Here is a 57,671-nt window from a genome sequence, read left to right on the forward strand (position 1 = left end):
AGGAGCCGACCGAGCAGCCGTACGGCGTCCGCGACTGCGCCTTCCGCGACCCCGCGGGCAACCTGGTCCGCATCCAGGAGGTTCGCTGAACCGTCAGGTGATCGATGCGGCCACGATGGCCGCCGCCGGCCCCACCCTCGTCGGCGAGCGTCTCGCCAGGCAGCCCAGGTGCTCGCGGACATCGACGAAAGGAGTTCTCTCATGTGTCATCCAGGATGGGGGCGCGCACTCACCGCGGCACAGGGCCTGAAAGACCTCGCGCGACTGCGCCGCGTCCGCGACCGGATCGACCGGGAGTACGCGCAGCCGCTGAACGTCGAGGCGCTCGCCCACGGCGTGCACATGTCCGCCGGGCACCTCAGCCGCCAGTTCAAGCTCGCCTACGGCGAGTCGCCGTACTCGTACCTGATGACGCGTCGCATCGAGCGCGCGATGGCGCTGCTGCGTCGTGGCGACCTCAGCGTCACCGAGGTCTGCTTCGCGGTCGGCTGCTCGTCGCTGGGCACCTTCAGCACCCGCTTCACCGAACTGGTCGGCATGCCGCCCAGCGTCTACCAGCGCCGCGTGGCGGGTGCCGCGGCGGGGATGCCGTCGTGCCTGGCGAAACAGGTGACCAGACCGGTCAGGAACCGAGAAGCGCCGGTCGGCGAGCCGCGACCGGCGTTGCGGCCATGACCTCCATCGAATCCCGCACCCTCGAAACGGCACCGCCGAGCCGGTGGACCGCGCCTCTGGGACGGGCGACGCGTTCGCGGCCAGGACCGGTTTCGACCCGCGCGAGCTCGACGAGCCCTACCGGTACTTCCTGATCACCGCGAACCTCCGACGATCGCCTTGGAAACGAGACGGTCGTGGGCGAAGCACAACCGGTAGGCGTCGGCCGAGGCCGTTCTCGTGTTGTAGTACACGCAGTCCTCACCCCTGGGCGTGGGCGGGGCGTCGTCCGGCGGGCCGTCCCTGGTGAACGCGGGCAGCCGAGACCGCACATCGCCCACCTCCAACTGCTCGTACCGGTCCCGGCCCAGGACCGAGAAGGAGGAGCTGACGAAGCTGATGGGGATCATGAGCAGCAGGATCCCGGCCAGCACCGCCAGAGGTACCACGACGGTCTGCACCAGCCGGCGCCGCACCTGCCGCCGGGCACGAGCCAGTTCCCCGGCGGAGACGGTGGGCCGGGCGGCGGTGGTGGCGCGTGCGGCCGTGCCGCCGGTGACCGGCAGTTCGGCGACGACCTCGAAGCCGCCCTCGGGGGTCGAACCGGTGCGCAGCGTGCCGCCCGCGAGACGTACCCGCTCGTCAAGCCCCACCAGCCCGGAGCCGCCCGAGGCCACGCCCGGCAGCGGGGCCACCGTGGCCGGGTCATTGACCACGCTGAGGCCGAGGAGCGCCCCGTCCCGTACGAGCCGGACCTGTACGGCCGTGCCCGGTGCGTGTTTGGCGGCGTTCGTCAGGGCTTCCTGGAGCACGCGGTGGACGGCGAGGCCGACCATGGGCGGCAGGTCGTCCGTATCGTCTGTATCGCCCAGGCGTTCCAGCGTGACCGTGACCCCGGAGTTCCGCACGCGTTCGACCAGAGCCTCGGCGTTCTCCGCGGCCGGGACCCTGGGCGGCTGCTCGTCGTCCGCGCGCAACACACCGATGATCTCCCGGAGTCGTTCGGTCGCGGCCCCGGCGGCCTCCCGCAGTTCACCGATGGCCGCCTGCTGCCGGGCGTCCAGCCCGGGGTCGAGCTCCAGGGCGCCGGCCCGTACCGCGATCAGTGTCAGGTCGTGGCCGAGGGAGTCGTGCATGTCGCCCGCGATGCGGGCCCGCTCCCGGATACGGGCGCGGTCGGCGACGGCCTGCTGCTCGCGCTCCAGCCGATCGGCGAGCCGCCAGCCCGTACCGACCAGTTCGGCGTACTGGCGGCGGTAGCGGCCCACCAACCACGGCAACACCACGGTGAGCAGCAGCGTCAGCAGTTGCATGGGCCAGCCCCACAGGTCCCGCAGGACGAACGCGCACAGTGGCAGCCCGGCGGTGGCGACGGCCCCGAAGAACCACAGCGCCGGACGGGCGGTCGCCATCCGCTGCCCGGCCAGGTAGCCGAAGAGCACCAGCGCCGTCCAGTACAGGGGCGTCGACATCTGCACGTCCAGGGCCAGGCTCAGCGCCACCGGCACGGCCGACGCCGCCAGCGGCCACCTCCGGCTCAGTGCCACCGCGGCCCCCAGCAGCGGGACGCCCACGGCAGCCGTCAGCACGTCCGGCCCATGCAGGGAGGTGGCCGCCGTGACCGGTGGCACGCACACCACCAGCCACAGTCCAAGGTCGAAGAGACGGGAAAGCCGGCCGGGCACGCTGCGCATGGGCTCAGGATCGCCGATGCTCTGACGAAAGCGGGGATTCCTCCTCGGGTACGAGACCCGCCTCGTACGCGAGGATCGCCGCCTGTACTCGGTTCCTGAGGTCGAGACGGGCGAGGATCTGGCTGACGTACCCCTTGACCGTGCCTTCGACGACATGCAGGCGCCGGGCGATCTCGGCGTTGGACAGGCCGGCCCCGACCAGGGCGAGGACCTCGCGCTCGCGGGCGGTCAGCTCCTGTACGTGGGCGTGGGCGACGGCCTGCCTGCCGAACGGCCGCGTACCGAGGCGGGTGATGACCCGCCGCGCGACGGTGGGGGAGAGGTACGCGCCGCCTTCGGCGACGGCCTGGACGCCGGCGATCAGCTCGCGCGGGTTGCCCGACTTGAGGAGAAAACCGGCCGCGCCGGAGCCGAGCGCGCTCGCGATGTACTCGTCCTCGGAGAAGGTCGTGAGCATCACGACGGCGACCTCGGGGAGGACCCGGCGCAGCTCGGCCGCCGTTTGGAGCCCGTCGAGCCGCGGCATCCGGATGTCGAGCAGGCAGATGTCCGGGCGGTGTCCCAGGGCCAGGTCGACGGCCTGGTGCCCGTCGGCCGCCTCGGCGACGACCTCGATGCCGTCGGCCGTGGCGAGGATCGCTCGTATGCCGGCCCGGATCATCGCCTCGTCGTCCGCCAGCAGCACTCGGATCATCGGCCCCCGCCTCTGTCTTTCGGTAATCGCCAGGTCACGCTATCCCACGGGGAGAGGGGCGGAGGCGCCCGCTCGGCGGGCGAGGACGGTGTGGACGAGACGGGAGGCGACGACGGCGGCGGCGGCCAGCGCGCCGGTGCCGGCCCAGATGTACAGCGCGAGCCAGACGTAGGTGATCTGATCCAGCGTGCCCACCCGATTCATCACGAAGCCGATCAGATCGGCGAGGCCGGCGAAGAGTGCGATCGGCAGCGCGTAAGGGACCAGCCGTACGACCAGGCGCCACCCGGGGCGGCCCGCACGGCGGCGGGCCCAACCGCGGGCGCGGTAGACCCCCAGGAAGCCGAGCACGAGGTTGAGCAGCGCCAGGCCGCCCAGCCAGGGGTCCGCGGTCATGGTGAAGGGTACGGTGCCCGCGTCGGGGCGGCCCTCGATGATGTCGACCAGGCCGTCGGTGATGATGACCGCGTCGTCACCGGAGATCATCCCGGTGTTGGTGACGACGGCGATGCCGTATCCGCTCGCGGGCAGCAGGGTCTGCGCGGAGTTGTGGGTGAGCAGCCAGCCGGTGTGCTGGAGCTTGGGCGCTCCCCCTGTGGTCCTCCCGGTGTCCCATCCCATGCCGTAGCCGCTGCCGCCCACCCCGGACGCGGTCTGGGCGATCTTGACGGTCTCCCTGGGGAAGACCCGGCCGGCGCCGTTCTGCGTGATCAGCCACTTGGCCATGTCGTCGGCGGTGCTGACGACGCCGTAGGCGCCGTTGACGAACCACTTCGGATGGGAACGCCTGACGACCCGGCCGTAGGCGCGGACGTAACCCTCGCCCGCGCCGGGGAGGTCCACGGTGGTGTTCACCGTTTTGGTAGACGTCATGCCGAGTGGGGCGAAGACGGTGGCGGCCATGTGGTCGCCGAACGGCACCCCGGCCACCACCTCGACGAGCCGCGCCGCGAGAGAGTAGTTGGGGTTGTGGTAGATCTTCCTGGTGCCCGGGTCGGCGGCGAGTGGGGCGGTCCGCAGCATCGCGACGGCGTCCTTGAGAGTGTCCGCCGCGGGGAGCGTCAGCTCGGGGAAGGTCCGGTCGCTCATCCCCGAGGTCTGCTGGAGCAGCTCCCGCACGGTGATCTTCCCGGCGCGGGGATCGGCCATGGTGAACTCGGGCAGATGCTTCCGAACGGGGTCGTCCAGGCTGAGCCTGCCCTGGTCGGCGAGGTGCAGCACCGCCAAGGCCGTGAACGACTTGGAGACCGAGGCGAGCGGCATCGGCGTGTCCTTCGTGATCGCCTCGCCACCGGCCGTGCGGCCGTAACCCGCGGTGTACACGACCTGGTCGCCCTTGGTGACCGCGATCAGGGCACCGGGCAGCCGGGTCCGCTCGATGTAGTCGCGCATGTGGCGGTCGATCGCGGTCGCGCTCAGCCCGTCGGTCTCCGCCGCTTCCGCCGTCGTCATCCCCATCGTGAGCAGCACACCGACGATCGCCGCGACTTTTCCCATCGTCATCAGGGGCCTTTTTGAGGTCTTCGTCCACATGGGACGAACGCTAGGAGCGGGGCCGAGGGTCACACAGCGCACGATCGGCCGGACCTCACCTGACTTTCGTCAGGTCCACCAGGACGGCTCCGGATCGAGGCCCTGTTGTTCGGCGAGGTGGGCCGGCGGCTTGGGATACTCCAGCGGGTGAGACGCCGTCGGCTGAACGGTCCGGCATGTCACCGCCCGAGCCGGGTAGCGCACGCTCCCGACGACGTTCGTACGCCCGCTCACCGCCAGAGGAGCCGAATGATCCACCCGCATGTCGACTTATGATCTTTTCGCCTGATATTTGCACCATTGCTGGAAGAGCCTCCATGACCCACCCCCTCAGTCGGCGGTCCGCCCTGCTGGGCGCCGCGACAGTGGCCGGTCTCGCCCTGTGGGACAGACCGGCCGAGGCGGCCGGCACCGCCGCGTTCGACGCCGCGCGTGAGCGGTGGGTGAGCCTGCTGGCCGGCGGGTCGGACAACTCCGCTCATACCGACAGGACGCAGGCGCTCGAAGGCTCGGCCAACGCGGTGCTGCGCAAGCTGAAGCCCGCTCCCGACCGCCCGAGCCTGTGGCCCGACCTGCCGCTGTCGGACCCCAGGACGGGCAACTTCAACCGCGCCTACAACCGCATGCGCACACTGGCGCTGGCCTGGGCCACACCGGGCACCGCCATGCACCGGGACGGCCAGGTCGCCGAGACCGCTGTCAGGGCGCTGGACTTCCTGTACGAGCACGCGTACCACGAGAGGCTCGACCGGCGGGGCAGCAACTGGTTCTGGTGGGAGATCGGCGTCCCCCGCGCGCTGACCGACACCTGCGCCCTGCTGTACGACGGCCTGCCCAAGAACCGCCTTGAGCGCTGGTTGCGCCCCCTGCGCCGCTGGTGCCCTGACCCGGAGCGCCGCGTCAGCCACCCCGGTGTCGTCGAGACCGGCGCCAACCGCGCGGGCAAGGCCATGGCGGTGGCGATGCGCGGACTGCTCACCCACGACGCGCGCCTCGTCAAGCGGGCCAGAAACGCGGTCTCCGACCTGCTGCGGCCGACAAGGGGCCCAGGCGACGGCTTCTACCGTGACGGATCGTTCATCCAGCACGACGTGTACCCCTACACCGGCAGCTACGGCGTGGACTACCTGGAGAGCGTGGCCAAGCTGATCGCCATGCTCTCCAGATCACCGTGGGAGATCACCGGAATCGGCAACGTCTACGACATCGTGGATCGCTCGTTCGTGCCGTTCGTCTTCGACGGGCTGATGATGGACTGCGTACGCGGCCGGCAGATCTCGGTGCAGGGCCACCGCGACCACCACTCGGGACAGAAGACGGTCGAGGCCGTCCTCACCCTGCTGGAGACGGCACCCGAGCGCCATGCCCGGCGTTGGCGACCGCTGGTCAAAGGCTGGCTCACCCGCAACCAGGCCATCCCCTACGGCACGCTCGCACCGCCGGCGAGCATCGCGAGGGCCACGGCCCTGCTGGAGGACCCGTCGGTGCCGGTCGGCCCGCGCACGACGGGCACGTACGTCTTCGCCGACATGGACCGGGTCGTGCACCGCCGTCCCACCTGGGGGTACGCGATCGCGATGAGCTCGGAGCGCATCGGCGCGGCCGAGGCCATGAACCGGGAGAATCTGCACGGCTGGTACACCGGCGACGGCATGACCTACCTCTACACCGGCGACCTCACCCACTGGAACGACGACCTGTGGCCCACGATCGACCCGTACCGGCTGCCGGGCACGACGGTCGACACCCGCAGACGCGCCGATCTCCCGCACGACCACCGCCGCCTGCCACCCACCCCGTGGGCGGGCGGCGTGGCACTCGACGGCGAGTACGGCGTGGCCGCCATGAGGCTGATCGCCGGCGGCTCCTCGCTGCGGGCCAAGAAGGCGTGGTTCCTGCTCGACGACGCGGTGATCGCCCTCGGCGCCGGCATCACCGCCTCCGACGGCCGCCGTATCGAGACCATCGTGGAGAACCGCAACACCCACGACCGGCACCCAACGCTGACCCGGGGCGAGGGCTGGGTCCACCTGTCCGGGGTGGCCGGCTACGCGCTGCTCGACGGCGCCGACGCGAAGGTGATCCGCGCCGAGCGCACCGGCCGCTGGCGGGACATCGACAAGGGCGCCACCACCGGAGGCGACACATCCCCTGTCACCAGGCACTACACGACGATCCTCATCGACCACGGCGTCGACCCCCGCAGGGCACGCTACGCCTACGCCGTACTGCCCGACGCCTCCATCGCGCAGATGGAGGCTTACGACGGGCGGATCGAGATCCTCGCCAACTCCGGAGCGGTGCAGGCCATCTCGCGCGACGGGGTGACCGCCGCCGTCTTCTGGCGTGGGGGGACCGTCGAGACCCAGGATGGGCCGCTCAGCGTGGACGGCCCCTGCACACTGCTGGTCCGGCGCGCGGGCGAGCGGGTACGGCTCGCGGTGTCCGATCCGTCCAGGACTGCTGACGAGGTGAAGGTGACGTTGCCCTGGCGGGTGAAATCGGTCAGGGAGAGCGATCGCAGCGTGCGCAAGGCCAGGAGCGCGCTCAAGGTGGAGGTGGGGGGGAGTCGCGGGCACGCCCACACCGCGGAGGTACGCGTCTGACTCCGAATTTCGTCGTTGCGGCGTGACCTACGTTCCGCAGCGAGGACACCCTGATCGGCGGATTCGGGACCCCTTCACGCATGGGAGGGCCGTTCTCCTCCTCGGCCGTTTGGCAGGAGGCACGACGGCAGGCCTTCACCACCGGACAGGTCGTCTCCCCGCAGGCGAGCCGGCCGTACGATCTGCGCCACGCCGCCATGTCCCTCTGGCCGAACGCCGGGGTCTCGGCTCCCGAGGTCGCCAAACGCGCCGGACACGGCGTGGACGTTCTGCTCCGTGTCTACGCCAAGTGCATCGATACATCAATGGAAAGAGCGACGACGCCCTCACATAGCTGACCCTTGCCCCACCTCGGTCCCCGCTGCCGGGGCCCCTTCTGTTTGCCGCGTCCCTCGGCTGTTCCCTCCATTCTCGCGCCGGTGTCCGTGGCCATGTAAAAGTGGGTCTGGCGCGAAGTCCGTGAAGCGGTGACAGTCAGTTACGCGGCGCTCAGCAGTGCTGGACGGCAATCTCCTCCTCGATATTTGCTGGAGGCGGCAGATCTGCGTCCGTAGGGTGCAGTACATGGACTGGCAGACCTGGCACGACGAGTACGACCTTCCCGATTCGCTCTTGGCAAGGCGACTGCGGGTCGTCCAGGAGCGGATTCGACTGGCTCTGGACGCCTGCCCGGCTGGTCCGCTGAAGCTGATCAGCCTGTGCTCAGGACAAGGCCGTGACGTGCTCGATGTGCTGGTCGATCATCCGCGTCGTGATGATGTCCGAACGCGTCTGGTCGAACTGGATCCGCGCAACAGCGCGATCGCCCAGTCTGCGGCTACATCTGCCGGGCTGGACCAGGTCGAGGTGGTGACGGCTGATGCCGCGCTCACCGACCACTACCGGGGCATGGTGCCGGCCGATATTGTGCTGGCCTGTGGGATATTCGGCAACATCACAGAAGCGGACATCGAACGCACCGTCGACTTCTGCTCCCAGTTGTGCACCACCGGCGCCACCGTCATCTGGACCCGACACCGTGCCGCGCCGGACCGGGTTCCGCTGATCTGTACCTGGTTCGAAGAACGCGGATTCGATCGGCAATGGCTGTCGGATCCGGAGGCGGGTTTCGGTGTAGGAGTGCATCGCTTCACCGGCCGACCACAGTCTCTGGCCCTGGGAGAGCGCATGTTCACCTTCATCGGCTACGACGTGCTCAAAGATGCCAGTGCTCAGGCCTGAACTTCATTATGCATTTCCCGACAACACTTTCATGATCGCAGTTCCAGTGGCGCGGATTTCGGCGTTTGCTGACAGCGCGAGAGGAGGCCGGAGACGGGTTCTGTCGTTGTAGGCGTCATCAGGAGACTTGATCGGCGGCGTCATCCAACAGGCCCAGGCATCGCGTATGCGAAATTGGCAACGAGCTGACTCGCTCTCCAACGCAAAGCGGAGTTTCTATTCCGAAGATCGAAGTTAGTTCAGCGAAATACCGTAGCCTTTGGGTTCCTGAGGATGAGTACATCGTTCCTGGCCAACGTCGCCGCATGGTTGCGAGCTTCGCGCCCGTTCATCACGAGTACCAATGACCAATTGGTTGTCGTTGCTCCTGCAGAGGACGCCGATAGCACCACGGCTCGGAGCTCCCTCGGCGGATGCCCTCGCTCGATCAGCAATACGAGGACCGGATCCCCGCTTTGTAATGCTCCGCCCAGGACATCGCCGCGGGATACGTCGAGCCCGACCACCCTGAGATCGCCCCTGACCATTCCTTGTATTTTGGGGGAGAGGTCAGTGTTCAATAATGGTTGCCCCTTTTTGAGATTCTTGAGCGTGATGCGTCCATCGACCGGCAGCGTGACGTAGTCGTTCTCGCCCAGTACCGCCCGCGTGTCCATCGTCAGATCATTCAGCGTCACCTCGTGGTAGGCAGGAAGATCCGACACAGCTACGAGCACGGGCACCTGACGATTGGTTACCAGGCCCCATACTGCTGCGATAACTGTGCCGGTCACGGCAACGGCGAGGATGAACCCGGAGAACGGCCCGCGAACCGTTCGGGGGCGCTGGGATGAGGCTCCGTTCTCCCTAAGGGGTTGACTCGAGCGTCCTCTGCCGTTGGGCGACGCGCCGGAGTCGGGCGGAGGCTCCGGAGCACTCGAGATGTTCGGCATAAGCACCCGAGGTTCATCTTCGCGGGGAGGCGGCGAATCCCCCGGTGGAGCAGAAACTGCTGTGTGCTCATCTCTGTTGTCCGGGTCCACAGGTGAGTATTCGGCCGGATCAGAGATCATTGCTCGGCTTCCGTCCTGCCGTGTTCGCTGGTAACGATCCGTACCCGCAGCTCGTTACCCGCATCTGATTCGTAGCGCCAGCCGGGACTCGCGCCTTCCAGGATGAAGCGATCCAGATCCTCCCATCGTCTACGTTCCGCGAGAAGGGTGTCGGGCTTGGGCAACCTGAGCTGCTCGAGTAGTTCGAGCCGGTGCACCTCGAATGCCGCCCGCAGGTGCTCGCCGTACTCCGCCGCCGCGGGAATGGCGGACAGATATGCCCAGTAGGCGAGTACGAGTCCCAGCGCGAACAGCAAGATAGACAGAGGCATGGAAGTGCCGAGCAGGACCGCGAGCACCGGGTTAAGTGCCGCGAACGCCACCAGCCACAGGCACAGCACAAGGAGGAACTCCATGGTGGCGCGAGCATCTTCTATGTCATCGGAGGTTTCCCTCGGCAATATCTTGTGCAGACGCGGCCACACTGTGATCAGACTGATGCCGTAACGGCGTATCGGGTAGAACTCCGCGGCGCGCAACACGTTGCCCAACCGGGTTGGCAACACACCGGTTTCGGGATAGGCCCAGTAACGCAGTTCGCTCGCGCTCATGCGATGGTGCTCCCGTTCGACCAAGTCGGCAAGCTCAGCGGACCGGGCGCTGTGCCACTGCACCCCTATGCCCTCGAGCCAGGGGAAGCGTGCCATGGGATAGCCTTCGAAGAGCCGGATGATGTTCCGCCATTGGCTCGCTACGATCGCCGCACTGAACCAACAGAATGTGAAGTAGCCGATCACGGCCAAGAACTTGAAGGTGAGCGTCTGCCCTTCCCATGCCGCGAGCCCTCTTTCGAGGTTGCCGCCTTGCAAGAGGCAAGGAGCGAGCGCAACAGGGAGAAAAAGCAGCACCGGGAGGAAGGCATTGCGTAGAAAACGCCGCTCGAGGACCGAAGCGGCCCGGTCGAGCAGACTATCCATCATATGGGGGAGTATTCCAGCACCACAAGATCGTGGTAACCATCACGACACTTGGGCTTGTGACTGTGCCAGTTCGATGTCGGATCCACCCAGGGACACGTCGGGCAGCGCAGCCTGACCTTCACCTGCGTCGGCACGTGTCCTCTAGGACATTGCGCGCCCAGGCTGCGGCGCTCTTCTACCCCTCCATGGCTGGAACACACCACGTAGTAGACGAGCCCTTCCCTATCCGGGATATTGCCGGCGAGCCGAACATTGCCAGGACTCATCGCCTCCCCCTCCAGGGCAGAGACGCCGGTTCCACGACCAGTAACCGGTCCTGATGCGAACTGTGATCGGAAAGAGTGTTCCTGTCAATGACAGCGTCGTCTGGGACCGGCGCGACAGCGCTGACGCGTACGGCCCAGGTGTATTTCGTTTGAAGCAACTACCTCACCGATCCGTTGAACGATGAGGTTCTTGGCTTGCTCAGGGAGGCCTACGCCGAAGCCGTCCGCTATTGGTCGCAGCCGGCCGGGTGAGTCGATCGCACGATTGTCTGAATCCTCTGAGGCAAGGTGGATCTTTTCCTGACGGCCAATAGGCATGCACTCTTGCTCGTGGTGAGTCTTTCTTCCGAGAACAGCAGCACTTTAAACACCTGTATGCGGCACTGCTGGCTGAAATACCGCGCGCTTTTCGCGCTGTAATATGTCTAACCCACCGTCTTGAGTAGCGACCACTGAGTCTTCGGGGGCCGGTCATCCGGCTGCTCCCCAGTGGCCATGCCCGTACAAAACTCTTCCGCTCGAGCGGCAAGAACCACTTCTCGCATTCCAGAGGGTAACGTTTCATACTCCGTGAGTGTCAGCATGCCTTAGGGGCAGTCAAACTCACCCCTTCGCACGCCGACTACAAAAGCCGCCCAGTCCGAGCGACTGAACTCAAGAACCGCTCCATCAAGCGAGTTGGAGTCGCGCACATAAGCTGAATCCGGGCCGAACGCAACCTCCACGCACTCACCCGTCGTACTCGCAGAGCTCTTTCGCCAGATCAGCTCAGGCGGATCGCCGGGCCCCTGAGTCATCAAGCCGTCCTCCCCACGTCGGTAAGAGACTAGCCTGGGAAATCAAGATCGTACAGACCGCGCCTGAACAACGCCCTGCGAAAGGAGGAGCTTCTTACCGGCTAGCCGGTCACCTTCACTCCATACTCGCGGCTGCATCGAGGATGAGTGTCAGCGACTCGGCCGGATCCAAGGCTTCATCGAGAATGGCTTCGAAGTCCGCACGAACATGCGTGATGCGCGGGTCCTCGCCGATGAGCGTCTCGTGAAGATCCCCGTTTTCACGATGGAGAAGCTCTCCCAAGCCATTATCGAACTCGAGCAGGGTGAAAGCGCCGCGCACCATGCCGACATGAGAGCCCGATTCGAACGGCACGATTCTGATGCTGATATGCTCGCTTTCCTGCGCCACTTCGGCCATGTGGCGGAGCTGAGTCGGCATTATTGTGCGATCATGCCGCACCCCTACTCGCCGACGAATAACCGCTTCATCGAGCACAAACAACTCGCGTGGCGGCACTGGACGCCGCCTCAGGGTCTCCTGACGTAACTTACGAAGCTGCACAAGCTGCTTGAGCATGGCCATATCTGTGGCTGCGTCCACCAGAGTTTCGGCGTAGGCCCCGGTCTGGAGCAGTCCGGGAACAGCCAGAGGCTGAAACTGTCTGATGACGGAAGCTCCCGCCTCGAACCCGACATATGTCAGATAGGCTTCTGACACGTCATTCTTGAAACTACTCCACCATGCTTTGGAGCGTGCTTCCCTGTTCAAGTGACGAAGTTCTTCCATGACGGCAGGGTCCGAGACCCCATAGCGATGCCCCAGCGCGTCAAGGTCGACTCTTGATATTCCTGTCCGCCCCCCTTCTATCCTGATCAGCTTCGAGGTGTGCCACTCCAAATCCCTGGCAACCTCTTCCTGTGTTAATCCTGCGAGCCTTCGGAACTCTGTAAGCCTCCTGCGGAGAAGCGCCCCCTGGACAACAGGACCGTGTTGATCCACAGCACTACACCTCACCTTCGGTAACCAGCCCGCACCTCTCGCGCCATCCCCGCCGTGCTCCAACGGGCGCCTCACGCTACCTCAATCACGCGTGACCCCCGTCGTCCGCCGGTAGTCCGATCACCGGGGTGAGCTGCAAGGAGCAGCTGCACACGGCACGCAGGATCACTCGGTCGCCGGGTTGGACGGCGTTTCTTTACCTTCTGCTAGGATATGCCATGCAAGGTAGCAGATTGCTACCTTGCATAGAGAGATGGGTTGACGGAGCGTGATGCACAACTGAGTGCCTGTAATAGGTGTTCGTGAGGCGGTTGAATGCGTCTCACGGGCGAGCACCAGAGGCTGGAGGAGGTCGCCGCTACTGAAGATGTGCTGCGTCACACCCTCTGGGCAGCTACGACAAAGGTTGTGCCGGTCGGGGAGGGAATGTGTCAAGAATCCTGTGGAGCAAAATGGCGGAGGCCGATTTCACGGAAATCGGAGAAGCTCCCGTCATTAGCAGGATCCTGACGGCAGCGGAAGGCGCCCTTATCTTTCCTCCGCGTACAGACTCTCCTGACGAGGGGTGGGTCGGAGGCCGCAAAGGAAGCCTTGCCTGGCGCCGCGCCATTCCACTCGCGGGAGCGGCAGACGACTGCGATGAGGCGGCTGACCACTATTTTGTGTATCGGGCACCCACTGACCGAGAGTATCGCGAAGCAGAAGGGCATGTAGTTGCCTTCGTGGAGCGCGTGCTTCCTATTTCCGAATTGGCGTCGATCAGGGACTAGTCACGGCCAGTCGATACCCAACCGGCGCGCCAAACCTTCGGTCAGTCGCGCCTTCACTTCCTCTTCGCCTCCGGAAGAATCACGCTCCCGCGCGGTCTCGATACCCTCTCGCTCCAGATAACGTGCGATGAGTTCACCTTCAAGCCCTTTATTGAGCAATGGAGAAATTAGGGCAACAAACCGTCCATGACGAGTAATGATCGCAGGCTTGCCGGATTCATTAATCTCCTGGATCACTTCAGCGGTCCTCTGGTTGAGGTCCCGCATCTTGTAAATACGGACATCTCCCGGACCCGCTGGTGGCTTCTCAACGCTCATGGGCCATCCTTGCAAATCTGCGTACTACCTTTGTACTACATCTACCCCTTGGCATGCGACCCGACCCCATCAATGCAGACAAGGAATTCGTCATGGGCAGCCCCGAGACCGAGCCCCTAACAGCGACAGCGAATGACGTGTCACACGCCTCCGACCTGCGGGGGGCTACGAGGTGGCTGGCGGGGGCAAGCGGCAGTGTCGTCGCCGTCATACTCGGCAGCGGCGTCCAATTGCGAAACTTCGTGGCTGTCAGTGATGCCGGAGCCTGGGCTGTCGGGCTGACCGTACTGGGGGTTATGGTCGCCCTAAGCAGCGTTGGATGGATTCTCTACAAAGCAGCCGCCGTACTGGCAGCCCCCCGTCGAAGCATCGATGAGCTTGCTGGTCTGGACCGCGCGGACAACGGCAACTTCCCAAACCGCCGTCTTGAACCACCAACGTCACCGCTCATCACCTATTTAGTGGTCGAACGCCGTATCGACTTGTTGGGCATGTCAAGAGACGCCATCTGGCAACTAATCGCGGATCGCGCCCTGGCTCAGAAGGCTTCAGTCAAACCAAGCGCTCCAGACGGAAAGTTACGAATAGGGACGTACGAGTACAATACCGACGATTCTTCCGATAGGGACGCGTTGAGTAACCTCGTTCTCGACCTCGAAGTTCGCATCCAGCGCGTCATAGACGCTGCGGCATCTTTCGAGACGCGACGGCGATATGACCGACTGGTCGGAGCTATGAAGTGGTCTGGCGTCCCTTTCCTCCTAAGTGTGCTGCTTCTCCTATGGCTGCCAACACTTCCACCCGCTCGCATAGTCGTGAAGAATCCAACAAGCGTTCGAGTGATCACTCCACCTGCGAAAGATGATCCGTGCGCGGGAAAGTTGCTAGACGGCGTCGCCGTTGGCGGGACATTGGATGCCCCGGTGGTGGTGCTTCCATCACAAGCCGGCTGTCCAGCCAAGAAGCTCACCGACACCGAGGGGCTTGTTGTTGTGCCCCAGGTCTCCAAATAGCCAGCCCTAGTACAGCAGCCGCCATTTGTTGAGGATGTCCCGCGGTTCGTGGAACTTGAAGGGCGGTCCCGCGGTCAGGCGACGTTCTCGTTGTAGCAGACCGAGACGCTCTCCTGGGGCGTGGCATGCCGTTCGAGCGCGACTCTGAGCTTGGACAGGTGCGGGAAGCCGTTCACGCGGCGGAACTGCTTGGTGGCCTTGGCCATGCCGGCCGCGCACCAGCGCAGGGCCATCTGCCCGATAGGCCTCCCGCATCCGCTTCTCCGCCACCGCGCGCAGTCTCTTAGGAAGCTTGTCTCGGACGTTTCTGATTTTGTGAAGCCGGTAGCGCTGGATCACCGGGTGGTCGAACACGTCCAGCACCGCGGCGCAGTGCCTTGGAGCCGTCCAGGACGACCAGGATCGGGCGGGTGACGTCCAAGCCGCACTCGCGCAGGCCGACGATGAGCTCACGAGCCAGTGTGGCGTTCTCGGTGGAGCCCTCCACCAGCGCCAGCGGGTACAAGGTCGCCGTCGATGCCGATCCCGAGCGCCACGATGCAGGTGTGCTCGCCGAAGTGGACCCCGTCCAGCATCAGGGCGGCCAGATCCAGCTCAGATAGGTCAGCACTGATCATCTCGGCCAGGGCGCGCTCGGTGGCGGCGACGAATCGCCGTGAGATCGCCGATTTCGAGGTGCCGGTGGATGCCCGCTCCACGTGGCCGTGCCGGACCGTGCCGCGGTCAGGGTTGTGCTTGCCGCGCGGGCCGCACAGGGGGCTTACGTCTTCTTCCAAAAGCGCGAACATCACCGCCGGCCTAGATTGCACGGCTAGTGCGAGCAGGCTGTCCTTCATCGAGGTGGCGATGTGCTCCATGGCGATGTTCACGGTGGGTGGGACGGTCACGGGCGGCTTGCCGGGCATGTCGGCGCTTGGTCTGGTAGGTCTTACTCACGGTCCCTGTCTCTTCGCTCGGAGTGATTTGGTGATTGCCCGAGACCTACCACCAGGTAGGCCCCGAGGCGGGGACCGCCACTTCAAGTTCTACGAGCTACAGGAAGTTCTACGAGCTACAGGACAACCTCACAGCCGTCCCAGAGTGGTCAAATGAGCCAGATTGGGGCCGCAGTCGAGTACGAAGAGCAGATCGGAAAACTCGTCCACCCTGGCACTGATCAGGTTGCTTGGCGCGAGCGGCTCACGGAGTTTGTCGGGAATGTGCGGCCCCTAGCAGCCGGTTCACGTCGGGACTGGGCAAAATGCCGCGGTCCTGGGCCGTGACGATCGCTGTCAGGCGGTCCGAAACGCGCAGCTTCCGGTAGACGTGCTCCAGATGCTTGCGGACCGTCCGCGGCGAAATGTTCAGACGGTGACCGATGGCTTGTGCGCTGGCGCCGGTCTGGAGCAGCACCAGGACGGTGAGCTCTCGCTCGGTCAGCCCGCCGCGATCGCTGGTTCCGGGCCGATGTGCCCTTAGGGCGCTGTGCTGGCGCAGAACCATCGTGAGCAGGGGCTGGAGAATCCGGGCCAACCGTAGGTCCGTCTCGGAGAAGTCGTCCCCAGGACGGCCCAGTACGAAGCCGGCATGGAAAATGTCCGGCAGCGATATCGAAATAGCCAACTGATGTTCCGCCTGCAATGGGCGCATATTATCCCGGTGCTCCGCCATCATGCGCCGGTCCGAAATCACTGGGGGGACGCGGTCGAGAATCATTGGTTCTTTATCACCGGTAACGGCATGCCAGCGTAACAACGGCTGCCACTGTGGCGTCGGTACCCGGCCGCCTGGGGGCAGTGCCGGATACACCGCCGCAGGCCAGACGACCTGGTGGCAACAGACGTAGCCCTCCTCGACAAGGTTCCATGTGACGGCGTAGGCGTCGAAGGATTCGAGCAGGGCCACCCCGATACGGTCATACGCATTTTCGCTGTTCTCGTTGACCAGATCGGCCAACAAGGATAACCAGCGCTCATAGCGCGATCGGCGATATCCCACGCCGCGAGTGTGGCATATACGCGCATGCGCGTATAGCCGACGACGGTGACGGTCGCCACCATATTCAGCAGAAGTGGATCGCCTGAGGACATGGAGATTGCAAATGGAAACCCGTCCGTTGAAGCTGTACTGGAGCGACACCCGCCAGGACAACTTCACCACCGCCACTGCCGAAGGCGAACACGACAGCGTCGTCGCAGGCTATCGGTTCATCCGAACGGAAGGTTACTGTCTGCCGGAGGCGGCACCGGGAACCGCGCCGCTGCAACTGTTCTACAGCGACGCCCGGGGAGACAACTTCGTCACCGCCACCGAGCAGGGCGCGAAGGACGCGTCCGCCGCCGGCTACTCGCTGATCCGCACAGAAGGATATGTCTACGCTGAACAGCAGCCCGGCACCGTTCCGCTACAGCTGTTCTACAACGACGCGCGCGGCGACAATTTCACCACCGCGACACAGCAGGGAGCGGACGCCGCCGTTGCCGCTGGATACACCCTCATCCGTGCCGAGGGTTACGTCCATCCCAAACCTGTGGGCGGGCTGAAGGTGGCCTTCCCACTCACGGGACACCACGAGTGGCGGCAGTCCGCCATGCACATGGACGCGGACGCCGTCCTGACCGAGGACGGTCAACTGCGGGTGACCACAGACACCTGGTCGACATGGATGCTCAAAGGATTCACCGGCGGGTGCATGGTCATGGTCGTCGATGACCACGAGAACGTCATCCACCACTGGGTGATCCATCCGCTCGGTGTCGACGGCACCTGGATAGGACAGAGTCGCCGCGTCGACGTCGACACCCAGCAGGTGGACAACACCATTGTCGAGCGCGCGGTACGCCTTGAGATCATCTGCTCGCACATGGGGAAGAACCGGCTCTCGCAAATCATCGAAGAAGCCCAGCGGAGAATAGAGGAGATCCTCAGGGCCGCCGCGGCCGTGACCACGGCCTTGGAGGCGTGAGAGGCTCGAACCCGCACGACAAGATCTCCTTGACAGCGAAACGTTCAATGTTCGTCTCGGCTCCGGCCGCGGCGGACCTCGGTAGATCACCCCAGACCGACCCGGGCTTGCGGATGGCGGGAGTAGGGACGTAAAGGGTCTTAAGTGATCACACGCGTGGTGATCGCTGCCATCGCTTGCTGTCTACCTGCGGGAACCGATAAGAGATCCTGACATGAGCGAGGCAATCGGAGACGATCGGCCAGGGCTGTCCCTGCGATGAGGGGAACCCTTGCTGAACGGCAGGGCGCAGACCAAGCCCGATCTTAGCGAGGCCGGTTTCGCCCTGCTGGCCCGTGCTTCGGCCGCTGTCCGCTGCTGTGGGATCGGTGGCCCTGGCCGGCTTAAGCGGGGGGCGACCTGCGGAAACGCTCCAGGCTCCATCCCGCAGATATCCCACAGCCACTGACATACGGCTGCCCACAGTGGTACACGGCTGCGCAGAGCAGGATGGAGAGAAGACGCGAACGCCCAGGTCAAGGGCGTGATCGCTGGTCAGAAGAGTGCCCCCGGCATGATTCGAACATGCGACACCCGCTTTAGGAGAGGGGTGACCGTACGGCTGACTCATGTGGTGTGAGCTGCGCGAACGCCCTCCGCAGCGCGTACTCTTCGCAAGATCATCCCGTGCATGTCCCGTATCCGCCGAGGTTGGCCATCATGTCACTTGGTGACAAGGTCCGACGAAGTCCGAAGAGCCTCGTCTCTGCCTCACCATGGGAGAACATCCTGTACCGGGGGCGGAGGGAGAGGTTTTGCCAGGTCCGGATGCTGTCTGTATAGGGCCCCCAGGGCGTCCTGTATTGGCGGCACTTTTAGTTCAGCCAGCAGGTCTCGTGTAGCGCGGTCTGTGGAGTACAGCACGACTCCGTGTCTGCCGCGAGTGGCCAGGACACGGTAGATGTTGCGGATCAGCCGATGGCGGTTCGCCCCCCGAGTCGCCCGGTCCTTATTATCGGCGGATTTCCAATGATCACCGGCCCAGGTGTAGTCGTACCCCACGATGACGCCCGCGTAGTCCCAGTCGAAGCTTTGGGCAGTGTAGACGCATCCGACCTGGTCGAAGCCATGTGGGTCGGTCGCCCAGAGGGTGCGATCGGGAATGTTGCGACGCTTGTTAGCTTTGTAGGCGTTCCACGGCCATGCCCAGTCGTCGATGCGGACGTCGGCAACCAGCCGACCACCGACGTATTTCTGGGTCCAGTCCCAGCAGTAGCCTGCGGTGATGCGCGCCGAATGGCGTAAGGCCACCTGCGCTCGAAGGTAATCCTCCATCTGCTGGGGTGTGTCGGCACGCAGGAGCTGGAAGTCGCCCTGATATGTCCAGGGGCGGGGATTCGGCCCGTAACCCAGCATATCTTCCAGCCAGTCGACGTACTCAGGACAGTAGCTGTGGCGAAACTGGTGTTGCAGCCGGATGTGGTGAACATGATCGTGCGGGATTCCCAGTGCTGAGGCAGCTTGCCTAATTTCCTCGGGCGAGCCGATCTCGTCGTTGCGTACGACCTGGTCGGGGTCCAGCAGGAACACCGGTACCCGTGCCGCCTGAATGAGCTCGTGGATCTGGGGGATGTCCGAGCGTTGCTCGAATTTGTCGAAGCGATGGTTGGAGTTCTTACGCAGGCGGTGCGCCTCGTCGCAGATCAAGACGTTCAGGTGGTTGGGCTCGCGGTGCCGGTGCTGGTTGAAGTAGGTGAACAGGTCGGGAATGTTGCCATGCCGCCCGGTCACGTGTTCGCGTAAGGCCGCGGAGAACGCCGCGCTGCCCGAGGCGTGGGCCGCGGAGCTGCGGAGTCCGTTGAGCGCGCCCAGCAGCTCCAGTGCCAAGACGGTCTTACCCGTTCCCGGTCCGCCGGTGACGATGAACACCTGTTTGGAGTTGGCGCTGAACCCCTCCTCGACCAGGGTCAGTACCTTGTCCACTGTCTCGCGTTGCTCATCCAGTAGCGGAAAGACCCTCCTGCCCCGAACCGCTTCGTAGGCAGCGTGCATGACTTCCTCGGTGGGACGGACATGCGCACGATCGATTCGGTGGACCTGGTCGCGGGCGCCCTCGGTGCTCAACACCGTGGAGAGAAAACGGGCGAATTTCCGCTGTTCGGCGACATCCTCGCCGAACGCCCGAACTCGGTCGACGTTGATATCCGGGCGCAGTCGGCCGGTCGGCGGCATGATCTTGGCGATGGCCTCGGCCCGGGCGTTGTGCAGGTTCGCCACACCCCACAATGTCCCGCGTAGCATCGGCACTTGGCGTTCCAGCGCCTGGCAGTAATCCCACACCTGCTCGACCGGGTGTTGACTGTCCTCGGATCCTGCACCGGGATGGGCGATTCTGCGGGTGCGCGGGTTGAAGGCGAGTTCCGACCACTGCTTGTTCTCCACAGCGACGACCGACAGCTCGCCGGTATCGGGATGGGAACCCACAAGCAGCATGTCGATGCGCGCGTTGCTGCTCAAAGTGCTCATCTCTAACAGCACCATCACGTCGCCGAGCCCGGCTAGAAGCAGGACGTCGACGACCGTTTTGATGCTGGCACGCCAGGACTGTTGCTCCGGGTCCTCGACGGCCATCCGGTACACCTCGCGGGCTCGGCGTACGAGTGTCCGGACGAGGTCTTCGGTGTCCATCGCGGCCAGGTCGCCGGCCGAACGTGCCAGTAGGTAACGAGGTTTCACCCTCATCGCTCCTCGTGGAGGTGAAATGACGAGTGTGCGCTGGCCAGGCCGCCCTGCGGGGAGCCCGGGCGCGGTGGAGTGGTGGCCGAGGTCGTACGGCGCGGCTGTTATGAGGGGATGCGGTACTCGAAGCGAGTCGGCCGCAGGTCTTCTTCAGCGGGTTCCCAGTCTGACAGCAAGGTCACGGTGCCGCCGCTGGTGGTGAAGTTGGGAGTGGTGCCCGCGACGGTGATGTCGCTGACCACGAATAGATCGACTTCGGGGAACTCACGGGCATGCTGGACCTCGTTGACGGTCAGCTCCACCGATGTGGGGGCGCCTGTGGTGCCCTTGACCTCCACGCGGCGCTCGGCGCCAGCCTTGGTAAGGCGCAGGTCGTAGGGTTTGCCGACTTCTTCCACTGTCCAGCCGGCCTGCTGGTAGTGCTGTATCGCCAGGTCGACCGCATGTCGCTCGATGGCCTCGCGCTTTCGCGGGTCGCTCTGCCGTCCGGCGCCCGTGCCGCGCTTGGCACTCCGCGGTGGCCTGGGTTGTGCTGGCAGCGAGACAGGGCGGGTCTGGTTCAACGGGATGACCGGCGCGCTGTCGGTGGAAGAGGGCTCAGGCGTGACATCCATGAGTGCGAAGAGCTTGCCGGGATCGAACTTGACCAGCTTGCCGAAGCCACTCCGGGTACCTGACCAGCGGATCGCGTCGCTGGCTGCTTCGGGGAGTGGGCCGGTCGGACCCAGAGGGACGGCGGTCAGCCTGGCGAGCGGTTCGATGCCGAACCGCGTCGGGTATTTGACGCGGTGCTCATCGATCTCGTCGGGCCAGTGTGGAGCCGTCCCCTCATAGACATCCCCGACCGCTTGGCAGACATACAGATCGATTGTGTCGTTCAGCCAGGTCTCAAGCTTCACTCGCGGGCTCGCGCCCGTTCCAAGGATGACGAAGTCCATCTTGGTGCCCGCGTACTCCTCAAGCCGGCTCGGGAATCCCCAGGATCGAGTCTCGAGTCCGAAGGCGAGGTTGTCCTGCCCCGTAGCGCTCTGGCTCACATGCACCATCAGAAACGAAGCTTCAACCATGTCGATCAAGGTAGCTGACGCCTACGACGTTTGTACTGATAGCTGTTTGAGGGGAGCGCAGCCAGGCAGCGCAACTGCAGAGCGTCTGGCCCTACGCGAGGTGTCCCCAGGCTGACGACGACGCCTGGCTCGAAAATCGGTCCGTCAGTGGGCAGGCGGCAGCGAACCTCGACCGGTGATTTCGGAATTGGTTATGCGAGATCGGGGCGGGGTCAGGCGGCTGGTTGCAGGGTGACTTTTTGGCCGGTGAGGCGTTCGAGCTGGCGGACCAGATCGCGTTCGCGGCGCTGGGTGGCCAGGCGGGATTGGTAGAAGTCGGGGCCCAGGTCGGTGAAGCGGGCCTCAGGGTTCGACAGCAGGTGCCAGATAACGGTCAGCACGGAGTTGCCGATGGCGACGATGGCGCGTTTTCGGCCCCTCCGGCGGGCGAGGCGCCGGTAGCGCTCGCCCAGGAAGGTGTTCGAGCGGGAGGTGGTGGCCACGATCTCCCCGACGGTGGCGGCGATCCGCGGGTTGCCCTTGCCGGTGGAGCCGCCCTTCTTGCGCCGGGCGGAGTTCTTGTCGATGGGCGCGAATTTGGCCCAGGACACCAGGTGGGCCGCGGTGGGGAAGCGGCTCATGTCCACCCCGATCTCGGCGATGATCTCTTGGGCGGCGATGGCGCCCACCCCGGTGATCTCATCTAGCTGGGCCACCGCAGCGGCATACGGGGCGATCCGCTCCTCGATCCGGGCGGAGACCTGCTCGACCTTGGCGGTGAGGTCGTCGATGCGCTCGACCATCATCTGGGCCAGGAAGGCGTGCTCATCGGTGAAGTGACCCCTCAGGGCCTCCTCCAGGACACTGATCTTGGCGCGCATGGCCCCGCGTGCCATCTGCGCCAGCACCCGAGGATCGTGCTCTCCGTTGATCAACGCTGCGAGCATTTGGCGGCCGGACACGCCGAAGACGTCGCTGATCACGCTGGACAGTTTGATCTGCGCGTCCTCCAGGAGCTTTTCCACGCGCTGCTTCTCGCGGGTGCGCTCACGCACCAACGTCCGCCGATAGCGGGTCAGGTCCCGCAGCTGCCGGATCGGCTTGGGGTGCACCAGGCTGGGGCGGCACATACCGCGCTCGACGACCTTGGCCAGCCACACCGCGTCCAGCTTGTCGGTCTTGGGGCGGCCAGGGACGTTCTTGACGTGCTTGGCGTTCAGCAGCCAGCAGGTGAAGCCCTCGGCTTCCAGCAGGTAGTAGACCGGCTTCCAGTACTCGGAGGTGGCCTCCATCGCGACCAGGGTGACCTCCTGGCAGCGCAGCCAGTCGGCCAGGTCCAGCAGCGAGGACATCAAAGTGGAGTACTCGCGGACCTCCTGGCGGCGCCGGTCGGGCCGCTCCTCGTGCGGGACGCGCACGCATACCACCAGGCCCGTCTTGGCGATGTCGATGGCGGCGACGCGGTCGATGAGTTCCAGCGGTTCGTGGGTGGTGTCCTCCATGGCGATGCCTCTTTGGCTCCCGGGGCGGATGGGGGTGGTTGCCCGGGGAGCCGGCGGGGATGTGGAGAGCCGGGCTCACGTGCTCGAAGCGACAGTTGGGGGCCCCTCAAGCGGCTCCCGCGTCAGACTGAAAAACGGCCTCGAACCGGCACCAGGCGGAACACGACGTCGGCGGGCAACCACTCCCGATTTTCACGCCCGGGGAGCGTCAGCGCCAGCGACAACATGGACTGAAAACTGACCCTCTAGCGACGGCCGAAAACGGACCCACCTCCGGCCCGTTGCGGGCTAAGACCGTGACTCATTTGGCGAGTCGGCGGTAGCAAATGAGGGCCGCAGCGAGGGCGACGAAGGACGCGAAGTGGTCGGCCCGGTGCTCGTAGCGCCGGTGTAAGCGGCAGCAGCCGGCCAGCCAGGAGACGGTGCGCTCCATGACCCAGCGGTGACGTCCCAGGCGCTGGCTGGACTCGATCCCGCGGCGGGCGATACGCGGGACGATGCCCCGGCCGCGCAGGAAATCTCGCAGGTGAGGATAGTCATAGCCCTTATCGCCATGGAGCTTCGCGGGGCGACGCCGTCGTGGCCCCCGGCGGGAGCGAATGGGCGGGATGCTGCGTATCAGCGGCTCCAGCGCCAGGCTGTCGTGGACGTTGGCAGCGCTGATCGCGACAGCCAGGGGTAGACCGGTCCGCTCGGTGACGAGGTGGATCTTCGACCCTTTCTTGCCGCGATCGACAGGATTCGGGCATGTCAGTTCCCCCCTTCATCGCCCGCACGCTGACGGAGCCGATCGCGCATCGCGACCAGTCCAGCTCTCCGCGCGCGCCGAGCTCGTCCAGCAGGATCCGGTACAGCTTGGCCCACACCCGCGCCCGGCTCTACTCGGCGAAGCGGCGGTGCGCGGTCTGCCAGGATGCCCCGAAGACAGGCGGTAGCTGCCGCCAGGCGCAGCCTGTGGTGGCCACGTAGATGATCGCCGCGAGGATCAGACGGTCATCGGCCCGCCGCCGTCCACCACCTTGCGGCCGTGTCGGTGCCGGCGGCACCACCCGCTGGAACAACTCCCACAACTCGTCGGGCACCAGCCGTTGAAGGAACGCATCCACGCTCGATCCCCAAATGAGTCACGGTCTAAAGCCGACGAGCAGCTGACCTGGTACACGCACAGGTAGCTCCTGGACATATGGATAGTGTGCGCAAAGATCTTCGTGAACCGGTAGCTTTCTACCTTGTGGATCTAGATGAGCACAAGAGCAAGATTGACAAGCTGTGGCACGCCTTCTGGGCAGGTGGGCTCTCGAATCCACTAGAGCTGACCGAACAGCTCACTTACTTAATATTCATCCAACGACTGGATGATCTCCACACCTCTGAAGAGAGGCAGCAGAGCCACACAAGGCCGCCGGTCAACTACTCCTTCTACACTCCAGAGACAGACAACCTGCGATGGTCCCGGATTGTAGAATTGCCTCCGGAGACTATGTTTACCGTCGTCCGCGACCACGTCTTCCCTTGGCTCCGGTCTCTCGCTAAGCATGAGACCTCCTACACGCATCACTTGAAGGACGCGCGGTTCACGATACCGAACGCCAACGTTCTGGTTAAGGCCGTCGATTTGCTTGAATCACTTCCCTTTGGCGAAGGGGAGATAGAGGGCGATTTGTATGAATATATGCTCAGCAAGATCGCAGATGCTGCACAGAGTGGACACTTCTACACTCCTCGCCATATCGCCCAACTCATGGTCGAGATGTTGGCACCCGGCCCCCAAGATGAGATATGCGACCCCGCCTGCGGAACGGCCGGTTTCTTAGTTGCCGCTGCGCAATACGTAGCTCGCAACCAAAAAAGTGCGCCACTTGACGCGTCTCAGCAACAGCACTTTAGTCAGAGCATTTTCCATGGATTCGATTTCGATTCCACGATGCTTCGGCTTGGAAGTATGAATATGATGCTGCACGGCATCGATCAGCCCGACATCCGTTATCGCGACTCCTTAGTTCAGAACATCGCCAGCGAGGCGGAAAAGTATTCGCTGATTATTACGAATCCTCCGTTTGGCGGCACTCTAGATTTCGAACCGGCCGCCGAGGGTCTGCAAAAAATAGTAAGTACCAAGAGAGTCGAATTGCTCTTCCTCGCTCAACTCTTGAGCCTTCTCAGGCCAGGCGGAAGGGCAGCAGTCATTGTACCTGATGGCGTGCTTTTTGGCTTAACCAAGGCTCACAAGGAAATTCGCCGCATCTTGGTTGATGAGCACAGACTAGATGGAGTGGTCAAGCTGCCCAGCGGTGTTTTCAGCCCGTACTCTGGAATATCTACGTCCATTTTGTTCTTCACCAAGACAAACAGTGGCGACGCAAGCAACATCTGGTTTTATGAGGTGACTGCTGATGGATTTAGCCTCGACGGAAAACGCATTCCTCTGCTTGCAGAGGAGAAAATTGGCATACGGCCTAAGTCTGGTTTACGTGATCCTGAGCGTGGGAGGAATGATTTTCCCGACTTGCTTGAACGGTGGGCACATAGGAACGATAGCGAGCTGCAGCGCAAGCGGTCAGAGCGAAGCTTCTGTGTACCTAGGGAAGAGATAGTCAACCAGGGGTATAATTTAAGCTTTAACAACTATCGTGAGATCGGTGGTGGGACGAAAACTCGGGGTGCTGAGGGCTGGCGACTCGGCGATTTTGCCGAAGTTCTTTCTGGAGGGGTGCTAGCAGCTGAACTTGAATGGGATTCAAGCCTAGCCGATCTCCGTAAGGAACAAAGAGTTCTACACCCATCACTTCTAAGGCCCCCGCTGCCGAGCGTGGAAGACCTTCCACTTCGGGCCACTGAACGTGATCCTCGATTTCGGCTTCGCGAAGGAGACATAGTAGGTAGAGACCTCGCGAATGCGCGTAACTGGACGGTGCTTCCGGGTGAATACGAAGGAATTCAAGCCGGCCAAGGGATTCTAGTAATCAGGATCACGAAAAATATAGTACCTGCAGAGTATGTGGCCACCTACCTCTCCACTCCTCAAGCGGAGGAGCGTCTGCCTCGTTATGGGACAATTCCCCGTATTAAGAGGAAGGATCTAGATAATCTTATAGTTCCGGCATGTGATGGGGACTTCGAGTCGATTCGCTTAGCCGTTGAAACCCTAAACCAGGGAGTCAACGAGGTGAACCAGATTCAGGACTTGCTCAAAAAGTCCCGCATGGAGATCTTCGAGGATGGCACCAAGGCCGACCGGCGCATACGACTCGACCAAGCTGCAGATCGCGGATCTATAGTTGTTGAGACCCTCCGGAAGCACACCGAGCCATACCGGGTTATCCAAGAAACATACCCTTACCCGATCGCACGGGCAGTTAGGAAGTTTCGGCACAGTCAGAGCCCTGCAGAGAAGCACGAAGCAGCAATCCAGTGCGCAGAAGCGCTTATTATTTCTCTAGGAATGTTCTCCTTAGCTATCGCCGCTCATAGGAGCCAAAAAGATCTTGAGGAAATCGACAAGTGGGCGAGCTCCGTGAAGTACGGAGGCGCTTCGGTCGGTCATTGGGTTGGGGTCGTAAGGGCAGTAGGAAACGATGCTAGAAGAAATGGTGAAGAAGCAGCAGGTCTCGCCGAGGCTACGGTCTTAAAAAAGGGCGGGAAGGGACTTGTTGCAGATATTAATGCGCTGGCTAATGTTAGAAATAAAATCCGCCATGGCGGCGGTCCTCGAACTCGCGCCGAAGCTGAGGCGAGTCTAGTAGAATTAGAGCCACACCTATTCAGCGCTCTTACTCATAGCGCTTTTCTGGCTAAATCAAAATGGGTATACGCAGATAGGCTTAGCTGGCATCCGAGACATAAAAACTATCGCATATCAGGTCTTCTTCTTATGGGGGACCATCCAGACTTCGAGCCAATCGAATTCAAATCTCGGAAACCATTGGCCGATGACAGTCTCTACATACAAACGCAACTGGGAGAAATACTTCCTCTTTTCCCATTCTGCATACTAGCCAACTGTCCCATCTGCCTGGTTCCGGAAATATACTATCCCGATAAAATTAGTAGATCTATCGCCAAACTGAAAAGTATAGACAGGGGTCACGATTTAGACAACGAAGCTGTCTTCGACGGCCTGTCCGAGTTTATGGGTTGAGATCAAGCTAGTAACGCTGGAGGCTGCCTGGCTAACATCTTTCCCCACATAAAACCATGTATCGGAAAGATGTGGCCTGAGTAGGCTTTAGTGTCCGTCTCCCTTTTTGTATGTAGTTCGTTGCGTTCCAATCCTTCCAATGAGGAACCGGAGTTCGGATCAAGCATGGCCTGCTGGTGGCGCCTGCGCGACAGGGCCATCGAGCCGGTCATCCCGTGCCGCGGCACTCCGCACGGTTTCAGCTGGGCACCCATCGCCAGGTCGTGGAACAGATCCTCGCCCTGCTGCACCGGTTCCGTCGTCTGCGCATCCGCTGGGAGGTCCGCTATGACATCCACGAAGCCTTCCTCAGCCTGGGATGCGCCCTGATCTGGCGGCGCCGCTTGACGGCATCTCACCGAAGCTGATCTTCTCCGGCTACCGGAGTACGGCCAGCACCGGCGACTCCCATCCGAAAGGCGCGTCATCACCATCATCACGCACGACGATCCGATCGGCCGTGACCTCAGCGACTATATGATCCACGCGGATCTCTCCGAACGCATGGACGGCTGGCGCGAACAGCTGTGGACCCGCCGGCTGGCCCCGGACAGGTTCGAGGTCACATGCCTGCCGTTCTTCGCTCGCGGCATCTGCCATCACGACGTCGTGACCATCGACGATCGGCACCTGGTGGCGGCCGTGGTCGAGAAGTCGGGTCACCGCACGTTGCGGGTCGCCGTGGTCCGGCAGCACCCCCACCGTGACCGGTTCCACGAGCTCCTTCACGGCGCAGTGGCGACCTCCGGCCTGGCGCACGAGTGGTTGCAGGGCACCTACCTCTCAGTCGACCTCCCTCCAGGCGCTGACCCGGATCCCCTGGTGAAGATCCTCACCGACCCGGAAGAGGCAGGTGCGCTTTTCTGGGAGATCGACTCCTGAGGTCGCGAATCGTTTTGTTAGGAGTTCTAAAGCCGGTCAACCGTCCTCATGCCCGCATCCGCGCCATCGGTGAATGCGCGGTTGCCCCCTCAATGCTTGGTGATTGCTGACCAAGTGCGCTGCAGCTCTCGTAGAGTGGCAGCGATCGTGTAGGCGGTCCTTGTCCTATAGCTCGTCGAAGAGAGTCACTACCCGGGATGGAAAGCGCTCGCTTGGCTACGATGGGCCCGGCGGCCGTTACTCCGGCAGTACGGGTACGCCGAGTCTGGCAAACAGGCGGTTGGTGGTGAGGTCTTCGGAGTACAGGACGGCGCCGCGCATGCCGCGGGTGGCTAGGACTCGGTAGGTGTTGCGGACCAGTTGGTCGAAGCGGGGTGCACGGTTGACCATGGGGTCCTCATTGGCTTTGCGATCGGCCTTCCAGCCCTGCTCGGTCCAGGTCAGGTCTTTTCCGAAGATGACACCCGCGTAGTCATACTCGAATCCCTGCGCGGTATAGATGCAGCCCACCTGGCCGAAGCCGACTGGGTCACTGGCCCACAAGCTGGAGGGGGGAATGCCGTTGACTGTGCGCTCAGCCTTGGAGTTCCAGGGGCGGTGCCAGTCGTCGATCTTGACGTCGTTGACCAGGGTGCCGTCGCGCTGAGGTTCGCTCCAGGGCCAGCAGAAGCCGGCCGCGATACGAGCGGTGTGTCCCTGGGTCAGCTTGGTCCGCAGAAAGTTCTCCATCACTGCGGGAGTGCGGACCACGTACAGCTCGAACGTATCCAGCGGTAGCCATCGCTGCGGACCCTGCTCCGAACCCAGGCCCAGAAGGTTCTCGATCCAGGTGACGTATTCGGGGCAGCCGCCGCAGCGGAACTGGTGACGCAGGTCGATTTGGTGGACCTTCACTCCCATCGCCGTGGCGGTGTCGTGGATGAGCTGGACGGAGCCCACCTCGCCGCGGCGGACCAGCTGGTGTTCGTCCAGCAGGAACACCGGGACCTGTGCGGCGTTGATCAGCTCCTGCACCTGGGGTGGCGCCTGCTGGCTGTCGTCGTACCCGTTGCGGGTGTCGCGTTTGCGGGAGGTCTCGCGCAGCCGATGGGCCTCATCGCACAGCAGGACGTCCAAGTCGTTGGTGGTGGCGTGGGTGTAGCTGTTGAAGTAGGAGAAACTGCGCCGTGCCCGTTGGTCGACCTTCTGGACGTTGTCACGCAGGGTCTGGGTGAAGGATTTGCTGCCGGTGGCGTGAACGGCGCGCACGCCCTGGCGGTTCAGGGCGCCCAACAACTCCACTGCGATCACGCTCTTGCCGGTGCCAGGACCGCCCACGATCACGACGGCCTCCTTGGGAGCGCCCTGCTTGCTTCTGGCGACCGCGCCTCGCACGTAGTCGTAGGCTTCCCGCTGCTCATCCAGCAACGGGAAGACCGACCGGCGGCAGACGCTCTCGCTGACCACTGCCATCAGCCCTTCGGTCGGCAGTACCGGAGCCTCCAGGAGCTCTTGAACGTAGTGGGAGGCCTTCTCAGGGGCCAGGACGGTGCGAAGAGCGCGTTTGAACTGCTCGCGGTGATCCTTGCCGTACATCCGCACATAGTCGGGATCGCACTGCAAACCCATGGCGGAGGGCCGGATCGTCGCCAGCGTCTCACCGGTGGCGTTGTGCATGTTGACGATGCAGAAGACCTCGGCCGACTGCTTCAGCAGAGGGATATAGTCGATCAGGACCTGGCGGTAGTCCCAGACCTGCCTGACCGGATGCAGTCGCGGGTTGGTGCTGGGCGCCCCGGGAGCGTGCACCATCTGCGAGCCCGGATCCGGCCGCACCCACTCCCACTGCTTGTTCTCCACCACGACCACTGACATCCGCCCTTTGCCTGGGTGGGATCCGACCAGCACCAGGTCCATGCGCACGTCGGTGATCGGGGTCTTGAACTCCACCAGCACCTGCACTTCGGCTAGATCCGCCTCGACCAGGAGATTGACGACCGTCGGGATGCTGTTGCGCCACGATTCGACTTCCCTGTTGTCCAGCTTGCCGCCGATCAGTTCATCGAAGCTGCGCCTGAGCTCCCTGATAAGACGGCCTGCGGAGATGACGTTGGCGAGTTCACCAGCGGTTGCCTGGTACAGACAGCGTGAGGCCACGAAAGCCGCTCCTTCACAAAGTGGCGCCATCCAGACGGAGGTGATGCGTGGTGTGAGACGTACCGTAACGCCGTCGACCGACAATTGTCGGTTGTAGATCGTCTGACCGCTGATCTGTAGATCGAACGCCACGTACCGCACGGTCTGGCTGGCCTTCAATAGATGCAAGGCCTTGCGGCGGAACTCAGGGGGATATCTCCTCGACATGGCAACCTCTCCCAAGGGGGGAGAGGCATGCAAGTCAACCAAAGCGACTCATGAAAGCTAGGGAACATCATGTCTATGTCGGTAACAATGCGGGCTGCTTCCTGGAGCGCGACGATGCTCAGACGGAGATTTGGTGCGACGATAGGAGTTATGCGTATGTTTGGGGATATTTGTCCATATCGTTGATCACGATCTCACGTCGATTAAATTTTTTCCGTGACGTGAAGTATTTCTGGCCCGACCATGGAGCTCCTGCCGTGGTGGTCAGCGAAATGCAAGCACTGTGCCGCCTACTGGGTGCCGTGGTAAAGCGACAGGGGTACAACGTGTTCGAGCGGGGCCAGCGAGTGCGGGTGCACCTCGCTGGCATGCCAGACCTCGCAACGGTCCGGCATGCGGTGCCGGGCGATAATGAAGGCGATTGGACGCTGATCCTGGTGGACGACCAGGGCGTTCTCCATGATTTCAGCGTGCCCGCTGGCTCCAAGGACATCGTCCGCCCGATCAGCGCAGATGGGGGAGCGAATTCCGCTCGCGTCCTCGCCGGTATGTGGACCCGCTGGATGGCGGCCGCCGCGACCAACGCCGAGTCCAGCGCCATTGCCTCGACTCAGCTCAAGCCATACGCCCACCAGACCACGGCCGTATATGGTGCGATGCTGCCGCAGCCGCTCCTGCGGTTCCTGCTCGCGGACGAGCCCGGTACCGGAAAGACGATCATGGCGGGCCTATATCTGCGCGAGATGCAGCGACTCGGGCTCGTCCAGCGCGCGATCATCGTCTGCCCCGCCAACCTGGCCACGAAGTGGGTCGCCGACTTCGGACGCTTCCTCGGCGGAGGCCTGCGTCAGCTCACGGCCAACACCGTGCGCGAAGACGCCGTAGGCGGACACGACCTGTGGGTCGTTTCGCTCGAGCTCGCTGCAATCAACCCGGCAGTCCAAGACGCCATCCGCCCCGACAAAGCCGGTTGGGACCTCGTCGTGTTCGACGAGGCCCACAGACTCACCCCGACTGCGACCAGCTTTCACCAGGTCGGACGGCTGCTTGCCAAGAACACTTCGCGCGCGTTGCTGATGACCGCGACGCCCCACCGGGGAAAGGAGTGGCTGTTCCGGCACCTGCTGCACCTGGTCGATCCTAATATCTACCCGGACCCGGGCTCTGACCCGAACGTCACGCTGCCGCCCCTGCGGCCTGGTCCGATCCACTTCCTGCGCCGCATGAAGGAGGACCTAGTCGACTACGACGGCAAGACGCGACTGTTCAAGGGCCGCACCGCTGCTAACTACCGAGTGCCACTGTCCAAGATCGAGTTTGGCTATTACCAGGCCGCGCTTGACATGGTCGACCAGTATTTTCCGGCTGTCGCCCGCCCCCTCGCGCGCATGGTCTACGGCAAGCGTGCAGCCTCAAGTTTATGGGCGCTCGTCGAGACGCTCCGCCGTCGACACGACCACATGGGCGAGATGAGCGAAGCCGAGGCCGCGCTTGAGGCCGATCGCGAGCATCAAGGCGACGAGAGCGAGATGGACGAGGCCAAGGTCGTTCACGTCGGGTCGACTGCCTCGCGCGCTGAGCGCTCGTCCATCAAGACATTGATCGACCAGATCACCGCCACCGTTGCAGATTCCAGCTGGCAGCCTTCTAAGTGGCGGCGACTCACTGAGGACTGCCTCGGCGCCCACGGCATCCATCCCGGGAATATCGAGCAGGCTGTCATCTTCACCGAGTACGCCGACTCAGCCGCGTGGATCGCGCAGCGACTACGCGATACTGGATACACCGTCCGAATGTATTCCGGTCGGCAGAGTAACCTCGAGCGGGACGAGGTCCGTCTCGCGTTCATGCGCGGCGAATTTCAGGTCATCGTCACTACCGACGCCGGCAATGAGGGCATCGACCTGCAAGCTGCGCATGTCCTCGTCAACTACGACATCCCTTGGTCGCTCGTCCGGCTCGAGCAGCGTATGGGCCGTATCCATCGGGTCGGCCAAGATCGCGACGTCTTTCTCTACAATCTCGTCGCCACCGACACCCGGGAAGGCGACACACTCCTGAGGCTGCTCGACAACTTCGTCACCGCCGCCAACGAGCTGCGCGGTCAGATGTTCGACAGCCTGTCCGCCGTCGCCGAGATCACCGGCGTTGATTACGAGAAGTGGCTTAGCGCCCTCTACGGCAACGACGATCTCAAGAAACAGGCCGCAATCGATGCCGCTAAGGCCGTACAGGCTCAGGACCTTACCCGCGTCGCTCGGCAGGTCCAAGACACTGAGCGACGGCTCGCCAGTCAGGTCGACGCGGTCGCCGCACTTACCCTGCTCCAGCGAGACCTGTTCGCCCGCATCAACCCAGCCATCGTCGAGGCCTACCTCGACCGACTCGCCGCCGCACAGCTGCTCAGCGCCCAGCCCACCGCAGCCGGTTCCGGCTTCCGTCGGCTCAGCATGACCACTGGAACGCTCCCAGCCACGCTGGGCGGCGGGGTAGAGGCGCACGTGGCTACCAGCGGCGAGGCAGTCCGCGAAGCCACAACGATCGACACGACCGGCTTGATTACGCTCGGCCCAGGTGAGCCGGGTTTCACCGACCTCATCCGACTCGCCGACCACGCGCTCGCCGAAGACGTCCATCGTTCCGGCGCGGCCGAGGACCCCACCAGCCTCACTCCGTATGACCTGTACGCCTTCGAGGCCACTCTCACCGAGTCCGACGGCAAGCGCGCCAGTGTCTGGGCCACCCTCGTCAAGGTCGACGACTCCGGTAACGCTCGGGCGGTGCGTTGGGAAACCCTTGCCAACCTTGTCCCCACCGGGCACACCGGGACCGCCCCTCACCCCGCTCGCCAAACCGCTGCCTCAGCAGCCGCTACGGCCATCGCCGGCGACACCGTCGAGGAACACCGCAGGGTCCGCACCGACTGGTTCGCCCAAGCCCGCAAGGACCTCACTAATCTTCCCATTGCGCTCACTGACAACATCGATAACCGCGACGAGCGCATCGGGCTGCGTCGCCACCTGCAGGTCCAGACTGCCGAACGACTTGATCAGCTCGAGAAGCTCGTCCAGGTACAACTCACCGAGCCCAAGCTTGTCGGCCGACTCCGCGTCCTGCCTGCTGCCACTCTCGAGATAGCCGCAGAGGCGGACTCCGAATGGGTCGCCATGCGCCACGTCCAAAAGCATCTCGAGGACGAGGGCTGGATCGTCGAGGACGTCCATACCGAAGGCCGCGGCTACGACCTCGATGCACGCCGTCACTCGCAGATCCGCCACGTCGAGGTCAAGGGTGTTGCTGGTAACGCTGCTAGCGACGGCATCCGGATGACCGGCAATGAGGTCCTCATCGCCACCCAGCACCGCAAGGCGTACTGGCTCTATGTCGTCGATCGATGCGCCGACGGCAACGGTCGATTCTTCGGCGCCTATGAGGACCCGGCCACGCTCTTCTCCACCGACATGACGGGCGACGCGATTTTCCGCGTTCCCGGCAGCAGCCTCAAAAATGCCCCCGGGAGCAACACATGACCCGCATGATCGAGCGCTGGTTTCCCTGTGCTGAGGTAAGCGCTGCGACGGCCTCAGGGTGGGGCAGTGGTAAAAGCGAGAAAGCCCTCTTCACTTGGTTTGCCGCCCGGCCGCTTGCACAAGCCAAGGCAGCCGTACTCACTAGCCTGCTGCCCTGGTCCGAGGACGAGGGCGAACAGAAGCGCCTGCAGCAACTTGTCCGCGACGCCATGACAGCGCGTGACGCCAAACACGCGGAGCTCGTGGCCGAGATCGCCAAAACGCATCCCGACGGCGCATCCATGCTCGACCCGTTCAGCGGACGAGCCATGATTCCTCTCGAGGGAGCGCGGCTAGGCGTACAGGCACACGGTGTGGACTACAGTCCCGTCGCGGCTCTTGCGGGCTCCCTGCTGGCTGACTATCCACTGCGCGACTGGTCGAACGAGCCGTCGCTGCCCTTTCGTGACAGGGATCAGCTGGAGACCAGCCGACTTCTCGACGATGTCACTGCCTTCTTAGACGAAATCGGGCGACGCTATGCCGCTGCTGTGGCGGATATCTACCCGGCGGTCGACGGAGCCCAACCATGGGGATACGTATGGGCACAGACTCTGCCCTGCCAGGAATGCGCGCGTCGCTTCCCACTCACCGGCAGCCTCGTACTTCGCCATCCCCTGCCTGCCAAGAACGACCCCGGTCAGTCATACCGCATCGACGTTGATCGCGCTGCGGGTACCTTCACAGTCGTCGTGCACGATGGCGCGCCCATCCAGCAGCCGACACTGGTCGCGCGCACCCGCGACGGCAAGGCAATCAAGGGTAAGAGCGCCATCTGCCCGTTCTGCTCCCACCCACACCTTAAGCAGGTGCACCAGCGACTCGCCCAGGAAAGGCTCGCACAGGATGTGCTGCTCGTTGCAGCCGACCTGGATCCGAAGGTGGGAAAGGTATTCCGGCAGCCTACTGACGAAGAGCGGGCCGCCGCAGACCTCGCCAGCAAGCTGCTCGCCGAGGAGCCATCCTTCGGCTGGATCCCAGCTGTCCCCGACGAGGGCATCCCAGTCGGCAACAGCGACACCGTTCGGGCGTCTGTTTACGGCGCCCGAACGTACGGCGACCTGTGCAACGCCCGGCAAACTCTCGGCTTTGTGCGGCTAGCCCGAGTCATCGCCGACACCGCTACAGAGTTAAAGGCGCACGGCATCAGCGATGACTATGCCGCCGCGCTCGCTGGCTATGCCGGATCCGTTTTCGTACGCAAGATTAAGCGCTCTACGCGTGGTACGGCGCTGCTCCCGCATAATCACGCCACCAGTAACCGTGTTCAAACCAATCACATCTTCCAGAACGAAGCATCGCTGTCCTTCGGCTACGACTACTTCGAGACCGGACTCGGCGATGGCCCTGGCACCTGGCCGTCACTTGCCGACGACACGGTTACGGTCATTCGCAACCAGGCGGCGAGGGCCGTCGGGCGGCCAGCCAATCTGCAGCGAGGCTCCGCACTATCATTGCCCTTCCGTGATTCGTCACTGAGCGCTGTTGTCACCGATCCTCCTTATGACGACATGATCGACTACTCCGACGCATCGGATCTGTTCTACGTTTGGCTTAAGCGGGCTCTGCACACCACCGCTCCCTCTTTCGCTATTACCAGTCACCCGCAAGGGGTACAGGAAAAGGCGGACGAGGTCATCGTCAAGCGCTTCCGCGCCTGGAAGACCGACACAGACCACCGCACCCGTGAGCACTACGACTCGAGCATTGCGAAGGCCTTCTCTGAGGCACGCCGGGTCGTCCGAGACGACGGCGTCGTGACTATAGTTTTCGGCCACGGCGACCCCGAAGTCTGGCAGCGCCTGCTCGGCGCCATCAACCAGGCGCAGTTGGTCCTCACTGGCTCCTGGCCAGCGAAGACGGAAGCTGGCGGTGGTGCCGGGGCGGCGAATATCGTCACCACCTTGACGATGTCGTGCCGACCCGCGCCGCCCGAACGCCCGAGCGGCCGCAAAGGGGCCGTCGAGGCCGAGATCAAGACCGAGATCAAGCGGCGCTATCCCGACTGGGAACGGTGGGGGCTCGCGCCAGCGGACATGCTGATGGCGGCTGCCGGCCCTGCGATGGAGGTGGTGGGCCGATACCGCGAGGTGCTGGACTCTCGCGGCGAGCCGGTCGACATCTATACGTTCCTACCCTTGGCGCGGGCCGCGGTTCAGGAAGCCATGGCGGTCGAAATCGACCACCACCCGCTTGAGACCTTCGACGCCCGCACCCGCTTCGCGCTCTGGTGGGTGAGGTTGTACGGCCGACAGGTGCAGGCAAAGTCGGAACTCCGCTGGCAGACCCTCGCTTCCTCCATGGATCTAGCTGAAGTCCGCGACCTGGTTCCCAATGCCTCCAAGGGTGTTAGATTCACCGCGGCCCAACAGTTCAATGCGCGAATCAATGGTGAGTCGGCGGTTATCGATGTCGCACTTGCGCTCGCAACCGCGTCGGAGGATGGTCTCGCCGCGATGGGAGAAGTGCTCGCGACCTCGGGGCGCGGAGCCGACGACGCTTACCTATGGGCGGCGGTGCAGTTTCTCGCAGATCGCCTGCCCGACTCCGACCCTGACGCCATCGCCTTCAGTCGCGTGCGGCGTGCCCGAGACGGCATCGCCAATGCCGCCGAGCTGGTGATCGCTGGCGATGAAGTGCGGCAGCAGCGTCAGTTGGACGAGGACTCCCAAATGAGGCTGCTCTGATGATTGGCGCAACTACAGAAGTCCACGGACCAAAAAGATCAACAGTGCACAGGGAAGGGTGACGTGGCAAGCAGTGTGACGCCGTGGTGGAAGGCACTGAAGATCCGACAGGAGATCATCAGTGCGTCTGGGCAGATCGATGATGTACAGATGTCACTGTTCCAGGCGGTGCATGGTCTTGGAGCGGACAAGCCGCTGTACGCCGACGCCGCCTACTACGGTGAGATCACTCATCCAACCGAACGGCTCACCGATTTGCTCACTGAGGTCGCCGTGCGGATCGGTGGCGGCCCGGATTACATCAAGGCCCGCTCGGTCACCCGTCTCGATCAGGGTATGGGCGGCGGTAAATCGCATGCCTGCATCGGGGCTTTCCACCTCGCCGCGCATCCGGAGGCACTGTTCAGCACCGAGCTCGGACAGCGCATCGCAGCACGCGCCAAGGCCAAGGTTGGTCATGATCTGCCGACGGATCTGAACCGGCCGCACGTGGTAGTGCTGCCGTGCGACCACATGACGCCGGGCGCGCCGGTACAAGAAATCGACGGTCCGGCGGTCAATCTCTACGAGCGCTTCCTATGGCGGCTGTTCTCTAAGGACTACTCGCTGTTCGAGCGCTACCAGCCATTTTGGAGTGACAAGAGCAAGATCGCGGAGGCGATCAAAGCTGTCAACCGCCCCATCCTCATCATCGTCGACGAGGTCCTCGACTACATCGGCAATGGCCTCGACGGTGCGAATAAGCCCGATCTGGTCGCGCAGGATGTCGCGTTCCTGCGGGCACTGCTCGACGTCGTTAACGACGTCCCGCAGGTCGCGATGCTCGTCGTCATGATCGCTTCTGACCGGGACAAGACTGCCTTGTCGGTAGGTGCACAAGCCCGCCGTGACGACCTGAACAGTCTGCTCGAGCGCAACGGCACGCCCGCCACAGTCACCGAGGTTGGCGATTTCGCCGACATCCTGCGCCGCCGCCTGTTTGACGCGGAGCCGGCCGCCGAGGTTCTCGCCGCCACTGCCGCAATGTACCGGCCGGTGCTGGACGACAAATCGTGGACGAAAAACGTGTGGGGCGTGGCTGGCTCGGATTGGCGTGCTCGCTGGGACGAGCAGGTAGCTGCCTGCTACCCGTTCCACCCCATGCTGATGGCGATCGCCAAGGAGGAGTGGAGCAAGGTCACCGGATTTCAACGCGTCCGGTCCACCATCAGGATCTTCGCTGCCACCGTCTATGCGCAGCAACGGCGTGGTAAGGCAGGTGAGTGGGTGCCCGCGCTCATCGGCCCTGGTGACCTGCCACTCAGCGACTCCGCAGTCCGTGAGGCGCTGCTTGGCTCCGGGCTCGTCGAGGACGATCGCACCATCTCCAATTACCGTAGCCTCGCCGAGATCGAGGTGGTCAACAACGACGGTACCGCCGGCACGGCCCGCCGCCAGGACATCGAACGCCAGTCGCTTTCGTGGACCGATGCCAACCCGCGGGCCGCTGAGCGCGCCGCGACATTTGTGTTCCTCGCCAGCATCGTCGGGACTCTGCGGCCGGGACGTGGCCGTGGTGCAAGCGCTCCGGAGGTCAAGGCTGCCACGAATGTCCCTGATATCTCTTACACGGTCACGGACGCGGACACCGTCATCGAGGACCTCATCAACCCCGATCGGGGCATGTCGGCGGTAGAAATTATTCCTGGACAGGGCAACAACAAGCCTGCTCGCTATTTCCTGTCCACCCGGCTGACCCACCGGATGCTGGTCAACAACATCCGGCGTACCATTACCGAGGCCGAGCGTGACCGGGTAATCGCTGAGTTCACCCAGCGGCTCGCCAGTAGCGGACCCTTCCGCGATCTGAAGTTTATCAAGGCGGAGCCCGAGCGTACTGCCGCTGACGTCCTGGCCACAGCGGGGCTCGACACCGCGTATACCAGCCGGCTCATTGTCCTCGATCCGGCCCAATACAGCCTTCGTAACGGCATGGAGGAGGCCACAATCGTGGCACTTACCATCGCTACGGGATTGGGTAAAGGCACCCAACAGTTGCCTGTGCAATGGGCATCTAGCGCCATCTACGCCATCGTCAACACCCAACGCCGGGCACTCGCCCGAGGCGTCGCTGTAGAGTACCTCGCCCGCCAGAAGGCCCTCGCAGCACCCGAGGTCCAAAACGACGATGAGCTCAAGGCTACCGGCACAAAGGAACTCGCGAGCGCCAAAGAGCAGCTCGAAAAGGCGCTCAAGCGCGCCTACCAGCACGTCGCTTACCTCGCACAGCCTGACCCGGACGGGGAACGCTACCTCGACCAGCTCACCTTTGACGATGAGCACAGCAGTGCTTTGGACGGCACCATCGTGTGGAAGGCACTCGCCGAGCGGGATAAGGTCTTCGACGCTGGTCAGTTCGGTCCAAGGGCGCTCTTGCATAATCTGCGTGATAGTGATTACGGCAGGACGTTGTCCGACATCCGCGCCGCGTTTTACGCGGCACCGCGGCTGCCGCTGTTGTATGGCGGCGACCGTGATCTGCAACAGGCCATCTACGACGCTGTTGCAGCAGGACTTGTCGACGTCGTTGATGGCGCGGGAAGCGTCGTCGCAGTTACTGCGCCCAACCAGGTCAACCTCGCCAGCGCCGGCCTGCGCCTCGCCAAACCCAAGCCGAAGACCTGTCCCACCTGCGGTAAACCAGCTCACAAGGGAACCTGCGAGACCGGAGCTGAGGGCGAAACAGGTACTGGTACCGGTACCGGCACTGGTCAGACTGGTGGGGGAGGCGACTCAAAACCTGTCCCGCCTGCCGTTATCTGCGCCTCCTGCGGGAAACCAACTCATGAAGGTACCTGTCAAGTCCCCCCGACCGTCACCGAGAGGCAAATTGCGTTCTCCTTTACCCGCAACCTGCTCGCCAACCCAGACGAAGCCGACAACTTTGCGGCCCTGTTCAAGACTCTTTATATGGCCCTCGACGAACGAAAGATCAGCTATTTGCAGGGCACCCTACAACTTGTTGTCGACGCGGGTACTACTGATGACCTGCAGCAGTGGCTCGGAGAACTCGGCATCAACAGTACGATAAAGGAAATCTGAGTTGTACTTGACAATCAGTTTTATATAGAAGGCCATGGGACTTTAAAATTCAGCTTTGGGTTGTTGGGATGTTTATGTCGATTCGAGTGCAGTGATCCTCGTGTGGCGTTGCGATATTCGTTAACAGATAATTGAGCAGTCGGATCCGGTGGGCGCTAACATTGTCGCCGGTCGTTATCATCTCGTATGGGGAGCGGGCGATTATTAGGCCAGAGAACGGTGCGGATGATGGCTGTTGAAGTGGCCGGTGTAAATTTTCGGGACGGCTTCCAAATGTCGTTGAGAGAAGATCGGTGCCCGGTCGGTGCATTCGGAAGCGAACCGTTTCCTCCTTCTGGAGGATTAAGTGGGACCTCGCTGTGTTGACCGATGGCAAGGTCCGACGAAGGAGGGCCGCGGCAGCCGATCACCCCAACTACGTATGGCGAGCGCCGAAGTGAGTGATCGTCACGGCGTTAAGTGGCGCCTTCTGCTGGCCTCTCGGGCGCGCAGGGCGGTGCGTGCCCGGACCGGCCGAAGAGCCGCAGCCGGGCACGCTTGCCGACCGGCGCGCCCGGCGGGCCGCGTAGCGGACCGCCTTTAAAGACGTAGAGAAAGTTCTCATTCGCCTGGTGCAGGCTCACCCTCGGCTTGGTCGTCTTCGGGTTCGATGCGCTCGGGTGCCTTGCCGGTTTTGGGGTCGGCGACGAAGGTTCCGATGTTCCTGACGGTGTAGACCAGGCCCTCGGCGATGAGGGCGTTGATCACCTTGCGGGCGGTGCGTCGAGCGATCCCGAACTCTTCCGCCATGCGGGGTTCTCCCGGGATGGGATAGCCGGGCTTGTAGTCGCCGGCCTGGATGCGGCGGCGGATCTCGTTGAGGACCTGCTCTGACTTGGGCTGATCAGGCCGGAAGTGGATCACACGAAAAACGATAGGAAGCGACCGGTAGCCCCAGGTCAAGAGACGTTACGATGCGTACCGGTCGTGATGGGTAGGAAAAAGTGTTGAAGGGTAGGCAGGGGTGATGATGCCTGCCTATGCTGTGCGCGTAGCCGTCGATGAGGTCCCTGAGGTGCGTGGGCTTCGACTCGGCCGTCTGTACCCGATGACCTCGACCTTGGGGACGTGATGAGACGCGACGCGATGACGAGCACAACCGGGGTGAGGACATGACCGAGCTCTCCCCTGGCGACATGGCGCTAATGGCTGCCGAAGACCTCCGTGAGGCCCTGAGCTATCACGGAATCGTGGCTGATGTGCATGACGGGTACGGGCTGGCGCTCGTGTCGGTCTGGGTCGACTTGATCGTGTGGTGTCGCGGGGATCAGTACTGGTGGCGTACCGGCTGGAACCCTCGTCAGCGTCGTCCCGTCTACGCCCGTCACCCGCTGGCAGAACCTGACCGGGCCGCGCACCGTGTTGCCCTGCGGTACGCGGAGTTGCGGCAGACTCACCCCCTGCCGGAACCGGAGTCAAGAGCGGCGTATCCGTCATGACGGCGCCTAACCGATGTGCAGGGTCGCTGGTGCTGCCGCCTCGTTCACCCGGGATGGCTGTCGGGGTGCTGGTGCGGCCTGCGGAGAATCTCCGCCCCGGGTACTACCTGGCCTTCGAGCGTGACCGTGATCAGCCGTTCCGGATCACTCCGGTACAGGGCGACGAATACGAGCGTGGACATCGCCACGTCGATCTCGTGTGGGGACAGGTCACCCAACTGGGCCGCCTGGGGAGTGACGGCGGCTGGTGGAGGCCATCGACGTTCCTGCTCTCGGTCTCCTGCTCGTTCGCCTCGGACGGCTCCTTGATCACCACCTTGTTCAACCGTTCCCCCGTGCTGCTTCAGCCGTCGTGGGACGGGTTGGTGATCCCTTGAGTGGGCGTGGCGGCATTGGCCTTGGAGGGGTGGCGCCGTCACGTCTCACCACACCGGTCACGCTCGAAATGGAATGGGGATGCGATGTCTGAACGAGGTGCTCAACAGCTTCCGGCCGGGTGGCCGCTGCCTCCGGTGGCCGGTGGGCCGGTGATCGAGGGGTGGCGGACTGAACAGAGTGGGTGGGGTGTCTTCTCCGCGCGCCGTGACCCCGAACTCGTACTGACCGAACAGGAGATGCTCGCCGGGCTCACCGGGCACCTGGTCGCCGAAACGGCCGAGGAACTCCTCCAGCTGGCCGACGAACAGCGATGCATCGAGGGCCGGCTGAACGGGGCAGCGCCGGTGTGTCCGTACTGCGGGCGTGGCCAAGGGGACGCGCCGCTGATCGTGACGGCGGATGAGTCATCGGTCACGGCTGAGCGGTGCGCCCGCAGCTACCCGACCGGGGCGGACTGTCTTCACCGCGAGGTGGAGTGGACCCGCCCGAATCCTCTGCCCGATGGTGCCCGTTGTCGACAGTGCGGCACCTGGTGGCGGCTGGACCTGATCCCCGACGAGGTAGCGGCTCGTCTCAAGGGTGGCACTCCTGCGACTGAGGACAACCGGCCTGCCGTAGTCGATCGTAGGCACCCCTGATCTCGCGTGCTGCGGCGTCGGCTCCGAGACGGTCGGTGTGGAGGCGTAGGTGAAAGAACCCGGTGTCGGTGCTCGTCTCCAGGTCGGTGAGCGTCTCGTCCCATGCGGTCAGGCGCTTGCCGGTGTCGACGTCACCGCGGCTTCGGGATCGCTGTTCGGTGACCTCGCGCGGGACCCACAGCAGCACGCGCAGCCAGGAATCCGGGGCGCGGCCGATGAGACGGCGCAGGTCGTCAAGGTTGCCCATGTGCACAACGGGCACGTAGCCGGCGGCGTGGCGGTCTTCGATCGTCTGGCGGTCGATGGCGTAGACGTTGCCGTAGCGGCGGGTTTCGGCGACCAGTCGACCTAACTCCCGGAGCTTGTCCAGGTGCTCAAGACTGACGAACTCGTAGCCGTTGGCTCGGCCGGTGCCGACCTTGAGCTTGGGCAGCAACGTGAACCGCGAATCCAAGCGGGTGAGAGCGGCGGTAATGGTGTCCTTGCCGCTGGCGGGCGGCCCGTAGATGACGATTCCCTGCGGGCTCACGTCAGGATCCGCTTGAGCGCTTCGCGGGTCTGGTCGGCCAAGCTGATCGCGGCACCAAGCCGATTGTCGACAGTGACGTGGGCGGTGGGCGGGCTGGCCTCGACATTCAAACCTGCGGCGTACTCCTCCCAGTTGCTCAGCTTCCACGCATCGCGGGCGGCTCCGCGGAACTCGATGTACTCACGCATCGACTCGGGATCGCAGCGGACCCAGATCGCCGCCACATCGATCCCCTTGGCCGCGCACCGGTTCTCCAGGCGGGCAAACCACGCCTCATCCTTGAGTTCGGCGATGAACGGGGCCGCCAAGATGGCCGAGGTACCGACGTTGAGGTTGTCCCACGCGGTCTCCATCAGACACCGGTACTCCAGGGGGCGGACCTCCTTGAGGTACAGATCGGTGTGACGGTCGTTGGGGTCGCCTCCAAGGGAGACAAGTAGCCGCTCGACGATGGAGCGGGTCAGTGAGTCCTTGTCCAGGAACGCCCACCCGGTGATGTCGGACAGGAAGCGAGAGAACTCGGTCTTGCCCGATCCGGCATACCCGCCGACCAGGGTGAGGATGGGCTTGGGGTTGCCTCCGCCGTGGCGCCTACGCCAGGCGTCGACCACCCGGTTACGAAGCAGCGCTTGCGGAGAGTCGCCCGGCTCGATGCCGCCGACGGAGACCTTGGTGAACGTCTCCTCAATGACCTGGGCCGCGGCGTTGTCGACAGCGGGATCAGAGGGCGTAGGCAAATCGGAAATCACAATTTCCGCTTTCTGTGATTCACCGGGCAGAGGGGGGCGAAACCCTAGTTCGGGTTCGGTGGCCTCATAGAGCAGGCAGTAAGCGCGCCGGTAATGCGGGCCGGGGAACACGGTTCCTTGCTCATGTCCCCACAGCGTTTGGAAGTTGGCGGCCGGGACGCTCAGGCCGTGGCGGGTGGCTGCCTGGCGGAGTCGCTCGCCTGCGCCTTCCAGGGTGAGGCCGTGGGCTTCGCGGTGTTCGCGCAGGCGGGAGGGGGTCCAGCCGGGTCGCTGGGTCGTCTTCAGTTGCATACTTTCGCCTTCACGCTTCGGGGAGGTGACGCGGTGTGCGGTCGTGCATATGAAAACGCTTGTGTAAATGGGTGTTGAGGAGAACTGAAGAAGCTTAACTAGATCGGTGTGATACCGGAAACCCCCAGCTCACGGTGAACTTAAGCCATCCCGAAAGGCGAAACGCACCGCAGAGCAAGGGAGGAACCCGTGAACGTCGACCCACAGCGGATCAGCTGGGAATTGGCCGCGATTCGGGCAGAGCTGGACGAGTTGGCGTGCCGGATCGGCGAGATCACTTCTGCTTTGCGAAGACTGCCGCCTCTAGAGCGGCGAGTCGATCACCCAGCTCCTTGACGCTCTGGCGCGTCTGGGCAAGCTGGTCCAGGATCTCGGCGTTCACATCCGGCGCCTCGGGCCTGGGGGTTTCGGCGGGGGGTTGGCGGACGAACACGCCCTTGCCCTGCTGGCCGATCACCAGTCCCTCGGTACGCAGCACGCTGATCGCGGCCTTGACCACGCTGGCGGAGACGTCGAAGCGCTCGCCCAGCTGGGCGATGGAGGGCAGCGCCATACCGGGCGCGAGTGAGCCGGTACGGATCTGGCCGCGCAGCTCGTCAACGATCTGCAAGTAGGCCGGCTGGCCGGTCTTCTCCACCATTGCGCTCGTCTCGCTTCGTGTTGTCGCTTGTGACGCACTTGACGCGTCTCCGCTGACTTTTCGCGTCTCCAGTTCAGCACACCTACGCAAAGAAGCCAACCAAGCCGTCGAAGAACTCATTGACAACATAGAATTCCAAGTGTTCCATGTGTTCTAAGCATCCTGCCTAGCAAAGGAACGATCATGCGCGCCATCCCCATCCCCGTCGACGTCACCAAGCTCCAGATCACCTGCGTCAAGGCCGCCAAGCCCCGCCTCGTCAACAAGGACACTGGCGAGATCAAGCGCGACAAGGACGGCAACGTCATGTACGAACTCACCTTCCTGTTCGAGGACGACCTTGGCCGCATGGAGCTGGTCAAGGTCAGCACCACCCCCGAACCACAGATCACCGCCGGTGAGGAGGTCGTCCCCGTCGGCCTGGTCGGCTACGTCTGGGAGCAAGGCGGACGCTGGGGCATCTCCTACCGGGCCGCCTCCTTCGCCTCCGCCGGCGCCTCCCTCTCCACCGGAATGGGGGCGGACCTGTGATCACCCTCGACCACCCGTTACTCAAGGTCCTCGCCGTCGTGCTCGTGCTGCTCGCCTGGCGGCGCTGGGCTCCCCTCTCCTACTGGTACGTCCTGGTCTTCCCGCGCAAAGCCGTCTGGCTGCGCTGGTCCTGGCGTCACGTGGCCTCCGGCTGCGGGCTGACCAAGAAGCGGCACCGCTGGTGGTTCACCACCGTCCCCGGCCTGGTCGCCTCGACCGGCGTCGTGCAGGTCAAGCGGCGCTTCCAACGGGTCGCCGTCGACACCAAGCCCTGGATGGGCCTGCCCCGGCCCGTACGGCACGGCTTCCGCATCACCTTCCATCTCCTCGACGGCCAAGTGCCCGACGACTACGCCAAGGTCTGCGAACGGCTCGCGCACGCCTGGCGCATCGAGGCGGTTCGCGTGGTCAGCTCCCGACCTGGCCGCGTCACCCTCCAAGGGATCACCCAGGACCCGTTAACCCACGTCGCCCCCGCTTCCCCGCCAGCTGAGCCGCGTGACGGTTGGCGGGCCGAGGACCTGCTCCGGCCGGTCGTCGGGGTGCTGGAGACCGGCGCGGCCTGGCGAATGGACCTGCGGCTCATCCCGCATTGGATGAACGCGGGCGCCACCCAATCGGGCAAGTCCAACCTGATCAACGCGCTCATCGTCGGCCTGGCCCCGCAACCGGTCGCCCTGGTCGGCTTCGACCTCAAAGGCGGGGTCGAGCTGTCGGCCTACGCCGCTCGGCTGACCGCGCTGGCCACCACCCGTGCCGAGTGCCTCGACCTGCTCAGTGACCTGATCGCGGTGATGGGTGCTCGGATGCTGGCCTGTCGCCGCTATGGGGTGCGCGACATCTGGCAGCTCCCCGACGCCGGACGTCCGATCCCGGTCGTGGTCCTGGTCGACGAACTCGCCGAGCTGTACCTGACCGCTGACAAGGCCGAGAAGGATCAGGTCACCCGGACGGCTACCGCGCTGCTGCGCATCGCCCAGCTCGGCCGTGCGTTCGGTATCCACCTGATCCTGTCCGGGCAACGGATCGGCTCCGACCTCGGTCCCGGCGTGACCGCGTTGCGTGCCCAGATCGGCGGGAGGGTCTGTCACCGGGTCAACGATCCCGAGACCGCGGTGATGACGTTGGGCGACCTCGACCCCGACGCCCTGGTTGCCGCCCGGTCCATCGCGCCGGAACTGCCCGGCGTGGCTGTGATCACCGGTTCTGACGGCCGGTGGTACCGGGCGCGGTCCGGCTACGTCTCCACCGCCGCCGCCGAGCAAGCCGCGGGCACCTACGCCGAAATGGCCCCTTCGTGGAACCAGGTAGCCGCCTCCGGCCTCGGTCACGAACTGCCCGGCGTCGACACCCCCGAACTCATCGCCTGACCCCTTCGGAAGGAGAACCGCCGTGACCGCGACCGCGCCTCGTCTGGCCGTACGGCTGGCCGACTCCGCACCGGTGCTGATCCTCGCCGCGATCGCCGGGGCCGGCAGCTTCACCCACATCCGCGACACCGCCACCGAACACGGACAGGACGGCTGGATGGCCTGGGCCATAGCGGTCTGCGTCGACCTCACCTGTGTCATGGCCGCACGGGAACGACAGCGCGACAAGAAGAACGGACGGGAACGAAGCGGCTGGATCTCCTGGCCGACCCTCGTCCTCGTCGGCGGGATCGCCCTGTCCCTGGCCGCGAACCTCGCCCAAGCCCACCCTTCGGCCTGGGGGTGGATCACCGCCGCGACCCCGGCCGGTGCGTTCCTGATCGCGGTCTCCATGCTGGAGCGCCGCGCCTCCGAACCCCGTCCCGAACCGTCCCCAACTCCCGTTCTCGTTCCGGACGCCGCAGGGCAGACCGTTCCCGAACTCGCCACGCCCGTCCCGCTGCCCGGCCTCGTCGTACCCGGCCAGAACGAACCCCAAAACGGCACCGAGAACGCCCGGAACGACCTCGGACCAACCAACGAGCTCCTCGACTACGCGCGCCGCGTCGCCGACGAACACCACGCCCGGCACGGCAGACCCATCACCCGCGACGCCCTGCGCACCCGCCTCGGGGTGTCCAGTCAGCTCGCCTCCGACTTGCTGCGCACCCTGCGCGACAGCCCCACCTCCGCCTGAACACCAAGGAGAACCCCCATGCGCATCCGCATCGACGGCACCCACGCCGAAATCGCCTACGCCGTCAACAAGATCCGCACGATCCTCCCCATCGGCTCGATCTCGCAGATCCTGCCGCTTCACCAGCGGCCACACACCTGGCGTGTGTTCCTCAATACCGCCCCCAAGCGCCCCGAAAGGAGGTGGATCACATGACCGGCAACCCAGACGCCCCGCTCGTCGACATCGCGCCCAAGCACTGGCTGTGCTGCCACTGCGGCGGGACCGGCGTCGACAGCTACGGCCCAACCTGCGAGCACTGCGAGGGCCTCGGCTTCAGCTGAGAGTCCTCGGCGCCCCCGGCGTGACCACACATCCGCCAAGACGTCCGCCACGTCGGGGGCCATCCCGCACCGAACCCCGAAAAGCCCGGAAGGGACACCTCCATCATGCCAAGCCCCCACGCGGTAGCCGGGATGATCACCCGGCTCCACGACCCCCAATACGCCCGGTGGGCCTCCCAGATCCGCCGGATCGGCGGCTGCCGACAGCCCATCCATCTACGCGGCCACGTCCACCACCTCGACCCCGCCACCGGCCAGCGCCTGCACAGCTACAGCACCGCGACCGAACCGGACGGCATCCTTCGCGTCCCCTGCAAGACCCGGCGCGCCTCGCGCTGTCCGGCCTGCGCCGAGACCTACCGGGCCGACACCTACCACCTCATCCGCGCGGGCCTCGTCGGCGGCAAGGGCGTCCCGGCCTCGGTCACCGCGCACCCCTGCCTGTTCGTCACCCTCACCGCCCCCTCCTTCGGCACCGTCCACACCCGGCGAGAGAAGAACGGCACCGTCCTGCCCTGCCACGCCCGGCGGGATGCGGCCACCTGCCCGCACGGGCGCGTCATGTCCTGCACCGCTCGACACGGGACCGACGAACAATGCCTCGGTGAACCGCTCTGCCCGGACTGCTACGACTACGCGGGAAGCGTGCTGTTCAACGCCATGTCCCCGGAGTTGTGGCGGCGCTTCACCGAAGCCCTTCGCCGACGCCTCGCCAAGAACGCCAGACTGACCCAGCGGGAGCTACGGGAACAGGCCGTGCTCTCCTTCGCCAAAGTCGCCGAGTATCAGCGGCGCGGCGTCGTCCACTTTCACGCGGTCATCCGCATCGACGGCCCCGAAGGGCCGGCTACCCCTCCACCGGCCTGGGCAACCGCCGACCTGATGACCGACGCCGTACAACACGCCGCCTCCGCCGTCGCGGTCACCGTCCCTGCGGTACCTGGCGAACCCGCGCGGGCCTTCCAGTGGGGCGCCCAACTCGACGTTCGCAAGATCACGATGACCGGTGACCTCACCGAACAGGCCGTAGCCGCCTACATCGCCAAGTACGCCACCAAAGCCGCCGAATGCGTCGGCACCCTCGACCGGCGCATCAACCCCCTCGACGACCTGACCGCCCTGCCGATCCGCGACCACGCCCGGCGGCTCATCTCCGAGTGCCTGCGCCTGGGCGCCCTCGACGAGCTGACCGAGTTCCGGCTCATCAAATGGGCGAACATGCTGGGCTTCCGGGGCCACTTCTCCACCAAGAGCCGCCGCTACTCCACCACCCTCGGCGACATCCGCCAGGAACGCACCGACTACATGCGCGGTGAGGCGATCAGCACCGGACGGCTTCCGCTCTTCGATGAGGACACCGTCCTAGGGATCGCCGAGTGGGAGTACGCCGGACAAGGTCTGTCGATCGGAGACGCTCTCCTCGCTGCTGCATTGACGGGGAGACCCTTGCCCCTGCCTCCGGTGCTCGGGGAGGTGCGCGATGCCTCGGCCTGATGACCGACTCCTTACCGTGCCCGAAGTGCTCACCGTGCTGAACGGAATCTCCCGCCGCACCTTCTACCGGTGGCGGGAACTCGGCAAGGCACCGGTCTGCATCCAGTACCCCAATGACGAGCTGCGTGTCCGGCGCAGTGACCTCGAAGCGTGGCTCGACTCGCTGCGGGAGGCGTCGTGACCGTCACCTACGAAGTGCGCATCTGGGAAGTCCGCCGGAACCAGTCCAGCAAGGCGCCGTCCTTTGAAGCGCGCTGGAAGGCGGGCACCAAGTCACGATCCAAGACGTTCAGGACCAAGGCGCTGGCCGAGAACTTCCTGTCCGACCTTCGTCAGGCGGCGAAGAAGGGGGAGGCGTTCGACGTCGCCACCGGATTGCCGCTCTCGATGCTGGCAGCCTCTGAGCCTTCGGGACCGTCTTTCATGCAGTTCGCGCAGTCGTACGTGGTCAGCCGGTGGCACAGGACGGCTCCTCGAACTCGGGAAACTGAGGCGTACGCGCTGCTGTCGCTAATCCCGGCGCTGGTAGCCGATGTTCCGGACCGACCGGAGGACGACGAGTTGCGGCAGGTGCTACGTAACCACGTGCTGCTTCCGGAAGACCGGCGGGAGACGCTGACCCGTGTGCAGACCGTGGCGCTGCGCTGGCTGGAGAAGGCATCCCTTCCGCTGACGGATCTCCAGGAGGCGCGCGTTGTCCGTATCGCGCTCGACATCATCTCGGTCACCTTCGATGGCAGGGAGGCCGCAGCCAACACGGTACGGCGGAAGCGGGCGATCTTTCATCATCTCTTGGAGTTGGCGGTAGAGCAGAAGGTGTTCACGACCAACCCACTGCATGAGATCAAGTGGAGGCCGCCCAAGGCCGTCAACGTCGTCGACCCCCGCACGGTGATCAATCCGGCTCAGGCGAAGCAGCTCCTGGCCGCTGTGCCCAAGGTCGGCCGCACTCGGGGAGTTCGGCTCAGAGCCCTGTTCGCTTGCATCTACTACGCGGGTCTGCGGCCGGAGGAGGCGGCGGACCTTCGTCTGAAGAACTGCACCCTGCCCGAAGTGGGATGGGGCCAGATCCTCCTGGAGAGGGCGAGACCGCAGGCGAACAAGCGATGGACTAACTCAGGGGAGACCCACGAGTCGCGCAGCCTCAAGCACCGGGCGAAGAAGGAAACCAGGGAGATTCCCATCCCGCCTGTCCTGGTCGCCATCATCCGTGAGCACATCGACGCCTATGGCACCGAGGACGACGGCCGGCTCTTCCGGACGACCAAGGGAGGTTCCTACTCCAGCTCGGCATGCTCCTACGTCTGGCAGGAAGCGCGAGCGCTTGTCTTCACCGGTGAGCAGGTGAGGTCACCGCTCGCCGCCCGACCCTACGACTTGCGACACGCTGCCCTGTCCCTCTGGCTCAATGCGGGCGTACCGGCTACTGAGGTAGCCAAACGAGCCGGACACAGCGTGGAGGTCCTCCACCGGGTGTACGCCAAATGCATGGAGGGCCAGCAGGAACGGATGAACGGGAAGATCGGCAACGCTCTCGGCGAATGATTCCCATTGATGCTCGCCTCCAGGCCTCGGCACAAGCCGGGGCCTCAACCTATGTGCGGCTTGTCCGATCCTTCGAGAAAGTGGCCGATCCGCAGCCGCATTGAGCGGTCCATCGACAGTGAGCAAACCGCGTCCCGCGGCACCCAACGCACTTCCCGGGACTCGTCGCTCGGCGTCGGCTCCCCGTCGACGGCTCGGCCGGTGAGCACGATGGAGAACTCCTGCCGGGCCTCGCCGTCGCTGGTGTAGAGAATCACGTGCTTGGGATCCGTGTACGTTCCGACAAGACCGGTAATCTCGCACCTGACGCCGGTCTCCTCCAACGTCTCGCGGATCGCGGCCTCGGGCAGGGACTCGCCCAGGTCGATCGCGCCGCCGGGCGCGGCCCAGTTGCCGTTGTCGCTGCGACGGATCATCAGGATCTCGCCCGCCTCGTTGGTGACCACGACGTTCACTGACGGAACCAGGCTGTTGGGCTTGGGCGCGGCGGGGTCGTCGTAGAAGTCGATCCGGCGGCCCATGCTCAGGACTCTACCGACGTAACTTCCGTTCCAGAGGCTTTTGAAGCTTCATCCTGTTCAGGGGGCATCTGATCGCTGTTGAACTGCGGTGTGCTGACCAACCTCGCGGTGGGGAGCCTCGATCACCTGGCTCGCGTGATCAAGCGTGGTCTGGAGAGGATTCAGTATCGCCCGTATCTGATCGATGGCTGTCTGGCCGAGACCGGCCTGGCCCGCAAACCACCGTAACTTCACGAATTAAAGTTCGGCAAGTTCCGGGGTTTCTGTGCATCCGTTAAAGCTAAATATAGTATCTAACCGTCCTATATGATGCTGTTCTTTCGAAAGGTCTCAGCAGCAGGGAGGTCGTAGCCCTAGTCTGAGCTAGATCATCCCATCGGGGGACAGTGCCAACTCGTTCCTATCGGAGGAACAGCATGGCTCTAAGCCGACTCGCGCGTGAGTTTGCCACCGAGATCAAGCAGCAGGATTGGTCCGACTCCCCTTACCGCCGAGATCGCGCTGGACATGATCGGTCAACAGACTCTAACTATGGCGAAGAGACCCTTTCGCAGCGGGAGACCGACAGTATCCGCACGAACGTGATGTGGGTGACCGCCCAGGTTCTGGGGCATGCCGACCCCAACTTCGACGTGTACGAGTACGCCGAAGCCTGCGGTGTCGATACACAGAACAGCAGAGGCGGTAAGGACGGGGGCATCGAATCCGGCCTACGCAAGCACAACAGCCTCTACCTGTGCCCTGGAACATGGGAAGACAGCGAGGAGCAGCTCTGCTAGACACGATGGTAGACATGGCTCGAACGACTTCCGCCGAGTATCAATACTTATCGGGAGCCGTTCGATGTGCGATAAGAACATCGCCTGTTTTGAATTAAAAATTTCCAGCCCTCTCCAGAAAAGGTGATTACCGTGGCTAACGATGAAGGGTCTCGACAGAATCTGTATGAGAAGATTGTTTCCGAAACGCTAGATCGCCTCGACCGTGCCATCGAGCAATCAACTGAACTTCTTTCAGAAGCTGATCACCAGGCATTGGCGGTTTATCTCAATCACTTGCATCTAAATTATCAAAATGATTTACAGCAGGCAGCGACGGCCGCTAAGCGAATAGGCTCGCTCATCGGAGCTCTAACTAAAGATGGCGTCAGGGGGCTGAGTGGTGTCAGAAAAGCGGCACGTGCAATAGAGGGGGTATTGCTGTCGAAGATAGCGCCCCAAAGGGCCGAGCTCGATCAAATCGATAACGTAATATCGGCGCGGTCCTATGCCGTTCTGGCGCCGGAAGTGGCTTTCGATTCTGAACCGCTTGATTCGCCGCTTCGACGAAGCGCTGGTGCGACCCCTTCGGAGCAAGCGTCAATTATCCAAAGGATAGTTAGGGAAACGGCGGATAGATACCAGGTTGACCACGAAGCTGCCGCACGGATAGCCGAAATTGTAACGAGCTACATTCTTTCGGAGCGTCCCGGCGTCTTCGATCTTTCTCCATTTGGGTCGGAGGGGGAAGCGACTGGATACCGCCGTCTGCCTTCTACAAATCGCCTCAATAGACGACGTTCCAAGATGAGCGAAGAGGATCGAAGTGAATTTATAAAGAAATACCACTCCCTGGGTGGGGCGATCCGGTCGAACTCAAATGATAGCGCTAAAGAAGTAGTCCAGGCAGATCCGCCCGGCTTTACAATCGAGCAGTCTTTCGCTCGTTCGATATCTGTAAGGCTGGCAAACCCGCTATGGCGTACCGAAGACTCCTCTATCGCTATCTATGCGGACACCGAAGAAAATGGGCAGGAAATCCAGGCTGCACTTGAGGGAGTACTTGAGTCCTACGGCGAAGAGGTTATACGCCGCGAAGAACCAATTACTGGCTCATGGTTCCGTCGCATGATTTCGCGAGGAAAAGATTTGGCGACCTCTCCTGCAGGGAAAGAAGTTGCCGCCGAAATACGCCGAGCGGTCGAGCTACATGGTGTACGTAAAATTGAAGCTGAGGTGAACAGCATCCAAAGTGCAGCGATCTCACAGCTCATCACATCCCTTGAAAAAACTTCCAAAGCAGTGGTCCTTCTCGATGCCACCTTGCTGCTCAAAGATGGCGATCTACTCACTGCCCATACTCTAACCGTTGGCCAACTCTCGCATCTTCAGCGAAACCCCGAACTGCTCCGAGATCCAGTGATGATTCTCCAGGAGATGAAGGCGGTGGAACATCGCCATGCAGATAAAGAGCTTCTAGCGCAGCCTGCCGCATTCATGCTAACCGACGGAAACAGTACGGATGACGCCTCATACGACCGTTAGCTGAATTCGTTCTGGGGCTAGTGAGCAATCTCACGTGTAAGGGGTTTCGCTATGAAGCTAATTCGAAGCCCACGACCCTACGTGCCGAGGTCGGCCTGTCTCTCCAGGGCTTCGCTGCTCATGACAGAGCCTCTCCATGTTCCACCGGGTGCCTGGTCGCTCTCCCGGAGATCATTCACCAGCGGCGCGCAGGATGTCCATGGCGTGGATCACGTCAGTGACCACGTGATCTGGGGAGTGCTCATGGCTGGCCCAGGTTCTGCGGTCGATCCAGATCGTGCGCAGACCGGCTGAGTGTCCTCCGCCGATGTCCGAGGCTGGATGGTCTCCGACCATCCAGCCGCCATCAGTGAGACTTACGCCGCATCGTCTGGCGGCGATCTCGAACAGGGCGACGTTGGGCTTACGGATGCCCTCGATGCCCGAGAGCGCGTAGCCGTCGACAGTGTCAGCCAGGCCCGTTCGCTGGAGCTTGCCGAGCTGGTTGTCCGCTGTCCCGTTGGTGACGATCCCCACCCGCCATCCGGATGCGCGTAGATCTGCCAGCGCGTCTATGACCTCGGGACGGCACTCGACGAGATGGGGCATCCGCTGGCGGTAGGCGGCCCACAGCTCCGTTGCCGGAGCGGACAGCTTGAACCGCTCGCGGACCTTGGTGAAGAACAGCTCGCGGTGGGGCAAGCCGTTGCGGTCCAGCTTGACCAGGTGGTCGACGGCCTTCCGGCTGAGTCGATGCCCTTCGGCGAACTCGTGCGCCCACAGCAGGAAGGCGGCGTCCAGGTCGATGAGTGTGTTGTCGAGGTCGAAGAGCGCCAATCGCTGCACGATGCCCGATTCTAGGCGGGGTCGGCTTCGCCCCGTAGGCCCGTGCTCCGGCTGCCGGCCGGTGCTGTGGGATCGGTGACCACGGCCCACTCAGAGGAGAGGCGACCTGCGGAAACGCTAACCCCTGGTGTGCCCGGTCGGGACTCATCGCGGCAGCACCGAGCGCCTCACCCCGAAGCTTTCCCGTATTCCGGACGCTTGACTTGAGGTCACCTCTGATCGAACGCGAGCCCTAATAGCTAGGCGCGTGCTGGAGGCAGGCCGTAGCGGCTGACGGCCAGGTACGTCTCCGGCGTCGCCGCTTCGAGGAGCCCCTCGTCGCCTTCCAGGTCGAGTTCTGGCTCCTGGGGACGGCGCAGCAGATCACTCCAGTCGCTTGTCGCTCCCCGCTCGAAGGCATCGCGGAGCCGAGGGCGCAGCTGGGGGCGGGCTTCCTCCTGCTGCTCGCGGAAGATCCGCCGCTGGATGAGTTGCTGTTCTTCCTGAGCGTCATCGCTGAGTTCCTGGACATCGGCCGGCTGATCCTCGGCGCGCAACCCCGGGGTGCGCTGGGCGATGGCCAGGTCTTCCTCGTGGAGACGCTCGCAGGCGGCGAACAGCTTCCGGGACATGCCGAGGTGAACCTCGGTTCCGGGGATGCGGCAGGTGAGGAAGTCATCGAGACCCATGGAACGGATCCTGGCGCGCAGGATGTGCCGCTCGGTGTGGCGCACTGCTCCGCGGGCTTCGGCCCGCATGACGCGGGTGAGGTCGTCGCCTTCCAGAGGCGTGGTCAGCCCGGAGCGCCGATGACGGGAGGCGCGGTCGGCGAGAACGGGCACGGTGCGCAGTTGCGATGCGGGAGCGGAGCGCAACGCCAGGTAGGCGAGCATTTGGGCGCGGGCCGCGCCGATGAGCGCGTCGTCGCTGTCACCGAGACGGTCTTCGAGATTGCCTGGGCCGACCCCTGACTCATCGTCGATATCGAGTCCGGCTGGGGTGAGCGGCGGCTGTCCGGAGTGCAAGTCGTGGTCAATGGTGAGGAAGAGGTCGTCTCCTGGTCGCACACAAGCTCCGACCAGGACGGTGCGGTGGGCGTACGAGCCGAGGATCTTGCTACCGGCGGCCAGTTGCGCCCACCCCTTGCGGAGCGTGCTGAGGCCCACGTCGCCGCCCTTGGCCTCGATCAGCCAGTACGAATCCTCTGCCTGGTGCTGCCCCCATAGGTCGGGCAGCTTCTCCTTCGGATCCTTGAACGTGTTGATCAGGGCGGGGATCGGGCCACCAAGTTCGAGGTGCTCGGTCTGACCGAGGCCCAGCAGTGAGCGGCAGGCCCACTCGGTCATCGTCATACCCAGCCGGTAGGCGGCTGCGTTTTTCGCGCTGCGCTCGGTACCGTACGCGTACACCGGGTTCAGGGTCAGGCGCCGACCCTTGGTGCCTCGTACGGGGAACTGAGGCATGACGGGGTGCATGCCGAGATAGGCATACAGCGGGGCAACCCGGGCGACGAGTTCCCCATGCGCATACCGCGGCTGATTCTGCAAGTGCGGGGTGACGTCGCGGCCGACCTCAACGGCGGCCTTGATGATCTCCCGCCAGGTGGTGGTCGAGACATACCAGCCGCCGGTCGCCGGGAACCCGCCCGACCCCACCCACGGCTTGTGCCTGGCCGTCCGCCACTGCCTCCTGGGCTTCTTCGCAGGCCCGTTACGGAAAAGGACCGGCACGTCGAAGCTGTCGGCGTAGGTGAGCGGTGGCTCGTCGGGGACGTGTGCGGGGATCATGTGGATCACTCTGGCACGGTTGGACCGCTTCCGGCGCCGGGTATGAGGTTGCCGGCCGGTTCCCAGTGGCAGCCATTCGATTGGCCTCGGGAGCGGGTGCGGTGTTCAAGAACTCGAGTACTTCAAGCGCAGAGCCCTTCGTCCGGTGAAAGGAAGGTCTCTGGGGCACCGAATGGCTGGTCCGGGTCACCTGAGATCATGTTTCATGATCTTGTCGATATGTACGCCGTCACCTGGCGTCTGTTGTCTGAGAGCGCGTAGCCGTCGACGACATCGACCAAGCCTGTCCGCTGGAGCTTGCCGAGCTGGTTGTCCGCCGTGCCGTTGGTGACGATCCCCACCCGCCATCCAGACGCGCGTAGACCTGCCAGCGCGTCTATGACCTCGGGACGGCACTGGACGAGATGGGGCATCCGCTGGCGGTAGGCGGCCCACAGCTCCGTTGCCGGAGCGGACAGCTTGAACCGCTCGCGGACCTTGGTGAAGAACAGCTCGCGGTGGGGCAAGCCGTTGCGGTCCAGCTTGACCAGGTGGTCGACGGCCTTCCGGCTGAGTCGATGCCCTTCGGCGAACTCGTGCGCCCACAGCAGGAAGGCGGCGTCCAGGTCGATGAGTGTGTTGTCGAGGTCGAAGAGCGCCAATCGCTGCACGATGCCCGATTCTAGGCGGGGTCGGCTTCGCCCCGTAGGCCCGTGCTCCGGCTGCCGGCCGGTGCTGTGGGATCGGTGACCACGGCCCACTCAGGGGCGAGACGACCTGCGGAAACGCTCCGAGATCCATCCCACACATATCCCACAGCCGCTGACATACGGCTGCCCACAGTGGCACACGGCTGCGTAGGGCCGGATGGAGAGAAGGCGCGAACGCCCAGGTCAAAGGCATTTTCACTGGCAAGAAGAGTGCCCCCGGCATGATTCGAACATGCGACACCCGCTTTAGGAGAGCGGTGCTCTATCCCCTGAGCTACGGAGGCAGGGGCTCCTAGTAAGAGTAGCGAAAGTGGCGAGTGGTTGCGCGCTTGGAGGGGGAGTTCGGGGCGGACAGCGGGTTATCGGTTCGCTGAGCTGGAGTAAAAGGGCGGCAAGTGGGCGGGTGTGCGAGGTTGGGCGGGGTTAGCGTCACGCTCCGTGATTGACAGGAGACGGAAGCGTATCCGTGGGCGCCGGGCGCTGCGGCCGGCGGTGCTGTGTGGCGCGATGCTGGCGCCCGCGCTTCTGGCCGGGGGGTTGCTGGTGGCCGAACTCACCGGCTACGAGGCGGCCATCCGGATGGCCGACGCCGGTACGGGGCCCGGGGCGGACGGGGAAGCGGGAGGCGGGGAGGGGCGCGGGGGGCGGCAGGGACCCCGGGAGGGTGCCTGGAACGGCGCGATGTCCCGGGTGGGAGACGGTGGTGCTGGGGCGTCTCGGGTGGGAGCGGGAAGCGGTACGGAGCCTCGGATGAGGACTGGGGATGATTCGGGGCTCCAGACAGGGGAGGACGCGGGGTCACTGAACGGGGAAATCTCTGAGGCGGATGCGGGACTACTGGACGGGGGAGTCTCTGAGGCGGATGCGGGGCTGCTGGCTGGGGGAGCGGCGGGAGAGGATGCGGGGCTGTTAGGCGTGGGAGCGGTGGGAGAAGGTGCGGGGCCGCTGGGCGGGGAAGTGGCGGGAGAGGGTGCGGGGTCGCTGGGTGGGGGAGCGGAGCTACCGGATAGCGAAGTGCGGGGAGCGGGGCTACCGGACAGGGAAGTGCGGGGAGCGGGGCTGCTGGATGCGGGAGCGGCGAGGGAAGGCGCTGAGCTCCTGGATCGAGGGGGGCGGGGTGCGGGGGCGGGAGTGCTGGATGAAGGAGTGGTGAGGGGGAGGGCGGGGCTGCGGGATGGGGGGGCGACGGGGGATGCGGTGGCCGTGGTGCCGGTCGCGGTCGGGGCTGTGCGGAGCGGGCTGTTCGGGCCGAGGCTGGTGCCCCCACCTCTGCGGCCGGAGCGGGTGTACGGGGGGTGGATGCTGGTCGCCGCGGAATCGGGAGCCGGACGCTCGGTGGGTGAGCCGGGCCGGCTCG

At 63.9% G+C, this 57,671-nt stretch carries 45 protein-coding genes, 1 tRNA gene and 5 pseudogenes; 26 read left to right on the forward strand and 25 right to left on the reverse strand.

Features of this window, described 5'->3' with window-relative positions:
• Window positions 1–89, forward strand: a pseudogene (locus AB0K21_RS35155) (VOC family protein); the annotation flags it as partial.
• Window positions 90–201: 112 nt separating this feature from the next.
• Window positions 202–675, forward strand: a complete 474-nt coding sequence (locus AB0K21_RS35160; protein ID WP_343965885.1) for a helix-turn-helix transcriptional regulator — start codon at window positions 202–204, stop codon at window positions 673–675.
• Window positions 676–809: 134 nt separating this feature from the next.
• Here AB0K21_RS35160 and AB0K21_RS35165 read toward each other — a convergent pair whose 3' ends face one another.
• From AB0K21_RS35165 to AB0K21_RS35175, 3 genes are read right to left on the reverse strand one after another with little or no spacing between them, the layout of a single operon-like run.
• Window positions 810–2,348, reverse strand: a complete 1,539-nt coding sequence (locus AB0K21_RS35165; RefSeq protein ID WP_364155979.1) for a histidine kinase — start codon at window positions 2,346–2,348, stop codon at window positions 810–812.
• 4 nt (window positions 2,349–2,352) lie between these two features.
• Window positions 2,353–3,042: a response regulator transcription factor gene (locus AB0K21_RS35170; protein ID WP_364155983.1), complete on the reverse strand. Its 690-nt coding sequence runs from the start codon at window positions 3,040–3,042 to the stop codon at window positions 2,353–2,355.
• Between the two features lie 39 nt (window positions 3,043–3,081).
• A complete protein-coding gene (locus tag AB0K21_RS35175; protein ID WP_364155986.1) occupies window positions 3,082–4,545 on the reverse strand; it encodes a serine hydrolase domain-containing protein in 1,464 nt (487 codons plus the stop codon).
• Between the two features lie 347 nt (window positions 4,546–4,892).
• Here AB0K21_RS35175 and AB0K21_RS35180 point away from each other — a divergent pair, with 347 nt between their 5' ends.
• Entirely contained in the window at window positions 4,893–7,181 is a 2,289-nt protein-coding gene (locus AB0K21_RS35180; RefSeq protein ID WP_364155989.1) for a polysaccharide lyase 8 family protein, read from the forward strand.
• Between the two features lie 564 nt (window positions 7,182–7,745).
• Window positions 7,746–8,402 (forward strand): SAM-dependent methyltransferase, encoded by a 657-nt coding sequence (locus AB0K21_RS35185; RefSeq protein ID WP_364155992.1) that lies wholly within the window; start codon window positions 7,746–7,748, stop codon window positions 8,400–8,402.
• A 239-nt stretch (window positions 8,403–8,641) separates the two neighbouring features.
• Here AB0K21_RS35185 and AB0K21_RS35190 read toward each other — a convergent pair whose 3' ends face one another.
• From AB0K21_RS35190 to AB0K21_RS35215, 6 genes and pseudogenes are all read right to left on the reverse strand, one after another.
• Window positions 8,642–9,175, reverse strand: coding sequence for an SAF domain-containing protein (locus tag AB0K21_RS35190; RefSeq protein ID WP_364155995.1), 534 nt, complete (start codon window positions 9,173–9,175; stop codon window positions 8,642–8,644).
• Window positions 9,176–9,450: 275 nt separating this feature from the next.
• A complete protein-coding gene (locus AB0K21_RS35195; protein WP_364155998.1) occupies window positions 9,451–10,413 on the reverse strand; it encodes a hypothetical protein in 963 nt (320 codons plus the stop codon).
• 853 nt (window positions 10,414–11,266) lie between these two features.
• Entirely contained in the window at window positions 11,267–11,476 is a 210-nt protein-coding gene (locus tag AB0K21_RS35200) for a DUF397 domain-containing protein (RefSeq protein ID WP_364156001.1), read from the reverse strand.
• 115 nt (window positions 11,477–11,591) lie between these two features.
• Window positions 11,592–12,245 (reverse strand): DUF5753 domain-containing protein, encoded by a 654-nt coding sequence (locus tag AB0K21_RS35205; protein WP_364156199.1) that lies wholly within the window; start codon window positions 12,243–12,245, stop codon window positions 11,592–11,594.
• Window positions 12,246–12,533, reverse strand: a pseudogene (locus AB0K21_RS35210) (helix-turn-helix transcriptional regulator); the annotation flags it as partial.
• 695 nt (window positions 12,534–13,228) lie between these two features.
• A complete protein-coding gene (locus tag AB0K21_RS35215) occupies window positions 13,229–13,546 on the reverse strand; it encodes a hypothetical protein (RefSeq protein WP_364156004.1) in 318 nt (105 codons plus the stop codon).
• Window positions 13,547–13,638: 92 nt separating this feature from the next.
• Between AB0K21_RS35215 and AB0K21_RS35220 the strand changes: the two genes are divergently transcribed.
• On the forward strand, window positions 13,639–14,559 hold the full coding sequence (locus AB0K21_RS35220; RefSeq protein ID WP_364156007.1) for a hypothetical protein: 921 nt from the start codon (window positions 13,639–13,641) through the stop codon (window positions 14,557–14,559).
• 74 nt (window positions 14,560–14,633) lie between these two features.
• Here the strand turns inward: AB0K21_RS35220 and AB0K21_RS35225 are convergent.
• Together AB0K21_RS35225 and AB0K21_RS35230 are read right to left on the reverse strand one after the other, a co-directional pair.
• Window positions 14,634–15,464, reverse strand: a pseudogene (locus AB0K21_RS35225) (transposase).
• A gap of 274 nt (window positions 15,465–15,738) precedes the next feature.
• On the reverse strand, window positions 15,739–16,536 hold the full coding sequence (locus tag AB0K21_RS35230; RefSeq protein WP_364156010.1) for a LuxR C-terminal-related transcriptional regulator: 798 nt from the start codon (window positions 16,534–16,536) through the stop codon (window positions 15,739–15,741).
• A 103-nt stretch (window positions 16,537–16,639) separates the two neighbouring features.
• On the opposite strand from AB0K21_RS35230, the gene AB0K21_RS35235 reads away from it, so the two are divergent.
• Window positions 16,640–17,503 (forward strand): hypothetical protein, encoded by an 864-nt coding sequence (locus tag AB0K21_RS35235; protein ID WP_364156013.1) that lies wholly within the window; start codon window positions 16,640–16,642, stop codon window positions 17,501–17,503.
• A 750-nt stretch (window positions 17,504–18,253) separates the two neighbouring features.
• Here AB0K21_RS35235 and AB0K21_RS35240 read toward each other — a convergent pair.
• From AB0K21_RS35240 to AB0K21_RS35255, 4 genes and pseudogenes are all read right to left on the reverse strand, one after another.
• The gene (locus AB0K21_RS35240; RefSeq protein WP_364156016.1) at window positions 18,254–20,113 is read right to left on the reverse strand and encodes a DUF2075 domain-containing protein; all 1,860 of its coding nucleotides are present in this window, start codon (window positions 20,111–20,113) and stop codon (window positions 18,254–18,256) included.
• A gap of 212 nt (window positions 20,114–20,325) precedes the next feature.
• A complete protein-coding gene (locus AB0K21_RS35245) occupies window positions 20,326–21,288 on the reverse strand; it encodes a DUF3883 domain-containing protein (protein ID WP_364156019.1) in 963 nt (320 codons plus the stop codon).
• A 212-nt stretch (window positions 21,289–21,500) separates the two neighbouring features.
• Window positions 21,501–22,769 carry an IS110 family transposase gene (locus AB0K21_RS35250; RefSeq protein WP_364156021.1) on the reverse strand — a complete coding sequence of 423 codons (1,269 nt, stop codon included), beginning with the start codon at window positions 22,767–22,769 and terminating at the stop codon, window positions 21,501–21,503.
• Window positions 22,770–23,070: 301 nt separating this feature from the next.
• Window positions 23,071–23,875, reverse strand: a pseudogene (locus tag AB0K21_RS35255) (IS5 family transposase).
• 86 nt (window positions 23,876–23,961) lie between these two features.
• On the opposite strand from AB0K21_RS35255, the gene AB0K21_RS35260 reads away from it, so the two are divergent.
• From AB0K21_RS35260 to AB0K21_RS35270, 3 genes and pseudogenes are all read left to right on the forward strand, one after another.
• Window positions 23,962–26,907 (forward strand): class I SAM-dependent DNA methyltransferase, encoded by a 2,946-nt coding sequence (locus AB0K21_RS35260; RefSeq protein WP_364156024.1) that lies wholly within the window; start codon window positions 23,962–23,964, stop codon window positions 26,905–26,907.
• Between the two features lie 180 nt (window positions 26,908–27,087).
• Window positions 27,088–27,314 (forward strand): annotated as a pseudogene (locus AB0K21_RS35265) (IS5/IS1182 family transposase); the annotation flags it as partial.
• A 109-nt stretch (window positions 27,315–27,423) separates the two neighbouring features.
• The gene (locus tag AB0K21_RS35270) at window positions 27,424–27,828 is read left to right on the forward strand and encodes a DUF4265 domain-containing protein (RefSeq protein ID WP_364156027.1); all 405 of its coding nucleotides are present in this window, start codon (window positions 27,424–27,426) and stop codon (window positions 27,826–27,828) included.
• A 237-nt stretch (window positions 27,829–28,065) separates the two neighbouring features.
• Here AB0K21_RS35270 and AB0K21_RS35275 read toward each other — a convergent pair whose 3' ends face one another.
• Window positions 28,066–30,171 carry a DUF2075 domain-containing protein gene (locus AB0K21_RS35275; RefSeq protein WP_364156030.1) on the reverse strand — a complete coding sequence of 702 codons (2,106 nt, stop codon included), beginning with the start codon at window positions 30,169–30,171 and terminating at the stop codon, window positions 28,066–28,068.
• 257 nt (window positions 30,172–30,428) lie between these two features.
• Here AB0K21_RS35275 and AB0K21_RS35280 point away from each other — a divergent pair, with 257 nt between their 5' ends.
• The 3 genes from AB0K21_RS35280 to AB0K21_RS35290 all read left to right on the forward strand — a co-directional run bounded on the left by AB0K21_RS35280 (window position 30,429) and on the right by AB0K21_RS35290 (window position 39,508).
• Window positions 30,429–33,701, forward strand: a complete 3,273-nt coding sequence (locus AB0K21_RS35280) for a helicase-related protein (protein ID WP_364156033.1) — start codon at window positions 30,429–30,431, stop codon at window positions 33,699–33,701.
• Window positions 33,698–36,427, forward strand: coding sequence for a hypothetical protein (locus AB0K21_RS35285; protein ID WP_364156036.1), 2,730 nt, complete (start codon window positions 33,698–33,700; stop codon window positions 36,425–36,427). The genes AB0K21_RS35280 and AB0K21_RS35285 overlap by 4 nt, the downstream gene beginning before the upstream one ends.
• A gap of 63 nt (window positions 36,428–36,490) precedes the next feature.
• Complete coding sequence (locus AB0K21_RS35290) at window positions 36,491–39,508, forward strand: DUF499 domain-containing protein (protein ID WP_364156039.1); 3,018 nt, start codon at window positions 36,491–36,493, stop codon at window positions 39,506–39,508.
• Window positions 39,509–40,108: 600 nt separating this feature from the next.
• Here AB0K21_RS35290 and AB0K21_RS35295 read toward each other — a convergent pair.
• Window positions 40,109–40,411 (reverse strand): winged helix-turn-helix domain-containing protein, encoded by a 303-nt coding sequence (locus tag AB0K21_RS35295; protein ID WP_364156042.1) that lies wholly within the window; start codon window positions 40,409–40,411, stop codon window positions 40,109–40,111.
• A gap of 248 nt (window positions 40,412–40,659) precedes the next feature.
• On the opposite strand from AB0K21_RS35295, the gene AB0K21_RS35300 reads away from it, so the two are divergent.
• Together AB0K21_RS35300 and AB0K21_RS35305 are read left to right on the forward strand one after the other, a co-directional pair.
• Complete coding sequence (locus AB0K21_RS35300; RefSeq protein ID WP_364156045.1) at window positions 40,660–40,986, forward strand: hypothetical protein; 327 nt, start codon at window positions 40,660–40,662, stop codon at window positions 40,984–40,986.
• Window positions 40,987–41,039: 53 nt separating this feature from the next.
• A complete protein-coding gene (locus tag AB0K21_RS35305) occupies window positions 41,040–41,363 on the forward strand; it encodes a hypothetical protein (protein WP_364156048.1) in 324 nt (107 codons plus the stop codon).
• A 574-nt stretch (window positions 41,364–41,937) separates the two neighbouring features.
• On the opposite strand, the gene AB0K21_RS35310 is transcribed toward AB0K21_RS35305, so the two are convergent.
• The 3 genes from AB0K21_RS35310 to AB0K21_RS35320 form a co-directional block, all read right to left on the reverse strand.
• Window positions 41,938–42,531 (reverse strand): guanylate kinase, encoded by a 594-nt coding sequence (locus AB0K21_RS35310; RefSeq protein ID WP_364156051.1) that lies wholly within the window; start codon window positions 42,529–42,531, stop codon window positions 41,938–41,940.
• Window positions 42,528–43,571 (reverse strand): AAA family ATPase, encoded by a 1,044-nt coding sequence (locus AB0K21_RS35315; protein WP_364156054.1) that lies wholly within the window; start codon window positions 43,569–43,571, stop codon window positions 42,528–42,530. Before AB0K21_RS35315 ends, AB0K21_RS35310 begins: the two co-directional genes overlap by 4 nt.
• 274 nt (window positions 43,572–43,845) lie before the next feature.
• Window positions 43,846–44,211, reverse strand: a complete 366-nt coding sequence (locus AB0K21_RS35320) for a winged helix-turn-helix domain-containing protein (protein ID WP_364156057.1) — start codon at window positions 44,209–44,211, stop codon at window positions 43,846–43,848.
• A gap of 183 nt (window positions 44,212–44,394) precedes the next feature.
• Here AB0K21_RS35320 and AB0K21_RS35325 point away from each other — a divergent pair, with 183 nt between their 5' ends.
• The 8 genes from AB0K21_RS35325 (at window position 44,395) to AB0K21_RS35360 (ending at window position 50,210) form a co-directional block, all read left to right on the forward strand.
• Window positions 44,395–44,742, forward strand: coding sequence for a hypothetical protein (locus AB0K21_RS35325; protein WP_364156060.1), 348 nt, complete (start codon window positions 44,395–44,397; stop codon window positions 44,740–44,742).
• Window positions 44,739–46,112, forward strand: a complete 1,374-nt coding sequence (locus AB0K21_RS35330) for an FtsK/SpoIIIE domain-containing protein (protein ID WP_364156063.1) — start codon at window positions 44,739–44,741, stop codon at window positions 46,110–46,112. Before AB0K21_RS35325 ends, AB0K21_RS35330 begins: the two co-directional genes overlap by 4 nt.
• Before the next feature lie 22 nt (window positions 46,113–46,134).
• Window positions 46,135–46,848: a DUF2637 domain-containing protein gene (locus tag AB0K21_RS35335; RefSeq protein ID WP_364156066.1), complete on the forward strand. Its 714-nt coding sequence runs from the start codon at window positions 46,135–46,137 to the stop codon at window positions 46,846–46,848.
• Window positions 46,849–46,866: 18 nt separating this feature from the next.
• Window positions 46,867–47,043 carry a hypothetical protein gene (locus AB0K21_RS35340; protein ID WP_364156069.1) on the forward strand — a complete coding sequence of 59 codons (177 nt, stop codon included), beginning with the start codon at window positions 46,867–46,869 and terminating at the stop codon, window positions 47,041–47,043.
• A complete protein-coding gene (locus tag AB0K21_RS35345) occupies window positions 47,040–47,171 on the forward strand; it encodes a hypothetical protein (RefSeq protein WP_364156072.1) in 132 nt (43 codons plus the stop codon). Before AB0K21_RS35340 ends, AB0K21_RS35345 begins: the two co-directional genes overlap by 4 nt.
• A 105-nt stretch (window positions 47,172–47,276) precedes the next feature.
• On the forward strand, window positions 47,277–48,665 hold the full coding sequence (locus tag AB0K21_RS35350) for a replication initiator (RefSeq protein ID WP_364156075.1): 1,389 nt from the start codon (window positions 47,277–47,279) through the stop codon (window positions 48,663–48,665).
• Entirely contained in the window at window positions 48,652–48,846 is a 195-nt protein-coding gene (locus AB0K21_RS35355) for a helix-turn-helix domain-containing protein (RefSeq protein ID WP_326645039.1), read from the forward strand. The genes AB0K21_RS35350 and AB0K21_RS35355 overlap by 14 nt, the downstream gene beginning before the upstream one ends.
• Window positions 48,843–50,210: a tyrosine-type recombinase/integrase gene (locus AB0K21_RS35360; RefSeq protein WP_364156078.1), complete on the forward strand. Its 1,368-nt coding sequence runs from the start codon at window positions 48,843–48,845 to the stop codon at window positions 50,208–50,210. The genes AB0K21_RS35355 and AB0K21_RS35360 overlap by 4 nt, the downstream gene beginning before the upstream one ends.
• A 44-nt stretch (window positions 50,211–50,254) precedes the next feature.
• Here AB0K21_RS35360 and AB0K21_RS35365 read toward each other — a convergent pair whose 3' ends face one another.
• Window positions 50,255–50,731, reverse strand: coding sequence for an NUDIX domain-containing protein (locus tag AB0K21_RS35365; RefSeq protein WP_364156081.1), 477 nt, complete (start codon window positions 50,729–50,731; stop codon window positions 50,255–50,257).
• A gap of 90 nt (window positions 50,732–50,821) precedes the next feature.
• On the opposite strand from AB0K21_RS35365, the gene AB0K21_RS35370 reads away from it, so the two are divergent.
• The 3 genes from AB0K21_RS35370 (at window position 50,822) to AB0K21_RS35380 (ending at window position 53,034) form a co-directional block, all read left to right on the forward strand.
• Window positions 50,822–50,959: a hypothetical protein gene (locus AB0K21_RS35370; protein WP_364156084.1), complete on the forward strand. Its 138-nt coding sequence runs from the start codon at window positions 50,822–50,824 to the stop codon at window positions 50,957–50,959.
• Between the two features lie 188 nt (window positions 50,960–51,147).
• Window positions 51,148–51,510, forward strand: a complete 363-nt coding sequence (locus tag AB0K21_RS35375) for a hypothetical protein (protein ID WP_364156087.1) — start codon at window positions 51,148–51,150, stop codon at window positions 51,508–51,510.
• Between the two features lie 132 nt (window positions 51,511–51,642).
• Window positions 51,643–53,034 (forward strand): hypothetical protein, encoded by a 1,392-nt coding sequence (locus tag AB0K21_RS35380; protein WP_364156090.1) that lies wholly within the window; start codon window positions 51,643–51,645, stop codon window positions 53,032–53,034.
• Window positions 53,035–53,205: 171 nt separating this feature from the next.
• Here AB0K21_RS35380 and AB0K21_RS35385 read toward each other — a convergent pair whose 3' ends face one another.
• The 4 genes from AB0K21_RS35385 to AB0K21_RS35400 form a co-directional block, all read right to left on the reverse strand.
• Window positions 53,206–53,859 carry an HAD family hydrolase gene (locus tag AB0K21_RS35385; RefSeq protein ID WP_364156093.1) on the reverse strand — a complete coding sequence of 218 codons (654 nt, stop codon included), beginning with the start codon at window positions 53,857–53,859 and terminating at the stop codon, window positions 53,206–53,208.
• A 239-nt stretch (window positions 53,860–54,098) separates the two neighbouring features.
• Entirely contained in the window at window positions 54,099–55,625 is a 1,527-nt protein-coding gene (locus AB0K21_RS35390) for a hypothetical protein (protein ID WP_364156096.1), read from the reverse strand.
• Between the two features lie 203 nt (window positions 55,626–55,828).
• Entirely contained in the window at window positions 55,829–56,275 is a 447-nt protein-coding gene (locus AB0K21_RS35395; protein WP_364156099.1) for an HAD family hydrolase, read from the reverse strand.
• A gap of 250 nt (window positions 56,276–56,525) precedes the next feature.
• Window positions 56,526–56,598: transfer RNA gene (locus tag AB0K21_RS35400), tRNA-Arg, on the reverse strand.
• A gap of 650 nt (window positions 56,599–57,248) precedes the next feature.
• Here AB0K21_RS35400 and AB0K21_RS35405 point away from each other — a divergent pair.
• The gene (locus AB0K21_RS35405) at window positions 57,249–57,467 is read left to right on the forward strand and encodes a hypothetical protein (RefSeq protein WP_364156102.1); all 219 of its coding nucleotides are present in this window, start codon (window positions 57,249–57,251) and stop codon (window positions 57,465–57,467) included.
• Window positions 57,468–57,671: the final 204 nt, after the last annotated feature.

This window comes from Streptosporangium sp. NPDC049248 (assembly GCF_040678965.1).
GTDB classification, from domain to species: Bacteria; Actinomycetota; Actinomycetes; order Streptosporangiales; family Streptosporangiaceae; genus Streptosporangium; species Streptosporangium fukuiense.

Excerpts from the sequence above, each read along its gene's own strand:
- AB0K21_RS35160 (WP_343965885.1), top strand. The coding sequence starts at position 202 with ATGTGTCATCCAGGATGGGGGCGCGCACTCACCGCGGCACAGGGCCTG.
- AB0K21_RS35165 (WP_364155979.1), bottom strand. The coding sequence starts at position 2,348 with ATGCGCAGCGTGCCCGGCCGGCTTTCCCGTCTCTTCGACCTTGGACTG.
- AB0K21_RS35170 (WP_364155983.1), bottom strand. The coding sequence starts at position 3,042 with ATGATCCGAGTGCTGCTGGCGGACGACGAGGCGATGATCCGGGCCGGC.
- AB0K21_RS35175 (WP_364155986.1), bottom strand. The coding sequence starts at position 4,545 with ATGACGATGGGAAAAGTCGCGGCGATCGTCGGTGTGCTGCTCACGATG.
- AB0K21_RS35180 (WP_364155989.1), top strand. The coding sequence starts at position 4,893 with ATGACCCACCCCCTCAGTCGGCGGTCCGCCCTGCTGGGCGCCGCGACA.
- AB0K21_RS35185 (WP_364155992.1), top strand. The coding sequence starts at position 7,746 with ATGGACTGGCAGACCTGGCACGACGAGTACGACCTTCCCGATTCGCTC.
- AB0K21_RS35195 (WP_364155998.1), bottom strand. The coding sequence starts at position 10,413 with ATGATGGATAGTCTGCTCGACCGGGCCGCTTCGGTCCTCGAGCGGCGT.
- AB0K21_RS35200 (WP_364156001.1), bottom strand. The coding sequence starts at position 11,476 with ATGACTCAGGGGCCCGGCGATCCGCCTGAGCTGATCTGGCGAAAGAGC.
- AB0K21_RS35205 (WP_364156199.1), bottom strand. The coding sequence starts at position 12,245 with ATGGAAGAACTTCGTCACTTGAACAGGGAAGCACGCTCCAAAGCATGG.
- AB0K21_RS35215 (WP_364156004.1), bottom strand. The coding sequence starts at position 13,546 with ATGAGCGTTGAGAAGCCACCAGCGGGTCCGGGAGATGTCCGTATTTAC.
- AB0K21_RS35220 (WP_364156007.1), top strand. The coding sequence starts at position 13,639 with ATGGGCAGCCCCGAGACCGAGCCCCTAACAGCGACAGCGAATGACGTG.
- AB0K21_RS35235 (WP_364156013.1), top strand. The coding sequence starts at position 16,640 with ATGGAAACCCGTCCGTTGAAGCTGTACTGGAGCGACACCCGCCAGGAC.
- AB0K21_RS35240 (WP_364156016.1), bottom strand. The coding sequence starts at position 20,113 with ATGGCCGTCGAGGACCCGGAGCAACAGTCCTGGCGTGCCAGCATCAAA.
- AB0K21_RS35245 (WP_364156019.1), bottom strand. The coding sequence starts at position 21,288 with ATGGTTGAAGCTTCGTTTCTGATGGTGCATGTGAGCCAGAGCGCTACG.
- AB0K21_RS35250 (WP_364156021.1), bottom strand. The coding sequence starts at position 22,769 with ATGGAGGACACCACCCACGAACCGCTGGAACTCATCGACCGCGTCGCC.
- AB0K21_RS35270 (WP_364156027.1), top strand. The coding sequence starts at position 27,424 with ATGATCCACGCGGATCTCTCCGAACGCATGGACGGCTGGCGCGAACAG.
- AB0K21_RS35275 (WP_364156030.1), bottom strand. The coding sequence starts at position 30,171 with ATGTCGAGGAGATATCCCCCTGAGTTCCGCCGCAAGGCCTTGCATCTA.
- AB0K21_RS35285 (WP_364156036.1), top strand. The coding sequence starts at position 33,698 with ATGACCCGCATGATCGAGCGCTGGTTTCCCTGTGCTGAGGTAAGCGCT.
- AB0K21_RS35300 (WP_364156045.1), top strand. The coding sequence starts at position 40,660 with ATGACCGAGCTCTCCCCTGGCGACATGGCGCTAATGGCTGCCGAAGAC.
- AB0K21_RS35305 (WP_364156048.1), top strand. The coding sequence starts at position 41,040 with ATGGCTGTCGGGGTGCTGGTGCGGCCTGCGGAGAATCTCCGCCCCGGG.
- AB0K21_RS35315 (WP_364156054.1), bottom strand. The coding sequence starts at position 43,571 with ATGCAACTGAAGACGACCCAGCGACCCGGCTGGACCCCCTCCCGCCTG.
- AB0K21_RS35320 (WP_364156057.1), bottom strand. The coding sequence starts at position 44,211 with ATGGTGGAGAAGACCGGCCAGCCGGCCTACTTGCAGATCGTTGACGAG.
- AB0K21_RS35325 (WP_364156060.1), top strand. The coding sequence starts at position 44,395 with ATGCGCGCCATCCCCATCCCCGTCGACGTCACCAAGCTCCAGATCACC.
- AB0K21_RS35340 (WP_364156069.1), top strand. The coding sequence starts at position 46,867 with ATGCGCATCCGCATCGACGGCACCCACGCCGAAATCGCCTACGCCGTC.
- AB0K21_RS35345 (WP_364156072.1), top strand. The coding sequence starts at position 47,040 with ATGACCGGCAACCCAGACGCCCCGCTCGTCGACATCGCGCCCAAGCAC.
- AB0K21_RS35350 (WP_364156075.1), top strand. The coding sequence starts at position 47,277 with ATGCCAAGCCCCCACGCGGTAGCCGGGATGATCACCCGGCTCCACGAC.
- AB0K21_RS35355 (WP_326645039.1), top strand. The coding sequence starts at position 48,652 with ATGCCTCGGCCTGATGACCGACTCCTTACCGTGCCCGAAGTGCTCACC.
- AB0K21_RS35365 (WP_364156081.1), bottom strand. The coding sequence starts at position 50,731 with ATGGGCCGCCGGATCGACTTCTACGACGACCCCGCCGCGCCCAAGCCC.
- AB0K21_RS35375 (WP_364156087.1), top strand. The coding sequence starts at position 51,148 with ATGGCTCTAAGCCGACTCGCGCGTGAGTTTGCCACCGAGATCAAGCAG.
- AB0K21_RS35390 (WP_364156096.1), bottom strand. The coding sequence starts at position 55,625 with ATGATCCCCGCACACGTCCCCGACGAGCCACCGCTCACCTACGCCGAC.